The sequence below is a fragment of the Streptomyces roseus genome (assembly GCF_001044425.1).
GTDB classification, from domain to species: Bacteria; Actinomycetota; Actinomycetes; order Streptomycetales; family Streptomycetaceae; genus Streptomyces; species Streptomyces roseus.
Map to the genome: position 1 here is coordinate 55,574 of NZ_LFML01000015.1, position 46,560 is coordinate 102,133.

At 72.5% G+C, this 46,560-nt stretch carries 44 protein-coding genes (1 of these 44 running past the window's edge); 20 read left to right on the forward strand and 24 right to left on the reverse strand.

The features are described from left to right. Positions 1–1,573, forward strand: partial view of a transglycosylase domain-containing protein gene (locus ACS04_RS03970; protein WP_048475068.1) — the 3' portion only. Its footprint begins 668 nt before the window's first position; only the last 1,573 of its 2,241 coding nucleotides appear in the window; its start codon lies off the left edge, out of view; it ends in the stop codon at positions 1,571–1,573. Between the two features lie 79 nt (positions 1,574–1,652). Here the strand turns inward: ACS04_RS03970 and ACS04_RS03975 are convergent, their stop codons facing one another. The 3 genes from ACS04_RS03975 to ACS04_RS03985 form a co-directional block, all read right to left on the reverse strand. Then, positions 1,653–4,052 (reverse strand): SpoIIE family protein phosphatase, encoded by a 2,400-nt coding sequence (locus ACS04_RS03975; protein ID WP_048475069.1) that lies wholly within the window; start codon positions 4,050–4,052, stop codon positions 1,653–1,655. A 252-nt stretch (positions 4,053–4,304) separates the two neighbouring features. Then, positions 4,305–5,000, reverse strand: a complete 696-nt coding sequence (gene fomD, locus ACS04_RS03980) for a cytidylyl-2-hydroxypropylphosphonate hydrolase (RefSeq protein ID WP_048475070.1) — start codon at positions 4,998–5,000, stop codon at positions 4,305–4,307. A 103-nt stretch (positions 5,001–5,103) separates the two neighbouring features. Beyond that, entirely contained in the window at positions 5,104–6,507 is a 1,404-nt protein-coding gene (locus tag ACS04_RS03985; RefSeq protein WP_048475107.1) for a class II fumarate hydratase, read from the reverse strand. Positions 6,508–6,612: 105 nt separating this feature from the next. Between ACS04_RS03985 and ACS04_RS03990 the strand changes: the two genes are divergently transcribed. Beyond that, on the forward strand, positions 6,613–8,148 hold the full coding sequence (locus ACS04_RS03990) for a ricin-type beta-trefoil lectin domain protein (RefSeq protein WP_048475071.1): 1,536 nt from the start codon (positions 6,613–6,615) through the stop codon (positions 8,146–8,148). A 118-nt stretch (positions 8,149–8,266) separates the two neighbouring features. Here the strand turns inward: ACS04_RS03990 and ACS04_RS03995 are convergent, their stop codons facing one another. Both ACS04_RS03995 and ACS04_RS04000 read right to left on the reverse strand, forming a co-directional pair. After that, complete coding sequence (locus ACS04_RS03995; protein ID WP_048475072.1) at positions 8,267–9,040, reverse strand: glycerophosphodiester phosphodiesterase; 774 nt, start codon at positions 9,038–9,040, stop codon at positions 8,267–8,269. A 148-nt stretch (positions 9,041–9,188) separates the two neighbouring features. After that, positions 9,189–10,856, reverse strand: a complete 1,668-nt coding sequence (locus tag ACS04_RS04000; protein WP_048475073.1) for a fumarate hydratase — start codon at positions 10,854–10,856, stop codon at positions 9,189–9,191. Positions 10,857–11,016: 160 nt separating this feature from the next. Here ACS04_RS04000 and ACS04_RS04005 point away from each other — a divergent pair, with 160 nt between their 5' ends. Both ACS04_RS04005 and ACS04_RS04010 read left to right on the forward strand, forming a co-directional pair. After that, a complete protein-coding gene (locus tag ACS04_RS04005; RefSeq protein WP_048475108.1) occupies positions 11,017–11,694 on the forward strand; it encodes a DUF1707 SHOCT-like domain-containing protein in 678 nt (225 codons plus the stop codon). A gap of 253 nt (positions 11,695–11,947) precedes the next feature. Next, positions 11,948–12,346 carry a WhiB family transcriptional regulator gene (locus ACS04_RS04010; protein WP_078622249.1) on the forward strand — a complete coding sequence of 133 codons (399 nt, stop codon included), beginning with the start codon at positions 11,948–11,950 and terminating at the stop codon, positions 12,344–12,346. Positions 12,347–12,435: 89 nt separating this feature from the next. Here the strand turns inward: ACS04_RS04010 and glpX are convergent, their stop codons facing one another. Further along, positions 12,436–13,467 carry a class II fructose-bisphosphatase gene (glpX, locus tag ACS04_RS04015; RefSeq protein WP_030159594.1) on the reverse strand — a complete coding sequence of 344 codons (1,032 nt, stop codon included), beginning with the start codon at positions 13,465–13,467 and terminating at the stop codon, positions 12,436–12,438. A gap of 224 nt (positions 13,468–13,691) precedes the next feature. On the opposite strand from glpX, the gene ACS04_RS04020 reads away from it, so the two are divergent. Continuing rightward, positions 13,692–14,234, forward strand: a complete 543-nt coding sequence (locus ACS04_RS04020) for a DUF4245 domain-containing protein (RefSeq protein WP_245236272.1) — start codon at positions 13,692–13,694, stop codon at positions 14,232–14,234. A 156-nt stretch (positions 14,235–14,390) separates the two neighbouring features. Here the strand turns inward: ACS04_RS04020 and ACS04_RS04025 are convergent, their stop codons facing one another. From ACS04_RS04025 to ACS04_RS04040, 4 genes are all read right to left on the reverse strand, one after another. Continuing rightward, on the reverse strand, positions 14,391–14,981 hold the full coding sequence (locus ACS04_RS04025) for a malonic semialdehyde reductase (protein ID WP_048475075.1): 591 nt from the start codon (positions 14,979–14,981) through the stop codon (positions 14,391–14,393). 118 nt (positions 14,982–15,099) lie between these two features. After that, a complete protein-coding gene (locus tag ACS04_RS04030) occupies positions 15,100–15,354 on the reverse strand; it encodes an exodeoxyribonuclease VII small subunit (RefSeq protein ID WP_048475076.1) in 255 nt (84 codons plus the stop codon). Positions 15,355–15,466: 112 nt separating this feature from the next. Next, positions 15,467–16,687, reverse strand: a complete 1,221-nt coding sequence (xseA, locus tag ACS04_RS04035; protein WP_048475077.1) for an exodeoxyribonuclease VII large subunit — start codon at positions 16,685–16,687, stop codon at positions 15,467–15,469. Positions 16,688–16,795: 108 nt separating this feature from the next. Beyond that, a complete protein-coding gene (locus tag ACS04_RS04040; protein ID WP_107438525.1) occupies positions 16,796–18,178 on the reverse strand; it encodes an APC family permease in 1,383 nt (460 codons plus the stop codon). 86 nt (positions 18,179–18,264) lie between these two features. Between ACS04_RS04040 and ACS04_RS04045 the strand changes: the two genes are divergently transcribed. Further along, positions 18,265–19,269 (forward strand): 4-hydroxy-3-methylbut-2-enyl diphosphate reductase, encoded by a 1,005-nt coding sequence (locus ACS04_RS04045; RefSeq protein WP_078864399.1) that lies wholly within the window; start codon positions 18,265–18,267, stop codon positions 19,267–19,269. Positions 19,270–19,295: 26 nt separating this feature from the next. Beyond that, positions 19,296–20,051: a polyphosphate--glucose phosphotransferase gene (ppgK, locus tag ACS04_RS04050; RefSeq protein ID WP_048475079.1), complete on the forward strand. Its 756-nt coding sequence runs from the start codon at positions 19,296–19,298 to the stop codon at positions 20,049–20,051. 68 nt (positions 20,052–20,119) lie between these two features. Here the strand turns inward: ppgK and ACS04_RS38570 are convergent, their stop codons facing one another. Next, complete coding sequence (locus tag ACS04_RS38570; RefSeq protein WP_048475080.1) at positions 20,120–20,686, reverse strand: DUF6542 domain-containing protein; 567 nt, start codon at positions 20,684–20,686, stop codon at positions 20,120–20,122. Positions 20,687–20,822: 136 nt separating this feature from the next. On the opposite strand from ACS04_RS38570, the gene ychF reads away from it, so the two are divergent. Further along, on the forward strand, positions 20,823–21,911 hold the full coding sequence (gene ychF, locus ACS04_RS04060) for a redox-regulated ATPase YchF (RefSeq protein ID WP_048475110.1): 1,089 nt from the start codon (positions 20,823–20,825) through the stop codon (positions 21,909–21,911). Positions 21,912–22,045: 134 nt separating this feature from the next. On the opposite strand, the gene ACS04_RS04065 is transcribed toward ychF, so the two are convergent. From ACS04_RS04065 to ACS04_RS04085, 5 genes are all read right to left on the reverse strand, one after another. Beyond that, positions 22,046–22,309: a type II toxin-antitoxin system RelE family toxin gene (locus ACS04_RS04065; RefSeq protein ID WP_048475081.1), complete on the reverse strand. Its 264-nt coding sequence runs from the start codon at positions 22,307–22,309 to the stop codon at positions 22,046–22,048. Beyond that, positions 22,302–22,571, reverse strand: coding sequence for a type II toxin-antitoxin system Phd/YefM family antitoxin (locus tag ACS04_RS04070; protein ID WP_048475082.1), 270 nt, complete (start codon positions 22,569–22,571; stop codon positions 22,302–22,304). Before ACS04_RS04070 ends, ACS04_RS04065 begins: the two co-directional genes overlap by 8 nt. 238 nt (positions 22,572–22,809) lie before the next feature. Further along, the gene (locus tag ACS04_RS04075) at positions 22,810–23,457 is read right to left on the reverse strand and encodes a Uma2 family endonuclease (protein ID WP_245236268.1); all 648 of its coding nucleotides are present in this window, start codon (positions 23,455–23,457) and stop codon (positions 22,810–22,812) included. 337 nt (positions 23,458–23,794) lie between these two features. Next, positions 23,795–23,992, reverse strand: a complete 198-nt coding sequence (locus ACS04_RS04080; RefSeq protein ID WP_048475083.1) for a hypothetical protein — start codon at positions 23,990–23,992, stop codon at positions 23,795–23,797. A gap of 16 nt (positions 23,993–24,008) precedes the next feature. After that, positions 24,009–24,395 (reverse strand): CPCC family cysteine-rich protein, encoded by a 387-nt coding sequence (locus ACS04_RS04085; protein ID WP_048475084.1) that lies wholly within the window; start codon positions 24,393–24,395, stop codon positions 24,009–24,011. Positions 24,396–24,581: 186 nt separating this feature from the next. Here ACS04_RS04085 and ACS04_RS04090 point away from each other — a divergent pair, with 186 nt between their 5' ends. After that, complete coding sequence (locus tag ACS04_RS04090) at positions 24,582–26,933, forward strand: M36 family metallopeptidase (RefSeq protein WP_048475085.1); 2,352 nt, start codon at positions 24,582–24,584, stop codon at positions 26,931–26,933. On the opposite strand, the gene ACS04_RS04095 is transcribed toward ACS04_RS04090, so the two are convergent. Both ACS04_RS04095 and ACS04_RS04100 read right to left on the reverse strand, forming a co-directional pair. Next, positions 26,890–27,582 (reverse strand): anti-sigma factor domain-containing protein, encoded by a 693-nt coding sequence (locus ACS04_RS04095; protein WP_053080690.1) that lies wholly within the window; start codon positions 27,580–27,582, stop codon positions 26,890–26,892. The genes ACS04_RS04090 and ACS04_RS04095 overlap by 44 nt on opposite strands. Beyond that, positions 27,579–28,148: an RNA polymerase sigma factor gene (locus ACS04_RS04100; RefSeq protein ID WP_048475086.1), complete on the reverse strand. Its 570-nt coding sequence runs from the start codon at positions 28,146–28,148 to the stop codon at positions 27,579–27,581. Before ACS04_RS04100 ends, ACS04_RS04095 begins: the two co-directional genes overlap by 4 nt. 209 nt (positions 28,149–28,357) lie before the next feature. Here ACS04_RS04100 and ACS04_RS04105 point away from each other — a divergent pair, with 209 nt between their 5' ends. Further along, on the forward strand, positions 28,358–30,541 hold the full coding sequence (locus tag ACS04_RS04105; RefSeq protein ID WP_048475087.1) for a DEAD/DEAH box helicase: 2,184 nt from the start codon (positions 28,358–28,360) through the stop codon (positions 30,539–30,541). Positions 30,542–30,547: 6 nt separating this feature from the next. Here ACS04_RS04105 and ACS04_RS04110 read toward each other — a convergent pair whose 3' ends face one another. Next, positions 30,548–31,561, reverse strand: a complete 1,014-nt coding sequence (locus tag ACS04_RS04110) for an SMP-30/gluconolactonase/LRE family protein (protein WP_048475088.1) — start codon at positions 31,559–31,561, stop codon at positions 30,548–30,550. A 79-nt stretch (positions 31,562–31,640) separates the two neighbouring features. On the opposite strand from ACS04_RS04110, the gene ACS04_RS04115 reads away from it, so the two are divergent. The 3 genes from ACS04_RS04115 (at position 31,641) to ACS04_RS04125 (ending at position 34,139) form a co-directional block, all read left to right on the forward strand. Continuing rightward, a complete protein-coding gene (locus ACS04_RS04115; protein ID WP_048475089.1) occupies positions 31,641–32,078 on the forward strand; it encodes a MarR family winged helix-turn-helix transcriptional regulator in 438 nt (145 codons plus the stop codon). A gap of 160 nt (positions 32,079–32,238) precedes the next feature. Continuing rightward, on the forward strand, positions 32,239–33,345 hold the full coding sequence (locus tag ACS04_RS04120; RefSeq protein ID WP_078864400.1) for an alpha/beta hydrolase: 1,107 nt from the start codon (positions 32,239–32,241) through the stop codon (positions 33,343–33,345). Next, positions 33,342–34,139, forward strand: a complete 798-nt coding sequence (locus ACS04_RS04125; protein WP_048475090.1) for a trypsin-like serine peptidase — start codon at positions 33,342–33,344, stop codon at positions 34,137–34,139. Before ACS04_RS04120 ends, ACS04_RS04125 begins: the two co-directional genes overlap by 4 nt. A gap of 30 nt (positions 34,140–34,169) precedes the next feature. Here the strand turns inward: ACS04_RS04125 and ACS04_RS04130 are convergent, their stop codons facing one another. From ACS04_RS04130 to ACS04_RS04140, 3 genes are read right to left on the reverse strand one after another with little or no spacing between them, the layout of a single operon-like run. After that, positions 34,170–35,108: an EamA family transporter gene (locus tag ACS04_RS04130; RefSeq protein WP_048475091.1), complete on the reverse strand. Its 939-nt coding sequence runs from the start codon at positions 35,106–35,108 to the stop codon at positions 34,170–34,172. Positions 35,109–35,158: 50 nt separating this feature from the next. After that, positions 35,159–35,968 carry an isocitrate lyase/PEP mutase family protein gene (locus ACS04_RS04135; protein WP_048475092.1) on the reverse strand — a complete coding sequence of 270 codons (810 nt, stop codon included), beginning with the start codon at positions 35,966–35,968 and terminating at the stop codon, positions 35,159–35,161. Further along, the gene (locus ACS04_RS04140; RefSeq protein ID WP_048475093.1) at positions 35,965–37,152 is read right to left on the reverse strand and encodes a threonine synthase; all 1,188 of its coding nucleotides are present in this window, start codon (positions 37,150–37,152) and stop codon (positions 35,965–35,967) included. Before ACS04_RS04140 ends, ACS04_RS04135 begins: the two co-directional genes overlap by 4 nt. Positions 37,153–37,387: 235 nt before the next feature. Here ACS04_RS04140 and ACS04_RS04145 point away from each other — a divergent pair, with 235 nt between their 5' ends. From ACS04_RS04145 to ACS04_RS04175, 7 genes are all read left to right on the forward strand, one after another. Next, the gene (locus ACS04_RS04145) at positions 37,388–38,971 is read left to right on the forward strand and encodes a S8 family peptidase (RefSeq protein ID WP_048475094.1); all 1,584 of its coding nucleotides are present in this window, start codon (positions 37,388–37,390) and stop codon (positions 38,969–38,971) included. A gap of 154 nt (positions 38,972–39,125) precedes the next feature. Continuing rightward, positions 39,126–40,256 carry a DUF4190 domain-containing protein gene (locus ACS04_RS04150; protein ID WP_053080691.1) on the forward strand — a complete coding sequence of 377 codons (1,131 nt, stop codon included), beginning with the start codon at positions 39,126–39,128 and terminating at the stop codon, positions 40,254–40,256. A 123-nt stretch (positions 40,257–40,379) separates the two neighbouring features. Further along, the gene (locus ACS04_RS04155) at positions 40,380–41,132 is read left to right on the forward strand and encodes a GntR family transcriptional regulator (RefSeq protein WP_048475095.1); all 753 of its coding nucleotides are present in this window, start codon (positions 40,380–40,382) and stop codon (positions 41,130–41,132) included. A 400-nt stretch (positions 41,133–41,532) separates the two neighbouring features. Further along, complete coding sequence (locus ACS04_RS04160; protein WP_048475096.1) at positions 41,533–41,718, forward strand: SPOR domain-containing protein; 186 nt, start codon at positions 41,533–41,535, stop codon at positions 41,716–41,718. Between the two features lie 28 nt (positions 41,719–41,746). Beyond that, positions 41,747–42,178 (forward strand): (deoxy)nucleoside triphosphate pyrophosphohydrolase, encoded by a 432-nt coding sequence (locus ACS04_RS04165; protein ID WP_048475097.1) that lies wholly within the window; start codon positions 41,747–41,749, stop codon positions 42,176–42,178. A gap of 163 nt (positions 42,179–42,341) precedes the next feature. After that, on the forward strand, positions 42,342–42,770 hold the full coding sequence (locus tag ACS04_RS04170; RefSeq protein WP_048475098.1) for an ATP-binding protein: 429 nt from the start codon (positions 42,342–42,344) through the stop codon (positions 42,768–42,770). A gap of 158 nt (positions 42,771–42,928) precedes the next feature. Then, the gene (locus ACS04_RS04175) at positions 42,929–45,541 is read left to right on the forward strand and encodes a SpoIIE family protein phosphatase (RefSeq protein ID WP_398023209.1); all 2,613 of its coding nucleotides are present in this window, start codon (positions 42,929–42,931) and stop codon (positions 45,539–45,541) included. Between the two features lie 58 nt (positions 45,542–45,599). Here ACS04_RS04175 and ACS04_RS04180 read toward each other — a convergent pair whose 3' ends face one another. Both ACS04_RS04180 and ACS04_RS04185 read right to left on the reverse strand, forming a co-directional pair. Beyond that, a complete protein-coding gene (locus ACS04_RS04180) occupies positions 45,600–46,316 on the reverse strand; it encodes a PspA/IM30 family protein (RefSeq protein WP_048475099.1) in 717 nt (238 codons plus the stop codon). A gap of 31 nt (positions 46,317–46,347) precedes the next feature. Further along, positions 46,348–46,560: hypothetical protein (locus ACS04_RS04185; protein WP_048475100.1), on the reverse strand; the 213-nt coding region annotated here is incomplete at its 5' end.

The window sequence follows — 46,560 nt, forward strand, 5'->3', positions numbered from 1 at the left end:
GGAGCAGGGCGCGTACCTCGCGGCCGTCCTCCAGGCGCCCAGCGACTACGACCTCGCGACCGCGGGCCCGAACGGCACCCGCCTGGTCAAGATCCGCTTCAACGGCGTGCTCGACAACATGGTCGAGATGAAGGCGCTCGACCCGGAGAAGCGCAAGCAGCTCCAGCTCCCGATGCCGATCAAGCCCAAGGCCGCCCCCGGCATGGAGGGCCAGAAGGGCTACCTGAAGCAGGCCGCGGACGCGGAACTGCGCAGGCAGACCGGCATGACCAGCCAGGAACTCCAGGCGGGCGGCTGGGAGATCACCCTCAACATCGACCCCAAGAAGCAGGCCGCGCTGGAGAAGGCCGTCCAGGACGAGCTGGAGTCCCAGATCAACCGCAAGGACCGGCCCGTCGACGCGGCCGTGCAGGCGGGTGCCACCTCCGTGGATCCGAAGACCGGCGCGGTCGTCGCGATGTACGGCGGTACGGGCCTGTCCGACCACTGGGCGAGCAACGCGCTGCGCACCGACTTCCAGCCGGGCTCGACCTTCAAGCCGGTCGTGCTGGCCTCCGCGCTGGAGAACAAGTCCACGACGCACGACGGCAAGCCGATCACGCCGAACGCCCTCTACGACGGCACCAGCAAGCGCCCCGTCGTGGGCAGCGACACCCCGTTCGCCCCGCAGAACCAGGACAACGCGAACTACGGCGACCCGTTCCTCACCGTCCAGGCCGCCACCAACTCCTCCGTGAACTCGGTGTACGCCCAGATGATCGTGGACGTGGGCCCGTCGAAGGTGAAGAAGACGGCGTTGCAGCTCGGCATGAAGGACCGCGACGGCTGGCCGGCCGACAAGCCGGCCATGTCGCTCGGCACCATGAGCGCCAACACCCTGGAGATGGCCGGGGTCTACGCCACCCTCGACGCCCACGGCAAGAAGGTCACCCCGACGGTCATCAAGAGCGCCAAGCACGCCGGCCGCGCGTTCAATCCCGTCGAGTCCGTCGGCGGCCAGGCCGTGACCCGCGAGACCGCCGACACGGTGACCAAGGTGCTCACCGGCGTCGTCAACGACGGTTCCGGCAAGGCCGTCAAGAGCTCCGCCTACGAGGCCGCCGGCAAGACCGGTACCACCGAGTCCAACGTCGCCGCCTGGTTCACCGGGTACACGCCGGAGCTCGTCACCGTCGTCGCGATGTTCGGCGAGGAGCCGGGCACCGCCAAGCAGACCACCCTGACCGGTACCGCCGGCGGTGGCCGAGCGGGTGGTTCCAGCTTCCCTGCCCAGATCTGGAAGGCGTACACGCTGGCCGCGCTCAAGGGCGTGGACACCGGCGAGTTCGACCTCTCCGAGGCGAAGATGGGCGCCTCGCAGACGCCGACCCGCAGCACCTCCCCGTCCTCGTCGAGCTCCTCCTCCGCCAACACGCCGTCGGCGCCGGTCTCGCCTTCGCAGAACAGCCCGGACCCCGGCAAGAGCTCGCCGAACCCGACCAAGAGCCCGACGAAGAGCCCGGATCCGACCAAGAGCCCGGACCCGACGAAGAGCCCGGACCCGACCAAGTCCCCGCCGATCCTCATCCCCTAGCGCGCTCTCAGCCCGCGCCACACACCGCCGCCCCGCAACATCCACGCTGCGGGGCGGCGGTGTCGTATCACCGGGCCGGTCAGCGGCGCTCGGTCGCCCCCGGCAACGGGAGCTCGAACCAGACCACCTTCCCGCTGCTCAGCCGGGTCGCGCCCCAGCGGCGGGCCATCCGGTTGACCAGGAACAGCCCGCGGCCGCCCTCGTCGGTCTCCCGCGCCCGGCGCTGGCGCGGCAGCTGCGGCGAGTCGTCGCCGACCTCGCAGCGCAGTACGTCCGTCCGCAGCAGGCGCAGGGTCACGGGCCGCTCGGCGTACCGCACGGCGTTCGTGACCACCTCGCTGACCAGCAGCTCCAGGGAGTCCTGGAGCTCCTCCAGGCCCCACCGGGTCAGCGCCCGGCGGGCGAACCGGCGGGCCCGCCCCGGAGCGGTCTCCTCCGGGTCCAGGAACCAGTACGCGACGTCGCTGGGCGCGATCCCGTCGAAACGGGCCGCGAGCAGCGCGATGTCGTCGTCCCGGTCGCCCGGGCCGAGCATGTCCAGGACGTCGTCGCAGAGCGCCTCCAGCGGCGGCGGGTGGTCCAGGCCGGTCAGCTGGGCGGTGGTCGCCAGGCGTTCGCGCAGCTGCTCGATGCCCGTCCACACGTCGCGCAGCCGGGACTCCACCAGGCCGTCCGTGTACAGCAGCAGGGTGGCCCCGGCGGGCGCGTCCAGCTCCACGGCCTCGAAGTCCACGCCGCCGACGCCGATGGGGGCGCCCGGGGGTACGCGCAGCACCTCGGCGCGGCCGCCCAGGTGCAGGAGCACGGGCGGCGGGTGGCCGGCGTTGGCGATGGTGATCCGGTGCGAGACCGGGTCGTACACCGCGTACAGGCAGGTGGCCATCCGGTCGGAGCCCAGGCGCTGCGCCTGCTCGTCCAGGTGGTGCAGGACCTCGGCGGGCGGCAGGTCCAGCTGCGCCAGGGTCTGCGCGGTGGTGCGGAGCTGGCCCATGATCGCAGCGGAGGTCATGGAGTGGCCCATGACGTCGCCGACGACCAGCGCGACGCGGCTGCCGGGCAGCGGTATCGCGTCGTACCAGTCGCCGCCGACCCGGGCCGTCTCGGCGGCGGGCAGGTAGCGGGAGGCGAGCCGGACCCCGGTGGGCTGGGGGAGGCTGTCGGGCAGCATCGTGCGCTGGAGCTCGTCGGCGATGTACGCCTCGCGGCCGTACAGGACCGCCTTGTCGATGCCGAGCGCGGTGTGCGTGGCCAGCTGGGCGGCGACCAGGAGGTCGTTCTGCTCGAAGGCGGGCCGCTCGGGGCTGCGCAGGAACACCGCCGAGCCGATGACGCGGCGGCGGCCGCGCAGCGGCGCGAGGATGGCCCGCTGGCCGCGCGGTACGGGGTGCTCGGAGCCGAGCAGTTCCGGCAGCGCGTCCTTGGCCCCGGCGGCGGATCCGAAGACGGGCCGCACGCCGCGCAGGACCTCGGCCAGGGCCCCGCCGGGCCGGATCTCGCAGAGCTCCGCCGCGGGCAGGTCACCCTGCGGGCCGACCAGCGGCAGCTGGCTGAAATCGAGCTCGCCCCCGGCCCCCGCGCCCCCGGCGCCCTCGGCTCCCGTCAGGTCGTCGATCGGCCGGAGCCGGTCGGTGCGGCGCAGCCTTAAAACGACCGGTCCGAGGGGGCGCTCGTCGCCGACCGGGAGGGGGTCGCGCAGGTAGACGAGGATGGCGTCCGAGAAGGTGGGCACGGTGGCCCGGCACAGGCCGAGGACGATCTCGTCGAGGTCGATGCCCCGGGCGATCCGCCGCGTCGCCGCGCCGACGAACCGCAGCCGGTCGCCTTCGCGCCGCGCCACCCCGCCGTCGGGTCCGGCCGCGGCGGGCGCGGGGGCCGCGCCCTCGACGCCGCCGATCTGGATCCCGTACGCCGCCGCGGCGTCCGTACCGCCCTGGCCGCCGTACGCCGGCCCGGCGTCCGCGCCGGGACGTCCCGCGGACGCGGCTCCGGCTTCGGCCCGGGTCTCGCGGGGGCGGGAGGCGCCCGGTATCGGCGCCGGGAGGCCCTCGGACCCGCCGCGGCCCCCGCGGGCCCGTCCGGCGGACACGTCCGCCGGGTCCTCGCCGCGGGCCGCCGCCGCGTGCGCGGCGCTCCGCGCGGCCTCCTCGTCGCGGCCGCGGCGGCCGGCCGCGCCCTGGGCCGCCGTACCGCGTGCGCGGCCGCGCGCCGGCCGGGGCGCGGCGTCCGGTCGGGGCGCGGCGTCCTGCGGGCTCGTGGGTACGCCCTCGCCGCGCGGACGCGGGACGTCCGAGCGGACCGGGTCGTCGCCGGGCACGGCCGAGCCGCGTACGGCCTCGGCCGCGGGGACGGGGGCCTTGCCGTGGCCCGGCTCGTCCGCGCGGCCGCCGGAAGGAGCAGGCATGCCGGGGCCGCCCGGCGCCGGTGTCGCGGCGGCCGCGGCAGGCTGCGGGCCCTCCTGCGAGGTGGGGTACTCCGTCACGCGTGGAATTCCGTCCGTTTGCGCTCGATGTGCGCTGCACTCAACTCGGTCAGTCGCGGTATACCCGCTCTGCGGCGGGGACACCACCGCCCCGCGTTTCCGCGTCCCGCTCGTTACCTCTCGCTCTTTTGACCTCCGGTCAAATCCCGCGTACGGCACGACATTTACGGATCAGGGGCCCCGTGAGCCTCTCGCGCGCGACCCTTGCGGAGGGAGATCTTACGGTTGGAACCCGGGGGCGCATCAAGGGTCTCATGAGGTCATATGCGCCGGAGTGCGGTCCCAGTCCTCGGGCAGGGCCGGAACTCCCCATGCGGGATCCGGCCGCCAGTCCTGCCAGCCGTCCGAGAACGGCGGCCCCCACGCCTTGATCACGCCCACCGCCTCCCGCCCCGCGGCCTGCACCTGACGGGCCTGCTCGGCGTCCATCAGACCGGACCGCTGGGCCTGCGCGAACTCGTCCTCGTCCCGCCACTTCCACGTACGGTCCGGGTACACGGAAATGTCCAGGAAGTGGTCCACGGAGTCCACCCCGCCGGACCACTTGGTCCGCGGCTCCTCGAGGTTGACGTACCAGCTCTTGAACCGCCAGCCGTGGTCCCAGAACAGCCACACCGACCACGGGTCCGCGGGCCGGGCGAGCTTCAGCACGCCGGCGCCGAACCAGCGCGCGCGCACGGTGGTGCGCGGCGCGGTGTAGCGGGTGGCGAGCGGCTCCTCGTGGACGGGGGTGCCGTCGGCCAGCACCGGCTTGACGCACTCGGTGCCGGGGGCCATCCACACCGCCAGCAGGTCGGCGGTGTCCTGCACCACCGTCACGGGGCGGCAGATGTGGACCGCGCCCTTCAGCCCCGGGGCGTGGTCGCGGTAGCGCCACAGGACCTGCTCGCCCGGCCGCCAGCGGGTGCCCTGCGCGTCGCCGCCCCCGCGGCCTCCGGTACCTGTCATGCGCAGATCTTAGGGCGGGGGCCCCTGCGCCCGCTGCGGTGCAGGTCACGGAGGTGCGCGGGGACGGGAAACGACCGGATCCGGCCCCTGGGGAGAAACGTTTTCAGGGCCTGGTCATACGCAGGACGTCGAGGGCCTCGTCCAGCTGTTCCAGCGTCAGGTCGCCCCGGTCCACGTATCCGCCCTCCAGTACGACCTCCCTGATCGTCTTCCGTTCGGCGAGGGACTTCTTGGCGACCTTGGCCGCCTCCTCGTAGCCGATGTACCGGTTCAGCGGGGTCACCACGGAGGGGGAGGACTCGGCGAACTCCCTGGCCCGGGCCGCGTTCGCGGTGATCCCGCCGACCGTTCGGTCGGCCAGCAGACGGCTCGCGTTGCCGAGCAGCCGAATCGACTCCAGCAGGTTTTTGGCCATCACCGGGAGCATCACATTGAGCTCGAAATTGCCGGCCGCGCCCGCGACGGCGACGGTCGTGTCGTTCCCGGTCACCTGAGCGGCGACCATCAGTACGGCCTCCGGAACCACCGGATTGACCTTCCCGGGCATGATCGATGAGCCCGGCTGGAGATCAGGGAGATTGATTTCGGCCAATCCCGTGCGCGGCCCCGAGGCCATCCAGCGCAGATCGTTGGAGATTTTGGTCAGGGACACGGCGATCGTGCGGAGCATCCCCGAGGTCTCCACCAGCGCGTCCCGCGCGCCCTGGGCCTCGAAGTGGTTGCGGGCCTCGGTCAGCGGCAGCCCGGTCGCGGCGGCCACCTCGGCGATCACGGCGGCGGAGAATCCGGGCGGGGTGTTGATCCCGGTGCCCACGGCGGTCCCGCCCAGCGGCAGTTCGGCCAGCCGGGGCAGGGCCGCGCGCAGCCGCTCGACGCCGTAGCGCACCTGGGCGGCGTACCCGCCGAACTCCTGGCCCAGGGTCACCGGGGTGGCGTCCATCAGGTGGGTGCGGCCCGCCTTGACCACCTCGGCGAACTCGGCGGCCTTGCGCTCCAGGGCGGCGGCGAGGTGCTCAAGGGCCGGGATCAGCTCGCGGGTGACGGCGGCGGTCGCCGCGATGTGGATGGACGACGGGAACACGTCGTTGGAGCTCTGCGAGGCGTTGACGTGGTCGTTGGGGTGGACTTCACGGCCGAGCCGCTCGCCGGCGAGGGTGGCGATGACCTCGTTGGTGTTCATGTTGGACGAGGTCCCGGACCCGGTCTGGAACACGTCGACCGGGAAGTGCTCGTCCCAGCGGCCCTCGGCCACCTCGGAGGCGGCGGAGCGGATCGCGTCGGCGATGTCCTCGTCCACCACGCCCAGCTTGGCGTTGACCGCGGCGGCCGCGGCCTTGACAAGGGCGAGCGCCTCGATGTGGGCGCGCTCCAGGCGCTGCCCGGAGATGGGGAAGTTCTCCACCGCGCGCTGGGTCTGGGCCCGCCATTTGGCGTGCGCGGGGACCCGTACCTCGCCCATCGAGTCGTGCTCGATCCGGTAGTCGACCTGATTCTGATCGTGGGTCATGTTCATTGCCTCCTGAAAAAGTTGAGCAATTCTCTTGTTCGAAGTGTTCCCAAGTCCCCTACCGACCAGTAAATACCGTGGGTAACACCGACAGGGGAGACGTTCATGACACGTGTACGTACGAGACCCGGGCTCAGATCTACCGTCGCGGCCGCCGCGGCGATCGCGGCCGCCCTCGGGGGCGTCACCGCCATCACCCCCATGGCCCAGGCCGCCCCTTCCCCCGCGTCCGGCGCGGCCGCCGTCCCGCTCTCGCCCGAGCTGGAGGCCATCCGCGCGGCGGAGGCCGTGAAGATCTACGGCGACCCCGCGATCCGCCCGCTGAACGAGCGCAAGACCGGCCTGATCTCGCTCGGCGACAGCGAGATATCGGGCGAGGGCGTGGGCAACTACGACCCGGCCACCAACACCCCGGACAACCAGTGCCACCGCTCGCCGGACTCCGCGATCCACCGCACCGGCATCCCGGCCGACCTGACCTTCAACGTCGCGTGCTCGGGCGGCTACACCGGCAACATCCGGATCGGCGGCAGCAAGCAGTACGCCGACGAGCTGGTGCAGAGCGACAGCCTCGCCGTCAAGGCGCGGAACACCAAGATCAAGATGGTGCTGCTGGTCGCCGGCGCCAACGACGACCTCCAGTTCGGCCCGGTCATGACCGACTGCGTGACCCGCTGGGTGCTCAGCCAGGGCACTTGCGAGCCCAAGTACGGACCGGGCTGGCAGGCGCGCGTGGACGGCCTGAAGCCCAAGGTGGAGTCCACCGTCGCCGACCTCAAGACGGTCATGCGCGACGCGGGGTACGCGGACTCCGACTACAAGCTCGTCGTGATGGGCTACCCGAGCCCCATCGGCCCCGACTTCTACGACAACCCGAACTTCCCCGGCAAGCTGCCCGGAGGCTGCGCCGGCTACGACTCCGACGCCGCCTGGGGCCGCAACTACGCGGTGCCCTCCTTCGAGAAGGGCATGCGCGCGGCGGCGCTGGCCTCGGGGGCCACGTACCTGGACGGCTCGCGCCTCTTCCAGGGCCACGAGGTGTGCATGGAGGACGCCTGGGCCCGCGGGCTCTACCTGGACCTCGGGGACCACTTCCCGTGGGACGAGAACACCGCCCGCCAGTCCTTCCACCCCAACTACCGCGGCCACGGCGCGTTCGCGTCCTGTCTGACCCAGCTCTACGACTCGGGCCTGCGCGAGGCCTCCTGCGCCGACCCGGCGAGCACGGGCACGCCCGTGCTCCAGGCCGGAGCCTGGGACTCCCTCTACGCGCCGCTGAAGAACGAGGCCACCGGCAACTGCCTCGACGCCAACGGCGGCTCCAGCGCCAACGAAACCAAGGTCATCGGCTGGGACTGCCACGGCGGCCGGAACCAGGGCTGGTGGTACGACCCCGCGCGCAAGTCCGTCCACGTCGAACTCACCCACGACCGCTGCCTGGACGCCCCGGGCGCCAACTACGGCGCCGGTACGGGTCTGATCCTCTGGAACTGCCACGGCGGCGCCAACCAGAGCTGGGTCCGCGACGGCGCCACCCTGCGGCCCGCGGCCGCCCCGGGCATGTGCCTGACCGTGGCCGCCGCCCACGACCAGCTGCGCCTGCAGACCTGCAACGGCTCGGCGACCCAGCGCTTCGCGTAACCCGCCCCGCACCACCCGAACCCCCCCGCACCCGGTCGGCCACGCCGCCGGCCGGGTGTCCTCACCCGGTACCGGGTACCCGGCTCCGGGCACCCGATAGCCGGCTCCGGCACCCGGCTCACAGCCGGCGCAGATGCTCCCGCACCTCGCGCGGCCGATTGGTGATCAAGGTATCCACGCCGAGGCGCACGCACAGCTCGACGTCCTCCGGCTCGTCGACCGTCCAGACGCGCACGCGCAGCCCCTTGGCCTTCAGCCGCGCCACCAGACCCGGGTCCCTGCGCACCAGGTCGATACCGGGACCGGCGTGCCCGGCGAACGGCGGCCGGGCGGGCCGCAGCCGCCGCTCGATGAGGTACACGGCGGGCAGCCCGGGAGCCAGCCGGTTCAGCCGGACCAGGGCGCCCCGCGAGAAGCTCATCACCTCGACCCGGCCGTCGGAGCCGTCGGCGAGCCCGTGCTCCCTGAGCACCCGTACGAGCTCGGCCTCCAGGCGGCCCCCGGCGCGGGTGGGGTGCTTGGTCTCCACGGCCAGCCCGACGGGCCGGTCGGCGGCCAGCGCCTCCTTGAGCAGGTCCTCGAAGAGCAGGACCTGCGCCCCGCGGTGCGCCTCGCCCTTCCAGCCGCCGAAGTCGAGCCCGGCCAGTTCCTCGTACGTCATGGCGGAGACGACCCCGCGCCCGTCGGAGGTCCGCTCGACCCGCCGGTCGTGCACGCACACGAGCCGCCCGTCGGCACTCAGCCGTACGTCGCACTCCAGCGCGTCGGCGCCGTCGTCGATGGCCTGCCGGTAGGCGGCGAGGGTGTGCTCGGGGTGCTCGTGAGAAGCCCCCCGGTGGGCGATGACCCGCACGTCGCGGGCGGTGGCGGGCTGCGCGTACTGCCGATTCATGGACCCCACGCTATCCGCACGCGCCGGACGGCCGGGCTCCCCGTGCCGACCCGGTTACCGAACAGTCCGTTACATCGGCGTGCGGGCCGGCGCCGTCACCCTCACTGCGCTCACCGCCCCGGCCGAGGCAGGCCGGGGCGGGGTCCGGCTACGCCAGGCCCGGGCCGCGGACCGGGATGTGGGTGAACGTGGGCTCCGGGGCGGGATCCCGGAAGAAGTCGTTGCCCTTGTCGTCCACGACGATGAAGGCCGGGAAGTCCTCGACCTCGATCTTCCAGACCGCCTCCATGCCGAGCTCCTCGTACTCCAGGACCTCGACCTTCTTGATGCAGTCCTGGGCGAGGCGCGCCGCGGGGCCGCCGATCGAGCCGAGGTAGAAGCCGCCGTGCGCGGCGCACGCGTCCGTCACCTGCTGCGAGCGGTTGCCCTTGGCCAGCATGACCTTCGAGCCGCCCGCCGCCTGGAACTGCTCGACGTACGAGTCCATGCGGCCGGCCGTCGTCGGGCCGAAGGAGCCCGAGGCGTAGCCCGCGGGGGTCTTCGCCGGGCCGGCGTAGTAGACCGGGTGGTCCTTCAGGTACTGCGGCATCGGCGCGCCCGAGTCCAGCAGCTCCTTGATCTTGGCGTGCGCGATGTCGCGCGCCACGACCAGCGGGCCGGTCAGGGACAGGCGGGTCTTCACCGGGTGCCGGGTGAGCGTGGCGAGGATGTCGTCCATCGGCTGGTTCAGGTCGATCGACACCACGTCCGCCGACTCGTCCAGGTGCTCGTCCGTGGTCTCCGGGAGGAAGCGGGCCGGGTCGCGCTCCAGCTGCTCCAGGAAGACGCCCTCCGCGGTGATCTTCGCGGTGGCCTGGCGGTCCGCCGAGCAGGAGACGGCGATGGCCACCGGCAGCGAGGCGCCGTGGCGCGGCAGGCGGACGACGCGCACGTCGTGGCAGAAGTACTTGCCGCCGAACTGCGCGCCGATGCCGATCTTCTGGGTCAGTTCGAAGACCTGCTGTTCGAGGGCCTCGTCGCGGAAGCCGTGGCCCAGCGCGGAGCCCTCGCGCGGCAGCTCGTCGAGGTAGTGGGCCGAGGCGTACTTCGCGGTCTTGAGCGCGTGCTCCGCCGACGTGCCGCCGACCACGATCGCCAGGTGGTACGGCGGGCAGGCCGCGGTGCCCAGCGAACGGATCTTCTCCTCCAGGAACTTCATCATGGAGGCCTCGTTGAGGACCGCCTTCGTCTCCTGGTAGAGGAAGGACTTGTTGGCCGAGCCGCCGCCCTTGGCCATGAAGAGGAACTTGTACGCGCCGCCGTCCGTCGCGTACAGCTCGATCTGCGCGGGCAGGTTCGAGCCGGTGTTCTTCTCCTCCCACATGGTGAGCGGGGCCATCTGCGAGTAGCGCAGGTTCAGGCGGGTGTACGCGTCGTAGATGCCGCGCGACAGGGCCGCCTCGTCGCCGCCCTCGGTCAGCACGTTCTGGCCGCGCTTGCCCATCACGATCGCCGTGCCCGTGTCCTGGCACATCGGCAGGACGCCGGCCGCCGCGATGTTCGCGTTCTTGAGGAGGTCGAGCGCGACGAACTTGTCGTTCGACGAGGCCTCGGGGTCGTCGATGATCCGGCGCAGCTGGGCGAGGTGCGCGGGGCGCAGGAAGTGCTGGATGTCGTGGATGGCCTCTTCGGCGAGCAGGCGCAGCGCCTCGGGCTCGACCTTGAGGAACGTACGGCCGTCGGCCTCGAACGTCGACACGCCCTCCGATGTCACCAGCCGGTAGGGGGTGGTGTCCTCGCCCAGGGGCAGCAGGTCGGTGTACGCAAACTCTGGCATGACGGCAGTCATTCCTCACTCGGCAGACGGCGCTGGCGACCATTTGGCAGCGCGGCTGTCCAGCGTATGACCTCCGTCCCCGGCCGTGTCTGTGAGGTAAGGCTCACTGTCAACTGCCGAGGTCTATCGCGATCTATCGCGTATCGCTATGCTGGCGGGCGTGGACCTGGAAAAGAAGCCTGCCGCGCCTGCCGCCGCCCCCGCCGAACTGCGGGCCTCCGACGCCGATCGCGACCGGATCGCGCACATCCTGGCCGATGCCCTCGCCGAGGGCCGGCTGACCGCCGACGAGCACTCCGAGCGGCTGGATTCGCTGTACGCCGTGAAGACCGTGGGGGAGCTGGAGGTGCTCGTACGGGACCTCCCGGCACCCGGCGGCCCCGCCGCCGCGCCCGCGTACGGACTGAACCCGGCCCCGGCCCACGCCACCGGCCAGGCCCCCGTCTCGGAGACCGTGGTCGCCGTGTGCAGCAGCTCCACCCGCAAGGGCCGCTGGCGTCCCGGCGCGCACACCCGCGTGGTGTGCGTCCTCGGCGACGTCACCATCGACCTCACCGAGGCCGTCTTCGAGCAGCAGGTGACCGAGATCGAGGTGACGAGCGTGCTCGGGAACGTCGAGGTCACGGTCCCGGAGAACGTGACGCTCCGCGGCTACGGCAGCGGGGTCCTCGGCAACTTCGAGGTGCACGGCGAGGGCCGCGCCGAGAGCACCGACCCGAGCGCGCCGGTGGTGATCATCCGCGGCTTCGCCCTGCTCGGCAACATCGAGGCCCGGCCCAAACCGGGCGCCCGCCTCGTCGACCTGGCGCTCAAGTTGCGCAAGCGCCTCCAGGGGTAGCCTCCGCGCGGCCCCCGGCGCGGGTGCGCGCACGGCCCGACCGGATGCCGCCGACAGCGCGCGGGAGCGTCCGTCAGGAGTGAGCCCCCGCGCGCGGGCGTGCGCGGGGGCGTGACGCCGGGCGCCGACGTCGCGTTTCGGTCGAAGTTCGGCGCGACGGCGCCCCCGGTCCACGCAGTGCTTAGGGGCGCGCACAGCGGGTAGGGACAGCTGCATCGTCTCTCGCTTGCGTATACGTCGTCAGGAGTAGGCCGTGCCGCATCCGCCGCATCAGTCCCTGCAGGTAGCCGCCGTACCGAGCCTTCAGGCGCGTCCGGCCGCAGTACCGAAGCCACGGGTGCCGGCGAGGGAAGACGACGGCCCATGGCATGCGGAGGCGGTGTGCCGCCGGGACGAGGCGGGCCTGTTCTTCGCCCCCTCCAAGGAGCCCACGGCGGCCCGGCTCTCCCGTGAGGAGGCCGCGAAGCGGGTCTGCGCGCGCTGCCCCGTGATGGTCGCCTGCCGCGAGCACGCACTGCTCCAGCCCGAGCCGTACGGGGTGTGGGGCGGGCTCACCGCGGCCGAGCGCCGCGTGGTGCTGGCCCGCCGCAGGCGCCGCGCGGCGGAACTGCGCCAAGCGCCGGGGGCCGGACCGATAGCCGCCGCGGGCTGAGCCCCGTACGTACGACAGCGAGAGGGGCACCCACCGCCGCACGCGGTGGGTGCCCCTCTCGCCGTACCTGCTGCCCTGTTCGCAGGTTCCTACTGGGCGCGGTCGAAGTCGATCGCGCTGTACGCGCGCAGCTTCGACAGCCGGTGGGTCGAGTCGATCTGGCGGATCGTCCCCGACTTCGAGCGCATGACCAGCGAGGACGTGGTCGCGGTCTCCGAGCGGTAGTGGACGCCGCGCAGCAGCTCGCCGTCGGTGATGCCGGTGGCGACGAAGAAGACGTTGTCGCCGGAGACCAGGTCGTTGGTGTGCAGGACCCGGTCCAGGTCGTGGCCCGCGTCGATGGCCTTCTGGCGCTCGGCCTCGTCCTTCGGCCACAGCTTGCCCTGGATCGTGCCGCCGAGGCACTTGATGGCGCAGGCCGAGATGATGCCCTCGGGGGTGCCGCCGATGCCGAGGAGCAGGTCCACGCCGGTGCCCTCGCGGACCGCCATGACCGAGCCCGCGACGTCGCCGTCCGAGATGAACTTGATCCGGGCGCCCGTCTCGCGGATCTCCTTGACGATGCCCTCGTGGCGCGGGCGGTCCAGGATGATCACGGTGACGTCTTCCACGGCCATGTTCTTGGCCTTGGCGACGCGGCGGATGTTGACCGAGACCGGCGCGTTGATGTCGACGAAGTCGGCGGCCTCGGGGCCGGTGACCAGCTTCTCCATGTAGAAGACGGCGGACGGGTCGAACATGGTGCCGCGGTCGGCGGCGGCCAGCACGGCGATGGCGTTCGGCATGCCCTTGGCGTTCAGGGTGGTGCCGTCGATCGGGTCGACGGCGATGTCCACCTCGGCTCCGGTGCCGTCGCCGACCCGCTCGCCGTTGAACAGCATCGGGGCTTCGTCCTTCTCCCCCTCGCCGATGACGACGACGCCGTTCATCGAGACGGTGGAGATCAGGGTCCGCATCGCGTTGACCGCGGCGCCGTCGGCGCCGAGCTTGTCGCCGCGCCCGACCCACCGGCCGGCGGCCATGGCGGCGGCCTCGGTCACCCGGACGAGTTCCAGGGCGAGGTTGCGGTCGGGGGCCTCCGGAGAGACTTCGAGCTGGGGCGGCAGGTTGTGCTCGGTCATCGGAGCGCACCTTTCTGTACGGCGACGGCCGGGAAGTGAGGGTGCTGGAACTCTATCGGTACGTCGACAAATTGAGCAGACCGGGTCACGTATGAGCGGAATATCGGTCAGCCGTTTGGCGTGAGCGGACATCTTGCGTCTTGGCGCGCGGATCCGGGCGGGCGCCGCGCCGACCCCGGCGGAGATCACTCCCGGTCATGGGGGACGATGGTGGCGTGGCAGGTATGAAGGGCAAGCAGACGGTCTGGGACATGGTCCGGTCGCTGGCGGTGATCGGCGTCGTGGTCGCGGGGATCTACATCTTCGTCCCGCATGACGACAAGTCCGATCCGACACACGTGGTCGACTACCGGGTGGAGACGATCACCGCCCGGCGCGCGGCCCCGTATCCGGTGGCGGTGCCCGTGGGGCTCCCCGCGCAGTGGCGCGCGACCTCGGTGACGTACGACCGCAAGGCGGCGAACGCCTGGCACCTGGGCTTCCTGGACCCGAAGGGCCAGTACGTCGCGATCGAGCAGTCGAGCGACGCCTCGGTCAAACACCTGACCTCCGTCACCCAGAAGGCGAAGCCCACCGGGCAGACGCAGCAGATCGGAGACCAGGCGTGGGAGCGCTGGGAGGGCGAGAAGTACGACGCCCTCGTCCGGCAGGAGCAGGGTTACGCCACGGTCGTGACCGGCACGGCCTCCTTCGAGGAGCTGGGCGCGATGGTGGCGGCGCTGGAGTTCAAGCAGGAGACCCAGCAGGCGCCCCGGCAGGGCTCGTAGCGATGGTGTGAACCGACCGTGTGAGCCGGCCGCGCGCCGGTGGTGCGAGTCGGCCGCGCGAGCCGGTCGTACGCAGAAGGCCGCCCCCCGGCATCCGGGGGGCGGCCTTCCGTGTACGTGTCCGGACTCGACTCGGAGCCGGGCGCGGACCCGGCCTCAGACGGTGGTGATGACCTCGTCGAAGCTCAGGCGCGGGGAGCGGTCGAACCAGGCGGCCTCGCCCGGCTTGCCGATGTTGACGACCATGATCGGGGTGTGGTCGGCGTCCAGGAACTCCTTCTGGATGCCGACGAGGTCGGCGCCGGTCATCGGGCCCGCGGCCAGGCCGGCGGCGCGGACGCCCACGATGAAGTAGGCGGCCTGGAGGGCGGCGTTCACCAGTGCGGACTGCTCACGCACCGGGCGCTCGGAGAAGAACATGTCCTTGGCCGGGGGGAAGTGCGGCAGCAGGCGCGGCAGCTCCTCGTGGAACTCGTTGTCCGCGGAGAGGATCGCGACGAGCGGCGCGGCGGCGGTCTTGGCCTGGTTGCCCTCGGCCATGTGCTTCACCAGGCGCTCGCGGGCCTCGGGGGAGCGGACCAGGGTGATGCGCAGCGGCGTGCCGTTGAAGGCGGTGGGGCCGAACTTCACCAGGTCGTAGATCGCCTGGACCTGCTCGTCGGTCACCGGCTCGTCGGAGAACGAGTTGGCGGTGCGGGCCTCGCGGAACAGGAGGTCCTGGGCGGCGGAGTCGAGAACGAGAGACATCGGAAAGCCTTCTTCCATACATGCGGAGGTGAAGCGATGCCCCGACTGTAAGCCGAAAGTTGTAGAATTTTCAACTAAATCCGCTGGGGGATGACTCACATCACGTTTGACGGGCTGCTCAGGCGTCCCGCCCTTCGCTCTCGCCGCCCGCTCCTGCCCCGTCGGCCCCGGCCTCCCGGGCCGCCAGCGCCGAGTCGAGCCGGGCGCGGGCGCCTTCCAGCCAGCGCCGGCAGACCTGCGCGAGCTCCTCGCCGCGCTCCCAGAGCGCGAGCGAGTCCTCCAGGGAGGTACCGCCGGCCTCCAGCTTGCGGACGACCTCGATGAGCTCGTCCCTGGCCTGCTCGTACCCCAACGAGGTATCGGTTTCCGTCATTCCCGTCCCGCCTTGTGTGTGTCGTACATCGAATAGGGGCCCGTTGTTCCGGCCCGATGTTCCGGCCCCGTAATCCGGCCCGGTGCTCCGCCCCGTGTTCCGGCCCGGGTGGCTAGGAGCCCTGCTGCCCGTCCACCCGTACGCAGAACTCGCCCTCGGCCACCCGCGCCCGCAGCACCTCGTCCCCCGAGACCTCCTCCGGCGAGCGCACCACGTGCCCGTCCGCCCGCTGGAGCACCGCGTACCCGCGCTCCAGCGTCGCCGCCGGGGACAGCGCCACCACCCGGGCCAGGGTGTGCGCCAGCTCCGAATCCGCCCGGTCCAACAGGTGCCCGAGCGTCCGCCTGCTACGCCCCAGCAGGGCCTCCAGCTCCGCCTCGCGCGTCTCCACCATCCGCTGGGGATGGACGAAGACCGGCCGGGCCAGCGCGTGCGCGAGCCCGCGCTCCTCCCGGTCGAGCAGCCCGCGCACCGCCCGCAGCCCCCGGCCCTGGAGCTGGCGTACCCGCTCCAGCTCCTCGCCCACGTCCGGGACCACCTTCTTCGCGGCGTCCGTCGGCGTGGAGGCCCGCAGGTCCGCGACGAGGTCCAGCAGCGGGGAGTCCGGCTCGTGCCCGATCGCCGACACCACGGGCGTACGGGCCGCCGCGACCGTCCGCACGACCTCCTCGTCGGAGAACGGCAGCAGGTCCTCGACGCTCCCGCCGCCGCGCGCCACGATGATCACGTCGACCTCGTCCAGGGCGTCGAGCTCCTTGACCGCCCGGATCACCTGGGGCACCGCGTTCACCCCTTGGACCGCCACGTTCCGCACCTCGAAACGGACCGCCGGCCAGCGCCGCCGGGCGTTCTCCAGTACGTCCCGCTCGGCCGCCGAGGCCCGCCCGACCACCAGCCCGATCAGCTGCGGCAGGAACGGCAGCGACTTCTTGCGGTCCAGCGCGAACAGCCCCTCCGAGGCGAGGGAGCGCTTGAGCTTCTCCAGCCGGGCGAGCAATTCGCCGATGCCGACGGGCCGTATCTCCGTCGCCCTCAGCGAGAGCTGCCCGCGCGGGGCGTACCACTCCGGCTTGGCCAGGACGACGACCCGGGCGCCCTCCGTCACCACGTCCGCGACCTCGTCGAAGACCTGGCGGTAGCAGGTGACGCTGAGCGAGATGTCGTGCGAGGGGTCGCGCAGCGTCAGGAACACCACCCCCGCCCCCGGCCGCCGCGAGAGCTGCGTGATCTGCCCCTCCACCCACACCTGACCCAGCCGGTCGATCCAGCCCCCGATGAGCCGGGACACCTTGCCGACCGGCAGCGGCGCGTCAGCCGACGTATTCAGACCCATGTACGCAGGCTATCCGCCCGCGCCGACAGCCACACTGACAGCGCCTCAGCGACCGGCGGCGGGTGTCGGGATCAGGCCGCTCCCGCGCCGCCGCCTCCCCGCCTCGGCTCAGGGCCGCCCCGCGGACGCGCCCCCGACCCCGTCCCGGCGCGCCCCCTGGACCGCGAGGACCGCCAGCCCCACCGCCAGCCAGACCGCGCCCACCACCTGCGCCGTCCGAGCCGCCTCCACGATCACCGCGACCGTCACGGCCGCACCCAGCACCGGCAGCAGCAGGTGCTTCCACCAGACCGGGGCCCCCGCCCCCCGCTTGACCACGAACCAGCCCACCACCGAGGCGTGCAGCAGCGTGAACGCCACCAGCGCGCCCACGTCCACCACCGAGACCAGCTGGTCCAGCCCGTCGTCGCGGCGCGCCGCCCACACCGCCGCGACCAGCGTGATCGTCGCCGCCACCAGCAGCGCCGGCCGCGGGGTGCCGTCCGAGGTGCGCGCGAGCACCCCCGGCAGCCGCCGCTCGCGGGCCATCGCGAACACCAGCCGCCCCGCCGCCGCCTGCCCGGCCAGCGCCGCGAAGGCCGCCCCGATCGCCTTGCTGACCGCGACCAGATCGTGCAGCCAGGTCCCGACCGAGGACTCCACCGCCGTGTAGAACGCCGGGCCCTGCTGCGCCGGATCGGCCGCCAGCTCGGCCGAGGACACCGGCATCAGCAGCGCCGCGAGGTAGCTCTGCACGACGAACAGCACCCCGGCCAGCGCCAGGCAGAACAGCACCGCCCGCGCCACCCGCGCCGAGCCCCCCGTCACCTCCTCCGCGAACGACGCGATCGCGTCGAAGCCGAGGTAGGACAGGACCGCCACCGACACCGCGCCCAGCACCGCCGTCAGGGAGAAGCCCAGCGAGCCGTCCCCGGTCAGCGGGGAGAGCCAGCCGCGCTGCGCCCCGTCCCGTACCAGCACCGTCACCGCGGACACCACGAACACCAGCAGTACCGCGATCTCCATCGCCAGCACGGCGAAACCCGCGCGCGCGGCCGCCCGTACGCCCCACAGGTTCAGCGCGGTGGTCACCAGCACGGCCAGCGCCGTCCACACCCACCGCGAGACCCCCGGGACCAGCGCGTTCATCGCGATCCCGGAGAAGAGGTAGGCGACCGCCGGGATCAGCAGGTAGTCGAGCATCGCCATCCAGCCGGCGATCAGTCCGGGACCCTCGCCGAGTCCCTTGCGGGCGTACGTGAAGACCGAGCCGGCCTGCGGGGCCACCTGGACCATCTGCGCGTAACTGAAGGCCGTGAAGGCCATCGCGACCGTCGCGCAGAGGTAGACGAGCGCGACCGCGCCGTGCGACTTCGCGTCGAGGGTGCCGAAGACCCCGACCGGGGCCATGGGGGCGATGAAGAGCAGCCCGTACACGACCAGGTCCCGGAACCCGAGGCTCCGCCGGAGGGCCGCCTTCGGCGCCGTAGCGGGATCCGTCACGGACGCCATCATTCCTCCGGGGGGCGGTCGGCTCGTACGTTCGCCCCAGTCTGTGCCGAACGGGCGACGCCCGGCCTCCTGGAGACCCCCGTACGATGGACCGCATGACTGCTGCCGCCCCTGTTCCCGCTTCCCGACGCGTCCTGCTCGCCGCCCCGCGCGGCTACTGCGCGGGCGTGGACCGAGCCGTGATCGCCGTCGAGAAGGCCCTTGAGCAGTACGGGGCGCCGGTCTACGTCCGCCACGAGATCGTGCACAACAAGTACGTCGTGCAGACCCTGGAGAGGAAGGGGGCCATCTTCGTCGAGCGGACGGAGGAGGTCCCCGAGGGCTCCATCGTGATGTTCTCCGCGCACGGCGTGGCACCGGTGGTGCACGAGGAGGCGGCGCGCGGCAAGCTGGCGACGATCGACGCGACGTGTCCGCTGGTCACCAAGGTGCACAAGGAAGCCATCCGGTACGCGAACGAGGACTTCGACATCCTCCTCATCGGCCACGAGGGCCACGAGGAGGTCATCGGCACCTCCGGCGAGGCCCCCGACCACATCACGATCGTGGACGGCCCGCACGACGTGGAGAAGGTCACCGTCCGCGACGAGTCCAAGGTCGTCTGGCTGTCGCAGACCACCCTCTCGGTCGACGAGACGATGGAGACGGTCGACGCGCTGAAGACCAAGTTCCCGCTGCTGGTCTCGCCGCCGAGCGACGACATCTGCTACGCCACCTCCAACCGCCAGGCGGCGGTGAAGGTGATGGGCGCCGACTCCGACCTCGTCATCGTCGTCGGCTCCAAGAACTCCTCGAACTCCATCCGCCTCGTCGAGGTCGCCAAGGACGCCGGCGCGCGCGCCGCGCACCTCGTGGACTTCGCGAGCGAGATCGACGAGGCCTGGCTGGAAGGCGTCAGCACGGTCGGCCTGACCTCGGGCGCCTCGGTGCCGGAGGTGCTGGTCGAGGAGGTCCTGGAGTGGCTGGCCGCCCGCGGCTACGCGGACGTGGAGATCGTCAAGACAGCGGAGGAGTCGATCACCTTCTCCCTGCCGAAGGAGCTGCGACGCGACCTGCGCGCCGAAGCGGCCGAGCTGGTCGCCGAGAAGTAGGCCGTTTCGTTTCGTACGGTGAGTCCATGCAGATCTTCGGTGTGGACATCGGCGGTTCCGGGATCAAGGGCGCTCCCGCGGACCTGGACCGTGGCGAACTGGCGCAGGAGCGCCACAAGGTACTGACACCGCAGCCGGCCACCCCCGACGGGGTGGCCGGCTGTGTCGTCGAGGTGGTGCGCCACTTCGGCTGGGACGGCCCGGTGGGGGTGACGTTCCCGGGGGTGGTCACCGGCGGGGTCACCCGTACGGCGGCCAACATGGACAAGGGCTGGATCGGCGTCGACACGGCCGCCCTGCTCTCGCAGCGGCTCGGAGGGCAGCCGGTCACGGTGCTCAACGACGCGGACGCGGCGGGGATCGCGGAGATGACGTACGGCGCGGGCAAGGACCGCGGCGGCACCGTGATCGTGCTGACGCTGGGCACGGGCATCGGCAGTGCGCTGTTCACGGACGGCCGGCTCGTGCCGAACACGGAGCTCGGCCACCTGGAGCTCAAGGGCCACGACGCGGAGAAGCGGGCGTCGGTCAAGGCGAAGGAGGACGGGGAACTGACCTGGGAGCACTGGGCGCACCGGGTGCAGCGGTACCTGGAGCACGTGGAGATGCTCTTCTCCCCGGACCTCTTCATCATCGGCGGCGGTGTCAGCCGCAAGCCGGAGAAGTTCCTTCCGCTGATCCAGGACGTACGGGCCGAGATCGTGCCGGCGAAGCTCCAGAACAACGCGGGGATCGTGGGCGCGGCGATGGCGGCGCGGGGGGCGGCCGACGGGGTGCAATAGGCCGGACTGGCGCATGAGGCCGGACGGGCCCGCCGGGCTTGTACGGCCGGCAGGGACCGCCCGGCCGGCTAGGCGGTCCGGCGGGGGAGTCGGCGCCGGGAGATGAGCACGGCCTTGCGTACGACGACGATCAGCGCGGAGACGAGGGTCCCCCCGTACAGCCAGCCCGCGTGCAGCGACAGGGCGGACACGATGCCCATGACCTCCGCGCCGAAGCCGCCGGAGCCGCCGGAGATCGGCCAGACTCCGGCGGCGAAGGCGATCGGCGCGGAGATCGGCGCGGTGACCAGGTCGGCGGGACGCACCCAGAGGGCGGTGGCGGCCGCCACGGGCAGGAAGAGCAGCCCGTACGCGAGCGGCGAGCCGCCGAAGACCAGCCAGGCGATCCCGCCGGCCAGGGTCATCGCGACGCAGGCGAACAGCCCGCCGCCGAGACCGGTCAGCCGGGGCCGGGGCATCCGTACCCGCCCCCGTACCCGCGCCCGCATCCGCCGGGCCGGCGCGGGCCGGGGCCGGCCGCCGCCGCCCTGCGCGGGTACGCCGCCGATGGGCTGGCCCGCCGGGGCCGGGCGGCGCGAGGGCTGCGGCTGCTGTCGCTGCGGGTGATCCACCGAACGCGTCCTGTAGTGCTCCACCCCACCAAGCTAGGCGGGCCGAGCGCGGTATCGGTGTGGGGACACGCGTACAACGACTGCCACTCATCGGAAAGTAAACTGTCCGGTGGCCCACTCCCGGGCCGCCGCCCCCCTCCAGCTACGGGAAGTCGCCAACGTGTCGCTCACGATCGGAATCGTCGGCCTGCCGAATGTCGGCAAGTCGACCCTTTTCAACGCCCTGACCAAGAACGACGTGCTGGCGGCCAACTACCCGTTCGCCACCATCGAGCCGAACGTCGGCGTCGTCGGCGTCCCTGACCCGCGCCTGGCCGTCCTCGCCGGCATCTTCGGTTCGCAGCGCGTCATCCCGGCGACGGTCGACTTCGTCGACATCGCTGGCATCGTGCGCGGCGCCTCGGAGGGTGAGGGCCTGGGCAACAAGTTCCTGGCGAACATCCGTGAGTCGGACGCGATCTGCCAGGTCATCCGCGCCTTCAAGGACGAGAACGTCGTGCACGTCGACGGCAAGGTCTCGCCGAAGGACGACATCGAGACGATCAACACCGAGCTGATCCTCGCCGACCTGCAGTCCATCGAGAAGGCGGTGCCGCGCCTGACGAAGGAGTCCCGCCTCCAGAAGGACAAGGTCGCGGTCCTGGCGGCGGTCGAGAAGGCCCAGAAGATCCTCGAAGCGGGCGACACCCTCTTCTCGCACGGCATCACGAAGGGCACGGAGCAGGGCGACCTGCTGCACGAGCTGCACCTGCTGACCACCAAGCCGTTCCTCTACGTGTTCAACGTGGACGAGGACGAGCTGACGGACGACGCCTTCAAGGCGGAGCAGTCGGCCCTCGTCGCCCCGGCCGAGGCGATCTTCCTGAACGCCAAGCTGGAGCAGGACCTCTCGGAGCTGGACGACGAGGAGGCGCTGGAGCTCCTCCAGTCGGTCGGCCAGGAGGAGCCGGGCCTGGCCACCCTCGGCCGCGTCGGCTTCGCCACCCTGGGCCTGCAGACCTACCTGACGGCAGGCCCGAAGGAAACCCGCGCCTGGACGATCAAGCAGGGCGCCACGGCCCCCGAGGCGGCCGGCGTGATCCACACCGACTTCCAGCGCGGCTTCATCAAGGCCGAGGTCATCTCTTTCGCGGACCTGGTGGAATGCGGCTCGGTCGCCGAGGCCCGCGCCAAGGGCAAGGCCCGCATGGAGGGCAAGGACTACGTCATGCAGGACGGCGACGTGGTCGAGTTCCGCTTCAACGTCTGAGCGGATGAAATAACACCACGTCGCTGACGTGGCAAACATGCAGGTCAGAAGGGGTCGGACTCTGTCGAGTCCGACCCCTTTGTCGTCACCGTGCTGGATGGGTGCTGGATATTCTGACGCGAGGTCAGCGGTGCTCAGGTGTCGTAAACGCTGGAGCGGTGTCCCACGTGAACGACCCAGACCACCAGCTCTCCGTTGTCGATTGTGTAGACGACGCGGTAGTCGCCAACGCGCAGACGGCGCCGTTCGGGCTGGGACACGAGTGCGGCGGTGTTGAAGCCGAGAGGGTCTGTCTCCAGCTCGGTCAGCTTGGCGAGGATGCGCAGTGCCATGTCGCGGGGGATCTTCCGCAGCTCGGCCTGCGCCTCGGGGCGGAAGACGGTTCGGTACTCACTCACCGCGCGCCAGCGTCTCCCTCATGATGTCCTCGATCGGGATGCCGGGTGCCGGGTTGGCCATGCGCTCGTCGATGATCCGGTTGATCTCGCGCTCTTCCCACTCCTGGTACTTGCGCAGCACCTCGATGGAGACGACGGCGGCGACTTCCTTGCCGCGGCGCGTGATCACTGTGGGTAGGTCGTCTCGATCGGCGCGCTCCACGACCTCGGCCAGGTGTGCACGTACGTCACGGATGGACTCTATGGGCATGGGCTGCGTCATGCGCTCAAGCGTACAGAGTGTCCCATGTGTACACAACGCCTCGCCGTAGCGCGCGACGGCATCCCTCTGGCCGCGGTCGCGCGTGCTGGATGTGCTGGATAGGCCTGCACCGTGCTGGATGGGTGCTGGATGACCACTTCCAGATCCACGTTTCCGCAGGTCACAGCCTGTGCTGAACGTTCCGCTTCAACGTGTGAGCAGCTCGTTACCGCATGTTGGCTGATGTCAAACGTGCAGCTCAGGAAGGGTTGGATTCTGATGAATCCGACCCCTCCTCCGTTCGTGCTGACTTGGTGCTGACTTTTTGGTTGCTTCGGGGCGGCGTGAGCCTGTCGAGGTTCAGGTTGACCTCGAAGGGCACAGGGCGTTGGAGGGTGCCTCGGAAGATCCCGGCGGGTGCGTAGGCGCCGGTGGGTTCGTCGAGTTCGTAGACGTGGACGACGGGTGCTCCGTCCTCATCCTCGATGCACCAGTAGTGGGGGATGCCGGCTTCCGCGTACTTGCGAAGTTTTACTGTGCGATCGCGATGGGCGGACTCCGGGGACACCGCCTCGATGACGAGCTTCACGTCCTCCGGGGCGTACCAGGTGCGGTCGGGATCGTAGGGCAGGTCCGTCAGCAAGAGGTCCGGCTCGGGACGGTTGCGGGCGTCGAGGCGGATCGTCATTTCCCGCTCGACCTCGAATCCGGCTGGTGCCTGCGCCATGAGCGTGGTGGTCAGGGCAGTGACGAGGCGGCCATGCCAGGACCGCTGGGGCGACATCATGAAGACGAGGGCTCCGTCGATCAACTCGGTGTGGCGGGGTGCCTCGGGGAGGCGGTCGAGGTCCTCCGCGAACCAGCCTTCCGCGCGCGGCGGGCGCATCCAGTCGGGCAGTGCGGTCATGGCTTCACGGTAGCGGTCTGCAGCTCGAGCTGGGGCGCGGACGATCTCAGCCGGATCGGTTTCGGCGACTTTCCACGTGGCGCCGGCCACCTGCCATCGTCCGGCCATGAGCGACTCATCGGTTCAGATCGCCACAGTGCTCATTTCCGTGGCAACGTTCGCATCTTGGTGACTCCTCCGCTCCAGACCACTCCGGGTGCCGAGAAGGCCGAGATCCTGAACCGTGCTGTAGGTCGGCACATCGCGACCCTTCCCCCAAGCGCCGCATCCGCTTCGTCGTGGATGTGGGCCATCAGCTCACACCAAGTGTCCGTCGCCGATCGTCTTGGTTCGGTAGTCACTCGCCGCGCGCCGGCGTCTCCCTCATGATGTCCTCGATCGGGATGCCGGGCGCGGGGTCGGCCATGCGCTCGTCGATGATCCGGTTGATCTCGCGCTCTTCCCACTCCTGGTACTTGCGCAGCACCTCGATGGAGACGATGGCGGCGACCTCGTTGCGGACGCGTCGGCTTCGCCGTCGAGCTGCTGGACGAATGCGTCGATGCGGGACGTCATGACGCCGGGTGGTCGCGGCGCCAGAAGGTGGGGAGCCACCAGCAGAGCACCGAGCGGTCGTCGGGCCACGGGGCGCGTTCGTCCGAGTCCCAGTCCTCGAAGGAATCGCGTGTCGGGTCGATGGGGCGCCAGGCGGGGTCGAGCGACTCGTCCGCTGCCGGAGGGCGGACGTACTGGCTGCCGTGCCGGTCGCAGGCGCCGAAGTCCTGGTAGTTCTGCTGCGCCTCGATCAGGGAGACCCTGTTGGCTCCGACGGGGGAGGCCGGCCGGCGGAACTGGATCCCGTCGTCCTCCCAGAAGCAGATGGGGCAGATCTCGTAGGAGCCGGGCATGGCGTCCAGCACCCGGTGCCCGCAGCAGGGACAGGGATAGTGATCGCTCACCTGTGCAGTCTCGTTGGAGGCCCGGCGGGTACGCCAGGGATTTCTCTGCCGTAAGCAAACGGGGTGGGGCCGGGTGGCGGGCGGCGGGGCTCGTTGACGCGTGGATCTTGGTGAGTAGCGTCACCCAGCGCACGCGGTCTCGACAGGAGACCCGGGGGGAGCGTGGGCGCTCGGGAGGCTCAGGCCGTGACCAGATGGCGTTTCCGCACGCGGTGGTGGACCGCCGCGACCACCACCGGCCTGTTGCTGGCCCTGGCTCCAGGACCCTCCGGCGCCGCCCCGCCGGGCGCCGCGGATCCCGCCGATCCGACCGTACGGCGCGACCCCGCCACCGGCCACGCCCGGATGATCTTCAACTCCGGCGGCTACCTGACCCCGCCCTCCACGCAGGCCCCTGAGCAGGTCGCGCTCGCCTACGTACGCGACCACCGCGGGGAGTTCGGGCTCACCGCCCGGCAGGCCGAGCAGCTCCTCGTCGTCTCCTCGTACCCCACCAAGCGCAACGGGGCCCGCCAGGTGACGATCGGCCAGAGCATCGACGGCATGCGCGTCCACGGCGGCCTCCTGACCGCCACCGTCGACGAGCGCGGCCGCCTCGTGATCCTCGGCGGAGCCGTCGTCACCGCCGAGCCCGCGGGCAAAGTCGAGCTGACGGCCAAGCAGGCCCTCGACGAGGCGGCCGAGGCGCAGGGCGCCCGGCCCCAGCACGCGCTGACCGGCACCGACAACCGCGACAAGGGCCGGCAGAAGTTCAAGAACGTCTACGCCAAGCGCCTCAAGAAGCCCAACGACGTCACCGCCGAGCTGGTCTGGTTCCCCACCGACTCCGGCCGCGTGCTGCGCCCCGCCTGGCTCACCGACATCGAGGTCTCCGGCACCTCCTGGTACGAGACGGTCGTCGACGCCGCCGACGGCCGGGTCCTCAGCCGCCAGAGCCGCTACCACCACGCCGGCCCCGAAGGCACCGTCTTCACCGCGCAGCACCCGGACATCGGCGGCGCCTCCCGTACCGTCACGCCGTTCACCGGCCGCGACGGCTCCTGGGTCGCGGACCGCCTGACGCAGGGCAACAACGCCAACGCCTACCGGGACGAGGACGGCAACAACACGGTCCCGGACACCGGGAACGACGCCCTGCGCCCGCAGTCCCCGGCCGCCGGCGATCCGGACCACCAGCACTTCGACTACCCGTTCGGCGACGCGTGGCGCACCCGTGCCGCCGCGACGCAGGCCAACCTCGACGCCGACGTCAACCCGGTCATCACGCAGCTCTTCTACTACACCAACGTGATGCACGACTACCTCTACGACCTCGGGTTCGACGAGGCGTCGCGCAACTTCCAGGTCGACAACTTCGGCCGCGGCGGCTCGGGCGGCGACCCCGTCCTGGCCGAGGCGCAGGACGGCTGGGACCTCGGCTGCCTCGACGACGCCACCCCGCCGAACAAGATCCGCTGCGTGAACAACGCCAACTTCGGCACTCCCGGGGACGGCGCCAGCCCGCGCATGCAGATGTACATGTGGCAGCCGCAGGGCCGCCCGTACCGCGACGGCTCGCTCGACGGCGACGTCATCGCCCACGAGTACGGGCACGGCGTCTCCAACCGCCTCGTCGGCGGCGGCAACCTCGGCGACGGCCCCCAGACCGGCGCCCTCGGGGAGGGCTGGAGCGACGCGATCTCCTTCCTCAAGTGGGGCGACGCGACGGTCGGCGAGTACGTCACCGGCAACACCGCCACCGGCATCCGCTCGCAGGCGTACGACACGTCCACCGAGAAGTGGGGCACCTTCGACCCCGCCCGCGGCGTGCACCGCAACGGCGAGATCTGGGCGGCGACGCTGTACGACATCCGCGAGGCGAAGGGCGTCGCGTTCACCCAGCAGCTCGTCATCGACGGCATGAAGAACACCGTCGGCACGCCGAGCTACCTCGACGCCCGCGACGGCATCCTGGCCGCCGACATGACCGACGACGCGGGAGCCGACCAGTGCCTCCTGTGGCGGGTCTTCGCCGGCCGCGGCATGGGCGCCAACGCCGCCACCAGCGCCGACCAGAGGACCGTGACCCCCGACGAGACCGTCCCGGCCGCCTGCCTGCCGACCGCGAAGTCGGGCGGTACGGGTGATCCCGAGGGCGGTTCGGGTGACCCGCAGGGCGGTACGAGTGCCACGGCGGCCGGTACGCCGCCCCCGGCGCAGGGCCGGGTCCTGACCGGGGCCGACGACGGCTTCGCGGGGCGGCTCGCCGTCGGGCAGACGGCCCGCCTGCGCCTGCCCCTCCCGGAAGGCCCGCAGCCCACCGCCCGGGGGAGCGCGGTCCTGCTGATCCGCGTCGCCGACGTGAGCGGCGCGGGCCACCGCGAATGGGAGCTCCGCGCGGTCCGCCCGGGCACCACCCGCATCACGGTCCCGCGCCCCACGGCCCCCACCCCGGCCACCCTGACCCTCACCGTCACCGAGCGGGCGGGCGAGGGCCCTGGCGGGCAGGGGCCGGCTACGCGAAGTGGGCCGAGGCCAGGAGGGAGCCTTCCGGGGTGAGGAGGCGGGCGCCGGTCAGGGTGGTGGCGTTGACGTCGGTCGTCGCGACCCAGTAGCCGTAGCCGTCGGCCAGGGAGAACGTGCCCAGGCGGGTCATGGTGCCGTCCTTGTGGTCGAGGACGCAGCTGATCTCGGGCAACGGCTTCTCCAGGTCCACGGACATGTACACCCAGCCCTTCGCGCCCGGGTGGGCGAAGACCCGGCCCACCTCCCGGCCGTCCGTGATCAGCGGGGCCTGGAGCAGCTGGACGCCCGCGCGGGCCGTCGGGGAGGCGGGCGCCGCGGCCTCGATCGCCGTGCCCGCCGCCCAGCCGCCGAAGCCGCAGGCCACGGCCAGGGCCGCCGCCACCGCCGCGACCCGGGGCCGCAGCAGCCACCGCCGAGCCGGAGCCGGGGCCGGGGCCGGGGCCGGCTCGGGCGGCGGCTGGAGGCGGGCCGTGACCCGGCTCTCGAAGCCGACCGGGGGTTCCGTCCCCGGCACCAGGCCGAGCAGGTCGTCGCCGACCACCGCCAGCTGCTCGATGTGCTCCCGGCAGCCGGGGCAGTGGTCCAGGTGGGCGACCGCGCGGGCGCGCTCCCGGGCCGGGAGGATCCCCAGCGCCAGCTCGGCGTCGAGTTCCCTCAGCTGCTCGCAGGTCATCTCGCTCATCGCCGGCTCTCCTCGCTCCCCAGGGTCCTGCGGAGCTTGTGCATCGCCGTCCGGATCCGCGTCTTCGCCGTCCCCAGCGGGACCTGCTCCATGTCGGCGATCTGCTGCGCGGTCAGCCCGTAGATGCCAGCCATCACCAGGGCGCGCGCCTGTTCCCGGGGCAGCGCCGCCACCGCCGCCCGCACCCCTGCCGAGGTCTCGGCGGCGACGGCGTGCTGCTCGGGGGTCTGCGTCACGATGTCGAGGAGGGCGTCCAAGTCCTCCGGGGCGACCGGATTGGCCCGGCGGGCCCGGACCGCGTCGATCGCCAGATGGTGCGCGATCGCCGTCAGCCAGGTCCGTACCGACCCGCGGCGCGAGTCGTACACCTGGGCGTGCTGCCACGCCCGCTCGAACGTCTGCTGCGCGATGTCCTCGGCGAGCTGGGCGTCGCCCACGACGGCGATGGCCACGCCGAAGACCGTGCGCTGGAAGCGGCGCACGAACGCGACGGCGATCTCGGGATCGCCCGTCGCCAGGCCCGACAGCAACGCTTCGTCCGGCGCACGCCCGAGCGGGAGGCCCATTCTCTGCACGTCACTGGATACGTTCGGCCTCCCCGAATGGATTGATTCGGGTTCGTGCGGAAACACCCCTTCATTGTCGCCCCGTCCCCGCTCCCGCTCCCGTCCACGGGCTCCCGCCGCGCGCGCGGTCGCGGGGGACCGGGCCGGCGGGGGTAGGTTGCGTGCAGTCGTTACCCGGCGCGGTCGGGAGCAGTCGGGGGGTGAGGGGCATGCGGCGCAAGGCGGCGGCCGAGGTCATCGGCGCGGGCGAGCGGCTGTACGAGGCGGCCGGCGCGCTGCTGGCGGACCACCGGCGGGCCGTCGAGGCCGTACGGGAGGCCTGGACTCCGCTCCACGCGGACCTGGCCCGCTCCGAGCTGCGGCGGATCCCCGTCGACCGGCTGGCCCACGTCACCGAGGGCCGGCTGCGGGCGGCCGTGGTGGCCGCCGTCGAGGCGGCCGGGTACGACACCGTGCAGCGCGTACTGGACGCCGGGCGCCACCGGCTGCGCCAGATCCCCGGGGTCGGGCAGCAGAGCGCCGACCAGGTGCTCGGCGCCGCCCGCCAGCTCGCCGAGGCCGCCGGGGAGACCGTCGCCGTCCACCTCGACGTGGACCGTCCGGAGCCCCGGACCACCGCCCTGGTCGCCGCCCTGCACCCGCTCGTCGAAGCCGGCCCCGACGCCCGGAGCGCCGCCCGGGCGGCCGAGGCCCTCGACGCCGGGCTCGGGCCGCTGCTCGCCGAAGCCGGACCCGCCGGCGGCCGGCTGCGCCGGTGGCTTGCGGGTCGCGAGCGGCGCGAGCGGGCGCTCGCCGCGCTCGCCGAGATCGGCCGGCGGACGGAGCGCGCGGCGGCCGACGGCGTACCCGCCCTGCTGGCGCAGGCCTCCGTGGACCTCTTGCGCGGACCCGCCGACGAGGCTGCCGCCTGGGTCGACTTCGAGCTGCGCTCCGCCGAGTACTACGGCCTGCTCGCGGAGATCACCGAACGGCCCGGCGGCGGCGCCGACGCGGCCGCCGCCCGCGGGTTCCTGCCCGAGGCGCTGGCCGAACGCGTCCTCGCCCAGGCGCTCGACGACACGTACCGCCGGGTCTCGCTGCGCGGGTACCAGTCCTTCGGCGCCCGCTTCGCCCTCGCCCAGCGGCGGGTGATCCTCGGCGACGAGATGGGGCTGGGCAAGACGATCCAGGCACTCGCCGCCCTCGCGCACCTGGCGGCCCAGGGGCACCGCCACTTCCTCGTGGTCTGTCCGGCCGGCGTCCTGATCAACTGGACCCGCGAGATCGAGGCGCGCAGCACCCTGCGCGCCGTCGCCCTCCACGGCCCCGGCCGGCACGACGCCTTCGCGGACTGGCGCGCGGAGGGCGGGGTGGCCGTGACCACCTTCCAGGCCTTGACCGGGTTCCCCGGAGCCGCCGCCGGGGAGCTGGGGATGCTCGTGGTGGACGAGGCCCACCACGTCAAGAACCCGCAGGCCCAGCGCTCCCTCGCGGTGGCCGCCTGGGCCGCGCGCTGCGCGTACGTCCTCTTCCTCACCGGCACTCCGATGGAGAACCGGGTCTCCGAGTTCCGCAGTCTCGTACGGATCCTGCGGCCCGAGGCGGCCTCCGGGATCGGCGAGGTCGACACGGTGGCCGGGTCCAGGGCGTTCCGCGCGGCGGTGGCCCCCGCGTACCTGCGGCGCAACCAGCGCGACGTACTGGCCGAGCTGCCCGCGCTCCAGTGGACCGACGAGTGGGAGGAGCTGAGTGCGGCCGACCGGGAGGCCTACCGGACGGCGGTGCGGGCCGGCAACTTCATGGCGATGCGCCGGGCCGCGTACGCGCGTCCGGAGAAGTCGGCGAAGCTGGCGCGGCTGCGCGAGCTGGTGGCGGAGGCCGCCGCGGGCGGGCTGAAGGTCGTGGTGTTCTCCGCGTTCCACGAGGTGCTCGGGGTGGTCCAGGACGCGCTTGGCCGGTCGGCGCAGGAGGGGAGCGGCCGCCTCTTCGGGCCGGTCTCGGGGAGGGTGGCGCCCGCCCGCCGCCAGCGGCTCGTGGACGGGTTCGGAGCGGCGGTCGGGCACGCGGTGCTGCTCGCGCAGATCGAGGCGGGCGGCATCGGGATCAACCTCCAGGCCGCCTCCGTGGTGATCCTGTGCGAACCCCAGGTCAAGCCGGCCGCGGAGCAGCAGGCCGTGGCCCGCGCGCACCGGATGGGCCAGGTGCGGGCGGTGCGGGTGCACCGGCTGCTCGCCACGGACGGGGTGGACCAGCGGGTGCTGGAGGCCTCGGACCGCAAGGCGCGGCTCTTCGACGCGTACGCCCGGCGCAGCGTGGTGGCGGAGTCGGCGCCGGAGGCGGTCGACGTCTCGGACACCTCGCTGGCCCGGCGCATCGTCGAGGACGAACAGGCCCGCCTGGGCGCGGTCGGCTGAAGCCGCTCAGAGCCCCCGCACCGAGGCGATCGTGAACGTCGTCGGCGTGCCCTCGCCCATCGGGCCGCCCTTGTCGAACTGGGACCGGACCACCAGCGTGCGGCCCGGGGTGTGGCTCAGCGTGGTCGGGATCTGCAGCGCCGGGTCCGTGATCGTCCGGGTCAGCCGGGCCCGGGTGCCGTCCGGGCTTACGTGCCACCGGGTCAGGGTGTTCGTGGCGTTGTGGGCCACCCGCAGGGTGCCGTCCGCAGCGAGGTCCAGGCCGTCCGCGTGGACGAGGTCGCCGCCCCGGAGGGCGACGCGGGACATCGCGCCCGTGCGCAGGTCGATGCGGTGGAGGTCGCCCGCGGTCATGTCCACGGCCAGCAGGTAGCGGCCCGCCGGGTCCGAGACGATGCCGTTGAGCGTCAAGCTGCCCGCCGGGGACGGGGTGAGGCGGCCCTTCAGGTCGTAGGCGGGGAGCAGCGGGCCCGAGCCGGCCGCGAGCTGGGCCGGTGTGACCCGGTAGATCACCGCGCGCACGCTGTCCGTCAGGTAGGCGGTGCCGTCCGGGGTGATGGTCAGGTCGTTGACGAAGAGCGCGCCCGCCCCGGCGACCTCGAAGTGGGCCAGGCGGCGGCCGGACGCGGCGTCGTAGACGGCGACCCCGGAGGTGGAGTCGGTCACCCACAGCCGTCCGCGGGCGTCGACGCGCAGGCCGTTCGCCGTGTGGCGGCCGTCCGTGCCGGCGGGCAGGAACACCTCGGCGGTGCGCGCACCGGGGCGGGCCCGGTAGACGGTGCCGTCCGCGTACGAGCCGACGTACACGGTCCGGTCGCGCGGGTCGGTGGCTATGCCCTCGGGGTAGACCTTCCCGCCGGGGAGGGTGAAGGCCGTGGAAACGCGGCTGTCCGGGACGGACGCGGGGGCGGAGGCGACGGGGGAGGCCGGGGAGGCCTGCGCCGCCGGGATCGCGCCCAGCGTGAGTGCCGTGGCCGTCGTCAGGGTCAGGAGGGTCGCGGGCAGGAGCTTCTTCAGCACAGCAGGTGTCCTCTTCCGTGTAGGTGAACACGAAGATAGGTTAGAGCTCTAATGCATGCAAGGGCCTTAGGATGCAGCCATGACCTCCATGCCTCCCGAGGAGCGCATCGGCTCGCACGTCAAGCGCGCCGAACAGGCGCTCCTCGCGGCCAAGAACGCCGCCGTGAAGCCCGCGGCGGTAACGGTTCCGCAGTACGCCGCGCTGCTCTGGCTCTCCGAGAAGCCGGGGATCTCGGCCGCCGCCCTCGCCCGGCTGTGCGGGGTGACGCCGCCGACGATGAACACCGTGCTGAAGAACCTCCAGGAGCGCGCGCTCATCGAGCGCACCCCGCACGAATGGCACCGCAACGTGCTGGAGACCCGGCTGACGGAGGAGGGCCGGGCGGTGATGGAACTCGCCGACGCCCGCGCCGTACGGGTGGAGCGGGCGCTCGCCGCCGCCTTCTCGACGGAGGAGCGGGAGCAGCTCATCGCCCTGCTCGGGCGGTGCGCCGAGGTGCTCGACGCCCAGAGGTGACCAGTCCGAATGCACGGAGCCGCAGACCGGCGTGGCGCGGAGCACGTCCCACCGGTCCCAGGCAACCCATCCGATCGTTGACACCTCTGTAAGAGGTGAAGGGGGACCGATCGGTCCGACCCGCGCTCAGGGAGCGCCGGAGAAGGAACGGGACAAATCCGTGCAGCATGACCAGCTTCAGGGCGACGGCGACCTCATGACCGAGGAAGGCCCGCAGACCACGGGCCGCGGCCGTCCCAAGCGCCTGCGCAGGCTTCTGATCAGCGGTGCGCTGGCTCTCACGCTCGTCGCCGGGGGCGGCGCCGCGGCGTACAAGTACAAGCTCTTCTCGGACATAGGGGATCCGGTCTCCTTCGGCAAGGTCCAGGAGTCGGCGGCCGCGGTCGAGGAGATCCGGCCGGGGGTGAGCATGCCGACCGGGCCGAAGGCCTCGTTCGTGCGGACGTACCGGCTGCCCGACGGCACGCAGATCGGCCGGACGACCCTGACCGGCGCGAAGTCCGGGTTCACCGGAGACGTGTGGGTGTGGGTCCCCAAGCAGTACGACGACCCGGCGTACGCCAAGAGCGCCTTCCCGGTCCTGATCTCCCTGCCCGGCGGCCGCGGCTACCCCACGAACTACTGGGGCACGGGCCCCGGCCTCGGCCTCCAGAAGGCCGTGAGCGACGGGGCGAACGCCGGCACCAGCCTGCCCTTCATCCTGATCATGCCGGTGCACAACGCGGACACCAAGCACCACTTCGACGCCTCCGACATCCCCGGCGAGCCCAAGATGGGCACCTGGATGGCCGAGGACATCCCGGATTTCACGCGGGCCAATTTCCGCACCTTCACCTCCCGGGACGGCTGGGCGTTCATGGGCTCCTCGGCGGGCGGGTTCGGCGCGTTCAAGCACGTCCTGAAGTACCCCGACCGCTTCAAGGCGGCCATCGCCAGCGGGGTCGACATCGTCCCCGACTCCCCGCTGTGGAAGGGGAACACGCAGGCCATGGACGAGAACAACCCGGAGAAACTCGCCGAGAAGCTGATCGAGGAAGGCGGGCCGGACGTCTACATCAACTTCCAGATCGGCACCAAGGAGACCGGCCGCGAGAAGGCCGAGAAGTTCATGAAGGAGTACGGGAGGGGTCCCGTGCACACCACGCTCCAGGTGATCCAGGATGGTGAGCACAATGGGAAGTCGTACGTCCGCGGTATGAGGGAGGGCGCTCTGGAGTGGATCAGCAAGGTCATGCTGGCACCGACGCCCGACCCCGCCGTGCGATGAAAGCGGTCGTCCGGGGCGCCTTCGCGGCTGCCGTCGCCACCGTGGCGGCGGCCCTTGCCGTCGGCTTCGTCACGGCGACGGACGAGGACCTGCACGCCGTGCACCCCTTCCCCGGCGTCGGCGTGCTCATGGCCAACGGCGAGCACTGGTGCACGGCGAGCGTCGTCGACAGCCCGAAGGGCACCGTGGTCGCCACCGCCGCCCACTGCGTGGCCCCGGCGGGCGAGGGCGGCAAGCCCGGGGCGGTCGCCCACGACGGCATGGCCATCGGCGAGCTCTCCTTCGCCCCCGCCTTCACCGGCGAGGGCGGGGGCCGCCAGCCGCTCGGGGTGTGGAAGGTCCGCGCGGTCCACGTGGACGAGCGCTGGACCAAATGGGGCGAGGACACCGCCGATTTCGCCTTCCTCAGCATCGCGCCGGACGAGGACGGCCGTACGGTCCAGCAGGCGGTCGGCGGCGCCGACGAGGCCCCGAAGCCCGACTGGACCTCCGGCTACGAGCGCGAGGTGACGGTCGTCGGCTATCCGGAGTCGGACCGCAACCCGCAGAACAAGCCGATCTCCTGCACCACCCAGACCAGCCACGACCAGGAGGACCCGGCCATGCTGTACATCGGCTGCGCCGGCTTCTGGTCGGGCACCAGCGGAAGCCCCTGGATCGCCGACCGCGGCGGCCCGGGGAACCCGGGGCGGCTGATCGGGGTGCTCAGCGGCGGCGACACGGACGTGGACTCCACGGCCGCGCTGTTCGACGAGAAGGCGAAGGCGCTGTACGAGCAGGCCGCGCGGGACTGAGAGCGGCCCGCCCCCCGACCCTGTTGCCGGTCACTGCCTGCGCTCGGTGCCGACGATCACGGACACCGCCACCACGACGATCGCGCCGCCGACGAGGATCGGCACGGTCAGAGCCTCGTCCAGGACCAGCGCCCCCAGCGCGACCGCCACCACCGGGTTCACGTACGCGTACGTGGCCACCAGCGACAGCGGCGCCGACTGCAGCAGCCACGCGTACGCCGTGAACGCGACCACCGAGCCGAAGACCACGAGGTAGCCCAGCGCCAGCCAGGAGGCGGTGGAGTACGCGGTCAGGTCCAGCGTGTGGTGCTCGCCGCGCACCAGGCCGGCGATGATCCCGCCGGCCCCGCCCGCGAGCATCTGGTACCCGCTGCCCGTGAACGGGTTGTCCGGCAGCGACAGCTTCGAGGCGGAGAACGAGCCCAGCGACCACAGCACGGACGCCACGACCACCAGCACCACCCCGGACAGGCGCACCTCGCCGCTGATGCCCGGGACGGTCAGCACCGCGAGCCCGCCGAAGCCCAGCAGCACCCCGCCGAGGGTGCGCAGCGGCGGCCGGTCACCGGTGGCCGTCCTCAGCACCACCAGCCACATCGGTACCGCGGCGATCAGCAGCGCGGCCAGGCCGGAGGGCACCGAGGTCTCGGCGAGGACGACGAGGCCGTTGCCGCCGAGGAGCAGCAGCAGGCCCACCACCGCCGCGGAGCAGACCTGCCCCCGGGTGGCCCGGAGCGCGCCCGGCCCGTACCGCCAGGCGACGAGGCCGAGGAGCAGCAGGCCGGCCGCGATGAAGCGGGCTCCGGCGGACAGGAACGGCGGCATGGTCTGGACGACGATCCGGATGGCCAGGTACGTCGAGCCCCAGACCACGTAGACCAGACCGAGCGCGGTCCAGACGGCGCCGGTGATCGCGCGGGGCGCGGATTCCGGCGCCGCCGTGCCCCCGGAGGTCCGCGAAGTGCGCATGACGGGATCCTAGGTTCGTTGCCGCGTACACGCTTCCCGGTGGCCGTGGCTCAGCCCTGGAGCAGCGCGTTCAGCTCGCCGTACGGGAGGCCCCCGTCGAGCGCGCCGTACGTGCCGCCCGCGATCAGCTCCTCGGCGGCGCGGCGGACCACCTCGTACGCGGCCGACGCGACGCCGGAGCCGAGGCTGACGCGGGCGACGCCGAGGGCGCCGAGCTCGGCGACGGCCGGGGCGCCGGGGCCGGCGAGGAGGTTCAGCGGGGCGTCGATGCCCTTGACCAGCTCGGTGACGGTGGCCGCGTCGACGACGCCCGGGACGAAGATGCCGGAGGCTCCGGCGCGCAGGCAGGCGGCGGCGCGCGCGAGCGTCTCGTCGAGGCGGTTCGCCTCCTCGCCGAGGCCGAAGAGGAAGGTGTCGATGCGGGCGTTGATGAACAGCGGCACCCCGGCGGCGTCGGCGGCGGCCCGGGCCGCCGCCACGCGCTCGGCGTGGTCGGCGGGGGCCCGCGTGCCGTCCTCGATGTTGATGCCGGCCGCGCCGGCTTCGAGGACCCCGGTGACCGTCTCGGCGACCCCGGCCGGGTCGGCGCCGAAGCCGCCCTCGATGTCGGCGGTGACGGGGACGGAGACGGCCGCGGCCACCCGGGCGATGAGGTCGAGGGCGCGGTCCCGGCTCAGGGCGTCCCCGTCCGGCGTGCCGAGGGTCCAGGCGACGCCGGCGCTCGTGGTGGCGACGGCGGGGGCGCCGGCGGCCTCGACGAGGCGGGCGCTGAGGACGTCCCAGGCGTTGGCCAGCGCCAGCGGCGCGGCGGGGGTGTGGAGGGCGGCGAAACGGCGGGCGAGATCAACGGTGGTGGTCATCGGCCCAGTTCATCAGAGCGCGTAGGGTCCGGCTGGCGATTTTCCGACGTGGAGGGGCCGGGCTCCGGCCCGGGCCGCGCCGGGCCGGACTTCAGGCCCGCCCCGCACAGGGGGAGGACCGCCGTACGGCCCCGGAGGGGGTCGCCGGGGGCCTGCGGGCCCACCGCCGCCCAGCAGGCCGCGGCCGTCGGCTCCACGAAGAGCCCGCGCCCGGCCAGGTCCCGCCGGGCCGCGCGCAGCGCGGAGTCCGGGACCGTCAGGAAGGTGCCGCCGGACGCGCGTACGGCCGCCAGGATCTGACGGGCCCGCGGCGGGGCGGGGATCGCGATCCCCTCGGCCAAGGTGGGCCGCGCTTCCACCGGATCGGCGTCCTCGGCCCCCGCCGCGAAGGCCGCGGCCAGGGGGGACACCGCCTCCGCCTGCACCGCGACCAGCGCGGGCGGCCGCACTCCGCGCCGGGCCAGCTCCTGTACCGCCAGCGCCGCCCCCAGCAGCAGGGTGCCGTTGCCGACGGGGAGGACGAGGGCCTCGGGGAGCCGGCCGCCGAGCTCTTCCCACACCTCGTACACGTACGTCTTGGTCCCGTGCAGGAAGTACGGGTTGAAGACGTGGCTCGCGTAGAAGACCCCGGGGAGATCGGCGGCCTCCCGGGCCGCCAGCGCCGCGGCCTCGCGGCCGCCCGGCACGACGCGGACCGCCGCCCCGTGCGCGCGCATCTGCTCCGTCTTCTTCTCCGAGGTGCCCTCGGGCACGAAGACCTCACACGGCAGCCCGGCCCGCGCGCAGTACGCCGCGACGGCCGTCCCCGCGTTGCCGCTGCTGTCCGCGACCACCCGCCCCGGAGCCAGCCGCCGGGCCAGTTCCGCGAGCATCACCGCGCCCCGGTCCTTGAACGACAGGGTCGGCATCAGGAAGTCCAGCTTGGCGTGAACGCGCTCCGCGAGCGGGACCAGCGGGGTGTTCCCCTCCGAGAGGGTCACGGAGAACGCGCCCGGCAGCGGCAGCGCGGAGGCGAACCGCCACAGGGAGTTGGGACCGCATGCCGGTTCGAGCGGACTGGCCGGATCCGGTGTGAAGTCGAGGTCCCAGGGTCCGCCGCACAGCGGGCAGCACCAGGGGGCCGTCCGGACGTCCGCGCGCGTGGCGTCCTCGGGACAGACGTAACCGGGCAGTGCGTGCGTCATGTGCGGAGCGCCTTTGCTCGTTCATGGCCGGTGTATGGCACGGATGTTAAGCGTTCGTCGTCCTCTTGTGGGACTGCGAGAGCGTGCGTCAACCTTTCGGCAGCGGCAGCCGGCGGAACCCGAAGGATTGTCATGGGCATGCCTATCCGCCCTCGGGCCCGTGCCCCTGGGCGCGCGAACCCCCGGGCCCGCCGAGCGTCCGCTCTTCATGCCACCGACGAGGAGGACCCCCCACATGTCCGCGATACGCCACACGCGCCGGAGGATCGCCGGCCTCGGCGCGACCGCCGTCGCCGCCCTCGTGCTCGGCGCGGCCGCCGCGTTACCCGCGTCGGCCGCCGACACCGGCCCCCAGGGCGTGATCGAGAACGCCGGCGCCCCCGGCGCGGTCGCCGAGAGCTACATCGTGACCCTCAAGGACTCGGCCGCCCGCTCCACCGCCGACAGCGGCAAGGCCGTCGCCCGGCGCTACGGCGCCACCATCGGGCGTACGTACAGCGCCGCCCTGAACGGCTACTCCGTCAAGGTCTCCGAGGCGCAGGCCAAGAAGCTCGCCGCCGACCCCGCCGTCAAGTCCGTCGTGCAGAACCGCACGTTCACCGTCGACGGGGCCCAGGGCACCCAGCCCGGCCCGCCGTCCTGGGGCCTGGACCGCATCGACCAGCACCCGCTCCCGCTCGACAACAGCTACACCTACCCGGACAAGGCCGGGGAGGGCGTCACCGCCTACATCATCGACACCGGAGTGCGCATCAGCCACACCGAGTTCGGCGGCCGCGCCTCCTACGGCTACGACGCCATCGACAACGACAACACCGCCCAGGACGGCCACGGCCACGGCACGCACGTCGCCGGCACGGTCGCGGGCAACTCGTACGGCGTGGCGAAGAAGGCCAAGATCGTCGGTGTCCGGGTCCTCGACAACAACGGCTCCGGTACGACGGAGCAGGTCGTCGCCGGCATCGACTGGGTGACCCAGCACGCCGTCAAGCCGGCCGTGGCGAACATGTCGCTCGGCGGCGGCGCCGACTCCGCCCTCGACACCGCCGTCCGCAACTCCATCGCCTCCGGCATCACGTACGGCGTGGCCGCGGGCAACGAGTCCACGGACGCGAGCACCAAGTCCCCGGCGCGCGTCGCCGAGGCCATCACGGTCGGCGCCACCACCAGCACCGACGCCAAGGCGAGCTACTCCAACTACGGCTCCGTCCTGGACATCTTCGCCCCCGGCTCCTCCATCACCTCCTCGTGGGGCACCGGCGACACCGCCACCAACACCATCTCGGGCACCTCGATGGCCACCCCGCACGTCGTGGGCGCCGCCGCGCTGTACCTCTCGCAGAACCCGGCGAGCACCCCGGCGCAGGTCCGCGACGGCCTGGTGGCCGCGGCCACCCCGAACGTGGTGACAGGTCCGGGCTCCGGCTCGCCGAACCGCCTGCTGTACGTGGGCGGCGGAACCACCCCGCCGAACCCGGGCAAGCGCTTCGAGAACACCGCCGACTACGCGGTCAACGACAACGCGACCGTCGAGTCGCCCATCACCGTCAGCGGGGTCCCGGGCAACGCCCCGGCGACGCTGAGCGTCTCGGTCGACATCAAGCACACGTACATCGGTGACCTGAAGGTCGACCTGGTCGCCCCCGACGGCTCGGTCTACAACCTGCACAACCGCACCGGCGGCAGCGCGGACGACATCGTGAAGACCTACACCGTCAACGCCTCCTCGGAGGTGGCCAACGGGGTGTGGAAGCTGCGGGTGAACGACAACGCGAACGCCGACACCGGAAAGATCGACGCCTGGGCGCTCCAGTTCTGAGGCCCTTGCGACGCACGACCGAGGCACTTCCGTCGCACGTCTGACGTACGCGGACGCACGGGAACTGCGGGGGCGACCGTTACGGCGGTCGCCCCCGCTGCGTACTATTTCGCGCATTCGTTCGCGCACCACCCGTGATGGAGCCCCCCGCCCCGTGAGCACCCCGCCGCCGCCCTCCTGGCCTCCTCCGCCCGCGCCGCAGGCGGACGCGGAGCCGGCGCTGAACGGCCTGGCGCTCGCGTCGCTGCTGGTCGGGCTGGTGTGCCTGCCGCCGCTCGGCATCGTCTTCGGGATCGTGGCCCTCGTCCAGATCGCCCGCAAGGGGGAGCGGGGCAAGGCGCTCGCGATCACGGGCCTGGCCGTGTCGCTCGCGATGACCGCGCTCCTGGGCCTCGTCACCGCCCGGGCGGCGGAGGGGCTCTTCGGCCGGCTGGAGGCCGCCCCGCGGTTCGAGGAGGCCGAGGGCGAGCTGACCGCCATGGACGAGATGCGCAGGGGCGACTGCTTCAACGTCCCCGGCGGGGACCTGCTCGCCGAGCGCCCCTTCATCTACAAGACCCCGTGTGCCGAACCGCACGAGGGGGAGGTCACCTCCTCCACCCGGCTCGCCCACGGATCCTTCCCCGGCACGTCCGAGCTGCGGCGGTTCGCCGTGGACGCCTGCTGGAAGGCGCAGGACGCGTACGCGATGGACACGTGGGCGCTGCCCTCGTACGCGGAGATGTTCTACTTCGTGCCCTCGCGCGAGTCGTGGAGCGGCGGGGACCGCCGGTTGCTCTGCGTCATCGGCACGGCCGAGCAGGAGCACCGGGGCAGTCTGCGCAAGGACTCCAGGATGCTGACGCCGGAACAGGTGGCCTTCCTGCGCGTGATGAACGAGACCGACCTGGCGCTGGGCGGCCAGCCGGACGGGGAGATCGACGAGGAGCTCCCGCGGTACCGGGAGTGGGCCGGCGCGGTGGACCGCTCGCTGGCCGTCGAGGCGGGGCTGCTGGACGGGGTGCGGGAGCGGCCGGAGCTGGCCGGACCGGCCGGGGCGCAGCTCAAGGAGGTCGAGACGGCGCGCGCGGGCTGGCAGCGGGCGGCGCGGGCGACGAAGCCGGCGGAGTTCCAGGCCGCGTGGGACGAGGCCTCGGCCGCGCTGTCCGTGGAGACCGAGAAGGCGCTGCGCGGGGCGTACGGGCTGGCGACCACGGTGCCGGAGTGGCTGGCGGGGCAGTCGGACGGCTCGGACGGGGACCCGGAGGACTCGGACGACCCGGCCGCCGGGAATAGTGCGTCGTGACGTGGGGTAACCGGTTTCAGTGACCTGGCTTCATCACTTCGGGTGAAACTCTGGCCCTTGCTTGCGGTGTTCAACCGCCGGTTGCCAGGGTGTAGCTGTCTGTCAAGCTGATGGGAGTGGCCAGTGACTTTCGGTGAGCAGCCGGCCTATCTGCGCGTCGCCGGGGACCTGCGACGGAAGATCGTCGATGGGTCCCTGCCCCCGCATGCCCGGCTCCCCTCGCAGGCCCGGATCCGCGAGGAGTACGGGGTCTCCGACACCGTGGCGCTGGAGGCGCGCAAGGTCCTCATGGCCGAGGGGCTGGTCGAGGGCCGGTCCGGGTCGGGTACGTACGTACGGGAACAGCCCGTGCCGAGGCGGGTCGCCCGCTCCGGGTACCGCACGGGCGGGGCGTCGACGCCGTTCCGGCAGGAGCAGGCCGAGGCGGGCGCGCGCGGCACGTGGGAGTCCAGCAGCGAGCAGACGGCCGCGCCGGCGGAGATCGCCCGGCGGCTCGGCATCGAGCCGGGCGAGCGGGTGATGCGCACGCGGTACGTGTTCCGCGACGCGGGGGAGGCGATGATGCTGTCGACCTCCTGGGAGCCGCTCGCGGTCACGGGCCGGACCCCGGTGATGCTGCCGGAGGAGGGGCCGCTCGGCGGCTCGGGGGTGGTGGACCGGATGGCCGCCATCGACGTGGTCGTGGACAACGTGGTGGAGGAGGTCGGGGCCCGGCCGGGCCTGGCGGAGGAGAACATGCTGCTGGGCGGGGTCCCCGGCCATGTGGTCCTGGTGATCGGCCGGACGTACTTCGCGTCCGGCCTGGCGGTCGAGACCGCCGACGTGGTGGTCCCGGCGGACCGCTACCGCCTCTCGTACCACCTGCCGGTGCGTTAGGCCGCGCGGTGGTCCCCAGGGCCCCGGCCCCGGGCCGGCCCGTCGTGTGACGGGCCGTCATGGATCCGGTGGATTTCGGCGCGATGGTGATCGCATCCGCCGCGCCGCTCCTCGGATTCTGCGCGCCGTGCGCCCTCTGCGCCGAGCGGCGCCCCCGGCTCCGCGCCCCCCGGCGACCGGACTCCCCCTCGCAACATGCCCGTTGACCGTGCGGTTCCCCGCGCAGTGCGCCGTGTTCGGACCGGCGCGCACGGCGCGTTCGTACGCATGGCCGGATGCGTACGCCTGTGAGGTACCTCTTCGTAAAAAACCGTATCCGCTCCGTAAAGGTCGGGCGTAAGCTCGGGCATATGCGCAATGCGGTTTCCCGGGCAGGTACATCGGCGGAGGGTGAAACGCGATGAACGACAGCGGTGCCCTGCTCCCATGGCTGGTCATACGTGAGGACGACAACGGCAACCGCTACCGGGTGGGCCGTTACCCCACCCGGTCCGAGGCCCAGAAGGTCGTCGACAGCCTCGAAGACAGGGGCCACAAGCAGCTCTACTGGGTCGAGCGGATCGGCCAGACGGCCACGACGAACTGAGCATCCGCGGTGACATAGGCTCCGCCCCATGACGGTACGAGTGGTCGTGGGCGGAGCCCTGTGTCACGAGGGCCGCCTGCTGGCCGCCCGCCGCAGCGCGCCCCCCGAGGTGGCCGGGCGCTGGGAGCTGCCCGGAGGCAAGACCGAGCCGGGCGAGTCCGTACCCGAGGCGCTCGTACGCGAACTGCGCGAGGAGCTCGGCGTGGAGACCGAGCCGCTGGAGCGGATCCCGGGGGAGTGGCGCATCAGGCCCGGTCTCGTCCTGCACGTGTGGACCGCGCGGCTGCTGTCCGGCGAGCCCGCGCCGCTGGAGGACCACGACGAGCTGCGCTGGCTCGCGCCGGAGGAGCTGGACTCCGTGGACTGGCTCGACCAGGACCGGCCGGCCGTCGCCGAGGCGGGCCGCCGGCTGCGCGACGGGCGCGGGGCGCGGCACACCAGGTCGCACGGGGGCGCGTGACGCGCGTGCGCTGGGCCGTCTGCGCCACAGTGCGCCGGTGCGTGAGGGATCGGGTGGTACGACGCCTCGAATATCGGGTATGTCGCTATTAGTCCCAATCGTGTACCGCCCCTCGTGGCTCTGTCCCTGCGGAATCGGACGGGGGCCTTTGCCGGCCCGGGAAGTGATCGGCGTGATCGACACAGACGGTGAATGCGCCGAGTGGGCCTTCCCCGCAGAGCCCGGCGCCGTCCGCACCGCCCGCCACGCCGTCCGCGGCACGCTGAGTTCCTGGGGCCTCGACTCCGTCGGCGACGTCACCGTCCTGCTGGTCAGCGAGTTGGTCACCAATTCACTGCGGTACGCCTCCGGCCCCATCGGGGTCCGCCTCGTGCGGCAGAATTCGGCCAGCGGAAGTCCCGCGGAGGGCGCCGCGCTGTTGGTGGAGGTATCCGATCCGCTTCCGGATCCACCCCGCGAACGGGTCGCCCACCCGGATGACGAAGGCGGCAGGGGACTGCATCTGGTCGCCGTCTCGGCACAGCGCTGGGGGACCCGGCACGGGAAATCGGGCAAGACCGTGTGGTTCGAGTTGGCGCTTCCTGGTGAGTAACAAGGTGACGGATGGCCGACGATCACACGGCATGGCTCGAAATAGTCGGGACCTTTTTGTGATCGTGAACGCCGTGCCGTGCGGGGCCGTGGTGCTGAATACTTCGGTCATGGCCGGTCCGGTTGCGGTGAGCTGGAGGGGACGGTCGCGTGAGCGAGATACCTGCGCAGGCACATCAGGCCCGCGTGCCCGGGGAGACGTGGAACGACTCCCTGTGGCACAGCAGCCCGCCTGGCTCGATATATGACTACATAAAGGTCGCGTCTTTCTCCATCGGACCCGACGGGCTCATCGACCAGTGGAGCCTGCGCGCCGAGGAGCTGTTCGGGCTGACCGCCGGCCAGGCCGTGGGCCGGGACCCGGTGGACGCCTTCATGCCGCCGGAGCTGCGCGCCGACGGCCACCGCAGAATGGCCGAGATCCTCGACGGCAAGGAATGGACCGGCCTCGTCCCGTTCCGCATCCCCGGCGGGGACGGCGCGCACGGCGTGGCCGAGATCTACGTGATGCCCACCCAGACCGAGACCGCCGAACGGGCCGCGCTCTGCGTCGTCGTCGACGTACGCGCGCTGCGCCGCATCGAATCCGACCTTGCCGCTTCGCAGGCCATATTCGGCCAATCTCCTTTCGGCTTCCTGCTCTTCGGTACGGACCTCACCGTGCAGCGCGCCAACCGCCGCTTCGCGACCGTCTTCGGCGGCGCCGTCGAGGAACACCGGGGCCGCACCGTCCACGACTACCTCCCGGCCCAGGAGGCCGACCGGATGACCGAGGCCCTGCGCCGGGTCCTGGAGACCGGTGACTCCGTCACCGACCTTCGGATCACCGGCGCCGCCCCCGGCAGCCGCGAACACCGCCACTGGTCCGTCAACCTCTACCGCGTCCACGGCGGCACCGGCCGGCCCATCGGCGTCGCGGGCCTGGGCACCGACGTCACCCGACGCCACCTCGCCGCCCGCGAGGCCGCCGGGGTACGGCGCAATCTCGCCCTGCTCAACGAGGCCGGGCACCGCATCGGGACCTCCCTCGACCTGGAGACCACCGCCCGCGAACTGCTCGACGTGACCGTCCCGGGCTTCTGCGACCTCGCCGCCGTCGACCTCTACCAGGGGCTGCTGCTCGGCGACGACGACCGGCCCGCCCGGCCGCACGGGCCCGGCGTGCCCCCGCTGCCCTCGATGCGCGGACCGGGCCGGGCACCCTCGGCCCCGTTGCGGCGGGTCGCCTTCGCCTCGGCCGTCTCGGACGGTCCGCTGGCGGATCCGGGGTCGGGGGTCTCCGTGGGCGAGGTCCACCGCTATCCGGCTGCCTCGCCGGGGGCGCTGGCCCTGCGGACCGCGCGGCCCCGGCTGATCGAGAGCGGCGGGGCCGACGACCTCGTCCAGTCGACGCTCGTCGTGCCGATGGTCGCGCACGACACGGTGGTCGGGCTGGCCCGGTTCTCCCGTACGAAGGGCAGCGAACCGTTCGGGGAACGGGACCGGGCGGTGGCCGTCGAGCTCGCCGCCCGCGCCGCCGTCTGCATCGACAACGCCCGCCTCTACCGGCGCGAGCACGAGCGGGCGCTGATACTCCAGCGCAGCCTCCTGCCGCCCGGCGACCCCGAGGCGGCCGGCCTGGACATCGCCTGCCGGTACCTGCCCGGCAACGCCGCCACCGAGGTCGGCGGGGACTGGTTCGACGTCATCGAGCTGCCCGGGCACCGCACGGCGCTGGTCGTCGGCGACGTGATGGGCCGCGGCCTGCGGGCGGCCGTCGCGATGGGCGAACTGCGCACCGCCGTACGGACCCTGGCCCTGCTGGACCTGGAACCGGCCGAGGTGCTGACCGCGCTCGACGAGATCGCCCGCGGGCTCGGCGCGCCCGGCGGCGCCCAGCAGGCCTCCCGGGCCGCCCTGCACTCGCGGGACGCCGACCGCTCGGAGGTGTACCTCGCGACCTGCGTGTACGCCGTCTACGACCCGGTGACCCGGCGCTGCACCATCGCCAACGCCGGCCACATGCCGCCGGTCCTGGTGGAGCCGGCCGAGCCGGGCGGCCCGCCGCGGCCCGCGCTGCTGCTGGAGGTGCCGCCCGGGATGCCGCTCGGGGTGGGCGGGGAGCCGTTCGAGGAGGTCGAGGTGGACCTGCCGGAGGGCGCGCTGCTGGCCCTGTACACGGACGGACTGGTCGAATCGCGCGACCACCCATTGGAGGAGGGGCTGCGCGGGCTGCGGGACGCGCTCGCCGATCCGGTGCGGCCGCTGGAGGACGTCTGCGACCACGTGCTGAACACCCTGGACACGCGGCACGGCGAGGACGACATCGCGCTGCTGATGGCGCGCGTGCAGGGGCTGCCGATGGACGCCGTCGGGGACTGGCAGCTGCCGCGCGAGGCCCGCTCGGTGGGCCGTGCGCGGGAGCTCGCGCGGGCGAAGCTGCCCGCGTGGGGTCTGGAGGGGCTGCTGGACACCACCGAACTGCTGGTCAGCGAGCTCGTCACCAACGCCCTGCGGTACGGCGAGGGCGAGATCCGGCTGCGGCTGCTGCTGGACCGGACCCTGGTGTGCGAGGTCTGGGACGGCAACCTGGTCCAGCCGCGGCGGCGGCGGGCGCGCGACACCGACGAGGGCGGCCGGGGCCTGCAACTGGTCGGCATGCTGTCGGCGGGCTGGGGCACCCGGCGGACCCACCGGGGCAAGACGGTGTGGTTCGAGCTGCCGTTGCCCGGCGGCGCGGCGGAGTCCGTCACGGAGCTGTCCGCGGAGCAGCTGCTGAGCATGTACGGCTGACCGCGGCCGGCCGGCCCCGGGGGAATCGCCCCGGGGCCCCGCCGCGGAGCGCGGACGGCTACGCCGCCCGGCCCTTCAGCGCCGCGAGCCGGGCTTCGATCTCGGCTGACCGCTCGAGGTCGTCCAGGGCTTCGAACTGGGCGTCCAGGGAGGAGGCGGCGAGTTCCTGCCGGCCCATGGCCCTGGCCTCCTCCCGGCGGACCTTGTCCTCGAAGCGGGCGATGTCGCTCGTTGGGTCCATCACGTCGATGTGCTTCACCGCGTCCATCATGGTGTTCTGCGCCCGGGCGGTCTCGGCCCGCGCCACCAGCTCGTCGCGCTTCGCCGTCAGCTCCGCCAGCTTGTCCCTCATCGCGGCCAGACCGGACTTGAGCGTGTCCACGACCTCGGTCTGGGCGGCGATCGTCGGCTCCGCGGTGCTCGCCTCCTTCTCCGACCGGAGCTGGCGGCCCAGGGCCACCTTCGCGAGGCCGTCGAACCTGTCGGCGTCCGCCGTGGCCCCCCGGGCCCGCAGTTCGTCCGCCTTCCGGCTCGCCGCCAGCGCCTTGCCGCCCCACTCCGCGGCCGCCTCCACGTCCTCCTCGTGGTCCGCCTCCAGCATCCGCAGGTTGCCGATCGTGGTGGCCACCGCCTGCTCCGCCTCCGCGATGTTGTCCGTGTAGTCGCGGATCAGCTGGTCCAGCATCTTCCGCGGATCCTCCGCCTGGTCCAGCAGCGCGTGGACGTTGGCCTTCGCGAGCTGGGTGACGCGGCCGAGGATGGTCTGCTTGCTCATCGGTGCCCTTTCGAGGATCGGGAAGAGTGCGTCAAAAGCGCCCGCCGCCGCCCATCCGGCCGCGGGTGCCGCCGCCGCCGAACGAGCCCGGGCCCGGCCCCCCGCCGCCGAAGCCGCCCCCGCCGAATCCGCCGCCCCGGCTCCGGCCGCCGCCCAGGATCTCGCCCAGGATGATCCCGCCGAGGACCGCGCCGCCCCTGCCCCCGCCCCGCTGCCGCTGCCCGCCGTACGGGTCCCGGTACGC

Coding starts and splice junctions, on each gene's coding strand:
- ACS04_RS04105 (WP_048475087.1), top strand. CDS start 28,358: ATGCGGCGCAAGGCGGCGGCCGAGGTCATCGGCGCGGGCGAGCGGCTG.
- ACS04_RS03995 (WP_048475072.1), bottom strand. CDS start 9,040: ATGAATCGGCAGTACGCGCAGCCCGCCACCGCCCGCGACGTGCGGGTC.
- fomD (WP_048475070.1), bottom strand. CDS start 5,000: ATGACAGGTACCGGAGGCCGCGGGGGCGGCGACGCGCAGGGCACCCGC.
- ACS04_RS04140 (WP_048475093.1), bottom strand. CDS start 37,152: ATGACGCACGCACTGCCCGGTTACGTCTGTCCCGAGGACGCCACGCGC.
- ACS04_RS04100 (WP_048475086.1), bottom strand. CDS start 28,148: ATGGGCCTCCCGCTCGGGCGTGCGCCGGACGAAGCGTTGCTGTCGGGC.
- ACS04_RS04025 (WP_048475075.1), bottom strand. CDS start 14,981: ATGTCTCTCGTTCTCGACTCCGCCGCCCAGGACCTCCTGTTCCGCGAG.
- ACS04_RS04040 (WP_107438525.1), bottom strand. CDS start 18,178: ATGGCGTCCGTGACGGATCCCGCTACGGCGCCGAAGGCGGCCCTCCGG.
- ACS04_RS04130 (WP_048475091.1), bottom strand. CDS start 35,108: ATGCGCACTTCGCGGACCTCCGGGGGCACGGCGGCGCCGGAATCCGCG.
- ACS04_RS04000 (WP_048475073.1), bottom strand. CDS start 10,856: ATGCCAGAGTTTGCGTACACCGACCTGCTGCCCCTGGGCGAGGACACC.
- ACS04_RS04145 (WP_048475094.1), top strand. CDS start 37,388: ATGTCCGCGATACGCCACACGCGCCGGAGGATCGCCGGCCTCGGCGCG.
- ACS04_RS04180 (WP_048475099.1), bottom strand. CDS start 46,316: ATGAGCAAGCAGACCATCCTCGGCCGCGTCACCCAGCTCGCGAAGGCC.
- ACS04_RS04030 (WP_048475076.1), bottom strand. CDS start 15,354: ATGACGGAAACCGATACCTCGTTGGGGTACGAGCAGGCCAGGGACGAG.
- ACS04_RS04070 (WP_048475082.1), bottom strand. CDS start 22,571: ATGACGCAGCCCATGCCCATAGAGTCCATCCGTGACGTACGTGCACAC.
- ACS04_RS04125 (WP_048475090.1), top strand. CDS start 33,342: ATGAAAGCGGTCGTCCGGGGCGCCTTCGCGGCTGCCGTCGCCACCGTG.
- ACS04_RS04165 (WP_048475097.1), top strand. CDS start 41,747: ATGACGGTACGAGTGGTCGTGGGCGGAGCCCTGTGTCACGAGGGCCGC.
- ACS04_RS04160 (WP_048475096.1), top strand. CDS start 41,533: ATGAACGACAGCGGTGCCCTGCTCCCATGGCTGGTCATACGTGAGGAC.
- ACS04_RS03985 (WP_048475107.1), bottom strand. CDS start 6,507: ATGACCCACGATCAGAATCAGGTCGACTACCGGATCGAGCACGACTCG.
- glpX (WP_030159594.1), bottom strand. CDS start 13,467: ATGACCGAGCACAACCTGCCGCCCCAGCTCGAAGTCTCTCCGGAGGCC.
- ACS04_RS04075 (WP_245236268.1), bottom strand. CDS start 23,457: ATGACCGCACTGCCCGACTGGATGCGCCCGCCGCGCGCGGAAGGCTGG.
- ACS04_RS04095 (WP_053080690.1), bottom strand. CDS start 27,582: ATGAGCGAGATGACCTGCGAGCAGCTGAGGGAACTCGACGCCGAGCTG.
- ACS04_RS03990 (WP_048475071.1), top strand. CDS start 6,613: ATGACACGTGTACGTACGAGACCCGGGCTCAGATCTACCGTCGCGGCC.
- ppgK (WP_048475079.1), top strand. CDS start 19,296: ATGCAGATCTTCGGTGTGGACATCGGCGGTTCCGGGATCAAGGGCGCT.
- xseA (WP_048475077.1), bottom strand. CDS start 16,687: ATGGGTCTGAATACGTCGGCTGACGCGCCGCTGCCGGTCGGCAAGGTG.
- ACS04_RS04135 (WP_048475092.1), bottom strand. CDS start 35,968: ATGACCACCACCGTTGATCTCGCCCGCCGTTTCGCCGCCCTCCACACC.
- ACS04_RS04020 (WP_245236272.1), top strand. CDS start 13,692: ATGAAGGGCAAGCAGACGGTCTGGGACATGGTCCGGTCGCTGGCGGTG.
- ACS04_RS04115 (WP_048475089.1), top strand. CDS start 31,641: ATGACCTCCATGCCTCCCGAGGAGCGCATCGGCTCGCACGTCAAGCGC.
- ACS04_RS04045 (WP_078864399.1), top strand. CDS start 18,265: ATGGACCGCATGACTGCTGCCGCCCCTGTTCCCGCTTCCCGACGCGTC.